This window comes from Aquibium pacificum, assembly GCF_040839445.1.
GTDB classification, from domain to species: Bacteria; Pseudomonadota; Alphaproteobacteria; order Rhizobiales; family Rhizobiaceae; genus Aquibium; species Aquibium pacificus.
This window is the reverse complement of sequence record NZ_JBDPGJ010000001.1, coordinates 109,151-164,046: the sequence shown is the minus strand read 5'-3', so window position 1 is coordinate 164,046 and position 54,896 is coordinate 109,151. Positions and strand designations below refer to the sequence as shown.

Here is a 54,896-nt window from a genome sequence, read left to right as displayed (position 1 = left end):
CTTCTCGCCGGCGCGCGGTTGCGAGGTGATGGTGCGCTCCTTCGCCGGAATGGAAGAGAGCGCCGCCACCCTCCGCACCGGCCCGATGAGCTGGATGAGGTTGGCGATGTAGTAGGGCCCGATGTCGAGGATCGGACCGCCGCCGATTTTGAAGAAGAAGTCCGGGTTCGGGTGCCAGTGCTCCATGCCGTGGCTCATCACGAAGCAGGTGCCGCTGGTGATGCGGCCGACGAGGCCCGAATCGACGACATGGCGGGCCAACTGGTGCGCGCCGCCCAGAAAGGTGTCGGGCGCGGAGCCGATGCGCAGGTTCTTCCTCGCCGCGATCTTCTTCAGGTCGAGCCCCTCGGCGACCGAGAGCACGAAGGGTTTTTCCGAGTAGACGTGCTTGCCCGCCTCCAGCGCGCGGCGCGAGATCTCGTAGTGCGCCGCCGGAATGGTGAGGTTGACGACGATGTCGACGTCGTCGGCCGCCATGAGGTCGTCCACGGTCGAGGCTCTCACGCCGAACTCCGAGGCACGCGTCCTTGCCGCCGCCATGTCGATGTCGGCGCAGGCGCGCATCTCGATGCCGCGGAAGAGCGGCCCGAGCCGCAGATAGGCGGCGGAAATGTTGCCGCAGCCGACGATACCGATCCCCAGCTTCTTCGCCATGATGTCTCGCTCCTAATAAGTCCTGGCGGATTCGATCGAACGCCGGGCGAAGCGCCCGATGTCGCTGGGATTGTCGTGTTCCATGATGAAGAAGCGGGCGGACGTCTTCGCGCGCAGTTGCGCCATCAGCCCAGCCCAGTCGATCGTGCCATGGCCGACATCGGCCCAGCCGTCCTCCCCGGTCCCCTCCCCGGCCTTGGCGATGTCCTTCACATGGACGGCGGAGATCCTGGAGCCGTAGCGGTCAATCCATTCGGAAGGGTCCGCGCCACCGCGCACCACCCAGGCGATGTCGATCTCCCAGCCAAGGTCCGGCGCGGCGGAGAAGATGAGGTCCTGCGGCAGGGAACCGTCGGCCAGCGCTCTGAACTCGAAATCGTGGTTGTGCCAGGCGAAGCCGTATCCGGCCTTGCCCGCCTTCTCGCCCGCACGCGCCAGCCGCTCGCCGAAGCCGCGCCAGCCGGCCGCGTCCGCCGGCCGCTTGTCCGGCACGAGGAATGGGCAGATCAGCGTCCTGACGCCGAGCGCATCGGCGGTGCGGCGCACGCCGTCGAAATCGTTCTCCAGCGCGTCGATCGCGAAATGGCCGGTCGGCATCGAAAGGCCGTTCCTGTCCATCTCGGCGCGGAAGGCGGGTGGGTCGGAATAGACGCCTCCGAAGCCTTCGACCTGGCTGTACCCGCTGTCCGCGAGCAGCTTCAGGACGCCGTCCCACGGCTGGAAATTGCGCGCGCTGTAGAGCTGAAAAGACCAGTCCATGGAATTCTTCCCGGTATCGATGATGTTTGAACGTCAGAGCCTTTCGCCAGTCTCTGTGTCGAAGAGAGAGGCATTGAGCGGATCGAAGCCGATCGTGACGGTCTCGCCCGTGCGGGGCGACCGCTCGGAGGTGACACGCATGGTGAAGCTCTGGCCGCCGAGTCGCGTCCAGACCAGCGTGTCGGACCCCATCGGCTCGACCACCTCGACCGGCACCCGGGCCGAGAACGGCCATCCATCGCCGGTGTTCACCCCCACATGCTCCGGGCGGATGCCGAAGGAGGCCGGGCCTTGCCGGAAGCCCTTGCCGTCGAACGGGTAATTGGAAACGGGCGCGCGAAAATCGCCCGCGACAAACCAGGGAGCGCCGTCTCGCGTCTCCAGTTCGCCCTCGATGAAGTTCATGCCCGGCGAGCCGATGAAATCAGCCACGAAGCGGTTGACCGGCCGGTTGTAGATGGTCTTGGGCGAATCGAACTGCTGGATGATGCCGCCCTTCATGACGGCAATCCGGTCGGCCAGCGTCAGCGCCTCGATCTGGTCGTGGGTAACGTAGATCATCGTGTTGGCGAGCTTCTGGTGCAGACGCTTGATCTCGATGCGCAGTTCCGAGCGCAGCTTGGCGTCGAGGTTCGACAGCGGCTCGTCGAACAGGAAGACGTCGACGTCGCGCACCAGCGCCCGGCCGATCGCGACGCGCTGCCTCTGTCCGCCGGAAAGGGCCGCTGGCTTGCGCTGCAACAGCGGCTCGATCTGGAGGATCTCCGCCGCCCGGGCGATGCGCCGGGCGATCTCGTCGCGCGGCAGCCGCGCGTTCTTCAGACCGAAGGAGAGGTTCCCCTCGACCGTCATCTGCGGATAGAGCGCGTAGGACTGGAACACCATGCCGATGCCGCGGTCCTTGGGTTCGTTCCAGGTGACGTTCTTGCCGTTGATGAAGATCTGGCCGGCGGACACGTCGAGCAGGCCGGCGATGCAGTTGAGCAAGGTCGACTTGCCGCAGCCGGACGGACCGAGCAGGACGAGGAACTCGCCTTCCGCGACCTCGAGGTTGAGCGATTTCAGCACCTCGACCGCGCCGAAATTGAGGGAGAGATCCCTGACGAGAACGCTGGTCATCGATCAGCCCTTCACCGCGCCCGCGGCGATGCCGCGCACGAACAGCTTGCCAGAGATGAAGTAGATGACCAGCGGCACGAGTCCGGTGAGGATGGTGGCCGCCATGTTGACGTTGTACTCCTTCACGCCCTGCACGGAATTGACGATGTTGTTGAGCTGGACCGTCATCGGGTAGGTGTCGGGCTTGGTGTAGACCACCCCGAACAGGAAGTCGTTCCAGATGCCGGTGACCTGGATGATCATCGAGACCACGAAGATCGGCAGGCTCATCGGCAGCATGATGCGGAAGTAGATGCCCCAGAACCCGGCGCCGTCCACGCGCGCCGCCTTGAACAGCTCTTCCGGCAACGAGCTGAAATAGTTGCGGAAAAGCAGCGTGTTGATCGGCATGCCGAAGATGGTGTGCACGATGATCAGTCCGGTCAGCGTGCCGTAGACGCCCATTTCGCGCAGGATGATGACGATCGGATAGATCATCACCTGGTAGGGGATGAAGGCGCCGACGATGAGGATGGTGAAGAACGTGTTGCCGCCCTTGAAGCGCCAGTTGGCCAGCGCGTAGCCGTTCACCGAGGCGATGGCGATCGAGATGATCACACTGGGGATGGTGATCCGCACCGAGTTCCAGAAGCCGCGCGACAGGCCGTCGCAATTGAGACCGGTGCATGCCGTCGACCACGCCTTAACCCACGGCTCGAACGTGATCTCTACCGGCGGCGCGAAGACGTTGCCTAGGCGGATCTCCGGCATCGTCTTCAGCGAGGTGACGATCATGACGTAGAGCGGCATCAGGTAATAGAGCGAGACGATCACGAGCGCGCCGTAGAGGACGATGTTGCGGCGCGAGAAAATTCGCCTGGGCCGGGGACCCCAGGCTTCGTCATGGCCTGCGATCCGCGGCTCGACCTGTCCGACGGAGGCGGTACGCACGTCAGCCATGGCGGCGCCTCCCGCCGAATTCGAGGTAAGCCCAGGGCACGACGACGATGGCGACCGTCAAGAGCATCATGGTCGAAGCGGCAAAGCCCTGGCCGAGATTCTGCGCGGCGAACATGTAGTCGTAGACGTATTTGGCCGGCACCTCCGAGGCGTGGCCGGGACCGCCCGACGTCTGCGCGACCACGAGGTCGTAGATGCGCACGATGCCGCTCGCGATGATGACGAGCGTCGTGACGAAGACCGGGCGCATCATCGGGATGACGATGAAGATATACGTCTTCCACATCGGGATGCCGTCCACCCGCGCGGCTTTCCAGATATCCTCGTCGATGCCACGCAAGCCTGCCAGCATCAGGCACATGACGAGGCCCGTGCCCTGCCACAGACCGGCGATGAGGATTCCGTAGATGACGATCGACTGGTCGTAGAGCGGATTGAAGGTGAAGCTTTCCCAGCCGAGCGTGCGCACGAGATGCTGCACGCCGAAGTCCGGGTTGAGCAGCCACTGCCATACCAGGCCGGTGACGATGAAGGACAGCGCGAAGGGGTAGAGGATGATGCTGCGGAAGGTGTTCTCGAAGCGGATCTTCTGGTCGAGCAGCGCGGCGAGCACGAAGCCGATCAGCAACGAGAAGATCAGCGACAGACTGCCGTAGATAACGAGATTCTGGATCGAGGCGATCCAGCGCGGCGTGCTCCAGAGCCGTTCGTACTGATCGAGGCCGATGAAGTTCAGCCGCGGCAGGAGGCGCGAATTGGTGAAGGAGTAGGTGATCGTCCAGATGGTGCCGCCGACGAAGACCACCAGCGCCGTGAGGATCATCGGCAGGGAAGCGATCTTGGCGTTGAGGTTGCGGAAGAGCGTGTTGGGGCGTCTGGTCGCTTCGGTCGGCATGCTCGTCGTCCGGCGGCAGGGGCGAGGAAGCCCCGCCGCGGGGTCGCGCGGACCCGGCGGCGGGAAGGTCGAGCCTCGGGAGCTCAGTCGGCGCTTTCGATGATCGCGGCGTAGCGCTTCTGCGCTTCTTCCGGTGTCATCGACGGGGTGGCGAAGAACTCGACGAACAGGTCGTTCAGCTGGTTGTTCGTGTCCTCGGTGTTGAGCCGCGGCGGATCGGGGATCGTGTTCTCCTCGGCCAGGATCGCGAGGCCCTTCTTCATGCAGTCGTTGGCGGCGGCAAGGTCGACATCGCCGCGCACCGGGACCGAACCCTTCTTGAGGTTGAACGCTACCTGCGTCTCGGGGCTGAGCATGCTCGAGGCGAGCACCTCCTGCGCCGCCGTCTTTTCCGGATCGTCCAGGACGGGGAAGTAGAAGGCGTCGCCGCCGACCGAGATCAGTTCGTTGACGCCGAGCCCGGGCAGGCAGGAATAGTCCTTGCCGGCGACCTGGCCCGCGACCTGGAACTCGCCCTGCGCCCAGTCTCCCATGATCTGTCCGCCGGCCTGGCCGGTGATGACGAGATTGGTAGCCTGGTTCCAGTCCTGCACGTTCGAATTGGCCGCCATCTTGCGCGCGTCGTCGGCCGCCTTGAAGACCTTGGCGATCTCGGGTCCCGCGGCTGCCTCGGCGTCCTTGTCCTGGTAGACCTTGAGGAAGGTCTCCTTGCCGGCGATGGCGGGTATCAGCACGTTGAAGACGCCCGTCCTCTGCCAGGGCTGGCCGCCGATGGCGAGCGGGACCTTGCCGGCCTTCTCGAGAGCGGGCGCCGCGGCGACGAACTCGTCCCAGTTGGTGGGCACCGGCACGCCGGCATCCTCGAAAGCCTTGTGGGACAGCCAGAGCCACTGCCAGGAATGGATGTTGATCGGCACGCAGTAGATCTTGCCGTCGACGGTACAGCCGTCGAGCAGGCTCACCGGGCGGATGAAATCCTTCCAGCCCTCCTTTTCGGCAAGATCGGTGAAATCGCGCATGAGACCGGCTTCGACGAGTTCCTCGGCCTGGCGGCCATGGTTGAACTGCGTGGCGGCCATCGGATCACCGCCGGTGATGCGGCTGATGAAGACCGGCCGGGCCGTATTTCCGCCGCCGGCGATCGCGCCGTCGACCCATTTGTTGCCGGTGGCATCGAATGCCTTGGCGAATTCGGCGACTGCCGCAGCCTCGCCACCGGAGGTCCACCAGTGGGTAACCTCGAGTTCGGCGGAGAATGCGGTCGAAGAGATGCAGCAGGCTACACCCGCCGCGAGCGCGGCGGTCGTAAGGCGATAACGCATCCAAGTTCCTCCCTGAATCTGAAACGTTACAGCTTTTTTCATACGGCAATTGATACCGCTCGACAAGGCCCCCCGGCGCTCAACAGCCAACTTTTTTCGGGCTCCAAAATTAATGACCACCAAAAAGCGGCCCCGCGCTGCAACATTCAATCGCTGCACTGCGGCAGCAGAGCAAGATAATTGCCGGCACAGTGTGCGCGGCGACGGGCCTCCAAGGCGGCCGGCCGCTGGGGGTGCCAAGAAGACCCGATCTCCGCGGATGTCATTGCACAGCGACAATAGGAACTGTAACGTTACAGCAATGCGTCGGAAATGCATCGCGCTTGCGTCGCTGCCAGAGACTGGCCTAGAGCGGTGCGGAAGGCGGGCGAAAGACATGGACAGCGACACGAAAGGCCACGCCACGGAAACGTCGCCGCGCGACGAGCGTCCGACGCTGAAGACGATCGCCTTCATGACAGGCCTTGGCGTCACGACCGTATCGCGGGCGCTGAAAGACGCCCCCGAGATCGGCGAGGCGACGAAGAAGCGCGTCCGCCTCGTCGCCAAGCAGATCGGCTACCGGCCCAACCGCGCCGGCGTGCGGTTGCGCACCGGCAAGACCAACGTCATCAGCCTCGTGCTGGACACCGAGGAAGATCTGACGGGTTTCGTCTCCGACATGATCTACGGCATTTCGGAAACGGTGGCGGAGACGCCCTACCATCTGATAGTGACGCCCTACTCACGGCGCAACGACCCGATGGACCCCGTCCGCTACCTCGTCGAGACCGGGTCGGCCGACGGCATCATCCTGTCGCGCACCCTTCCCGACGACCCGCGCGTCCACTACATGCTCGAACACCATTTCCCGTTCGCCACGCACGGCCGGACGAACATCGGGGTCGAGCACGCCTGGCACGACTTCGACAACCGCGCCTTCGCCCGCGAGGCGGCGCTGAAGCTGGTCGAACTCGGCAGGACCCGGCTCGCGCTGCTGCCTCCCCCGGTCGGGCTGACCTACCACACCCATACCCGCGAAGGCTTTTCGGAAGGCGTGCTGGAGGCCGGCGCGACCGAAGTGGCCTGGAGCGGGGTTTCCATCGACGACCTCATCGACGACATCCGCTCCAAGACCGTCCGCCTGATGCGGCGCAAGGACCGGCCGGACGGCGTCGTCGTCTCGAGCGGCGGGGCGACCTTCGCGCTCGTGGCCGGCATCGAGGAAGCGGGGCTGAAGCTGGGACAGGACGTCGACGTCGTCTCCAAGCAGTCCTCGAAACTGCTGCGGCTGTTCCGGCCGGAACTCTATGTCTGCCAGGAGAGCTTCCGGCTCGCCGGCCGCGAGGTCGCCAAGGCGGTCATGGGCCAGATCGCGGGGAAAAGCGTGGACAAGTTGCAGAGCCTGGCGGCACCTCCGCCGATCGTTTCCTGCCGCAATCCCGCGATCCCCTGAGGCAGCACCTTCCGCTCCGGGACACCGCCCTGACGCGCGCGATTCGCACACGCGCAGCAATGCCTTGACCAGAGTCGCCCATCATGAAAATCCTTGGGCATGTTCACTGATTCGTGTCGAATCACGGGCGCGCCGACGAGGCGCGCCGCCGAAGGGGGATTCAGCCTGTCTCCTCCCCGGAGGCATGCGAAAGGGATGGAGCGGCAATGACCGTCGCGCGGCCGACGCTGTCCCGGCAGACACTCGCCGCGATCGCGAAGGTTGAGAGCCGCGAACAGCTTTCCCTGTGCCTTGAAGGCATCGCCACCGAAGCGGGCGCCTCCCACTACCTCCTGCTCGCCGAGCGCCATCAACACGGCGGCAGCCAGCCCTGGGTCGTGGCAAGCAACTGGATCTACGACACCGTCCATCTCGTTGGCGAGACTGCGCTGGCCCGCCTGGCCGACCTCGAAAGCGCCGCGCTGGACGCGCGGGCGCCCGCGCCGGCCCGGAAGGATCTCCGCGACAACGGACACAGGGTGGATCCGCGCCAGGTCCGCGCACTGGTGAAGCGACACGGTCACGCCGAACTCTATGCGCTGGCGCTGCACGGAGGGACGCGGCGCTGCCATGTCCTCCTGTCGTCTGGCGAGGTGGGCGCGATCCGGATCGGGATGCTTCCCGCCGCCCGTCTCGCCTGCTGCTATCTCCTGGGACGGCTTCCGCCCGACCTTCTCGGCGAAGCCGCCGCCGAAGCGCTCTCCGAGAGAGAGCGGGAATGCCTCTACTGGGTCTCCGAAGGCAAGACGACGGGCGAAGTCGCCGTCATCCTCGGCGTGACATCGAACACCGTGAACAGCTATCTGGCGAACGCCATCCAGAAATTCGGCGCGAGCAATCGCGCCATGGCGATCGCCACCGCGATCAGGACCGGGGCAATCTGACAGTCATGCAGACCGCTTCCGAAAGACAGGCGATCGCGGATTGGTCGGAATTCGCCGCGAAGGGTCTCGACGCCACGCACGAGAACGTCGGCTTCCTGCTCGATGCGGTGCGCCAGGTGCGCCGCATGGCGGTCGACGCGGGTGCATCGTACTACGCGGTCTTCCTGCTTTCGCGCACCACCGCGCGGCCGGGAATGGCCCTCTGCTTCGACCGTAAATTCCCGCGATCGTCCGAACTGTCGCAGATCATCTGCGGCGAGCGCGGATCGAAATGGCTCGGCGGCGCCGGCCGGTCGATGACGCCGTTCTGGTGGCGCTGCGAGACCGCCACTGGACGTTGCCCGGCCTTTCCGCTGCTGGCGATCGGCAGCGAGACGCAACCCCTCACGCCGGGACTGCCGGGGCTTGCCCTGCCGGTCTTCGCCGATGGCGGTTCTCAGGGTTTCGTCGTGCTCGCCGGCGCCGAGATCGCCGTCGACGACGCCGTGCTGTGCGATCTTCACATCAGGGCGCTGACGCTGTTCGGTACGGTGGCCCGCATGCTGCTGGCGCAGACGGGCGAAGTGCCCGCCATGTCGGCGCGCGAGATCCAGTGCCTGCGCCTGACCGCCGAGGGGAAGACGAGCGAGGAGATCGCGCGGCGGCTCGGACTGTCGGTGCACACCGCCAACCAGTACCTTTCCGCGACATCCCAGAAGCTCAACGCCGTCAACCGCATGCACGCGGTGGCGAAGGCGCTGCGCCTCGGTCTGATCGATTGATCTAGGGACGAAACGGACGGGCTTCCGTTTCAGAACCCCAGCGGCTCGGTCTTGCGGATGCGGGAGTTCTCCAGCGACGTCGCCAGAAATCGCGTGTTCACCGCCGGATCCGGCGAGGGATCGTCGAAGGAAACGTAGCTCACCTCGACGCTCGCCTTGAGCGCCGTCAGGCGCAGCGCGAAATAGACGGTCGCTCCGATCGGCTTCAACTGGAGGTCGAGCGTGATCACCGGCTCGCCGCTCCAGCCGAGATTGACGTCGCCGCCATTGCCGAACAGCACCGTCCCCGGCATGAAAAAGAGCTCGGACGCCGAATCGACGATGTCGGCCAGGTTCGCATGCTGCTCCAGCCGGATGAACGCGACATAATCGGCCACGTCGATCATCCGGAGTTCGGAAACGACCTCCTGGATCGCCTTGGCAACGATGATCTCGCGTGCGGAAGAATGCGGCTGCCGATTCATGTGCTCAAATTGCCTGGCTTCGGGCCTTTTCGGCCGCTCTGGATGATCCGGATGAGTTCCGCGACCGCATGGTAGAACTGCGGTGGGATCATGTTATCGACCGAAACTTGTTTGAACATGGAGCGGGCGAGCGTGACGTCCTCGAAAACGGGAATGTTGTTCTCTTCGGCGATCTCGCGGATCTTCAGGGCAATGAGGTCCTGGCCCTTGGCGACCACAATGGGGGCTGCGGTCTCCTCGCGAACGTAGCGCAGCGCGATCGAGTAGTGCGTCGGGTTGGCGATGATCAGCGTCGCGCGCGGTACGGCCGACATCATGCGCTGCCGCGCCCGGTCGCGCGCCAGGGAGCGCATCCGCGCCTTGAGGATCGGGTCGCCTTCGGCCTGCTTCTGCTCGTCCTTCACCTCCTGCTTGCTCATGCGCAGTTCCTGCAGCCAGTGGAAGCGGCTCCACAGGAGGTCGGCGCCGGCGATCAGCGCCATGGCGAAGGCGACGGTGGTGATCAGTTCGACCGCGATGTCGCGGATCACCAGTCCGAAGCTGACCGGATTGGTGACCATGCCGGCCAGCAGGCGCGCATGCACGTCGCTCATGACGAAGACCAGGAACACGGTCGCGAAGACGACCTTGCCGAAAGACTTGGCGAATTCGACGAAGCCCTTGATGCCGAATATGCGTTTCCACCCCTCCAGCGGCGAGATCCGCGACAGCTTCGGCATGATGCGGTCGCCGACGAAACGGGGAATGTTCTGGAAGACGGATGCGCCGATCGCGGCGGCGACCAGCAACGACATCACGACGAGGATGGCCCGCGCGATCTCGAAGAAGACGACCTGGTAGAGCGAGATCGCGTCAAGCTCGGTTTCGAGCCGCCACTCGTTGGGGCGCTCCAGGAACGTCGCGAGGAACGTCGCCAGGTGCAGGATCGCGTCGTAGGCGAAGAACAGCGCGAAGGTCACGAAGGCGAGGAAGGACGCAAAGATCGGCGCCTCCCGGGAGAAAGGCAGATTGCCCTTCTCCATGGCGTCGCGGAGCTTCTTCTCCGTCGCCTCTTCTGTCTTGCTGTCCTTGTCGGTGTTTTCGGCCATCGCCGCTTCTCAGCCCGGATTGCGAGGATGGGCGCCTGGCGGCCGCCGGAGGTCAGGCGGCCTGCTGCGTGGACGGAAGCTGGATGCGTCCTTCCTTGCCGAGCCTGATCGCGGCGGTCGCGATCTCGCGGCGCGCCCGGGTGATCGCGGCCGGCTGAAGGTTGCCGGGGTCAGCGGCCAGTTCCGCCTCGATCATGCGCCGCGAACGGGCACCGAGCGCCGCCAGGACGGCTTCACGCAGCACGTTGTCCGAATTCCTCAAGGCGAGCGTCACGAGTTCCGTCGACATTCCGTCGAACAGGGTGAGCCGCGCCTTCTGCTCCAGAAGCGGCAGGTCCTCGAAGGAGAAGAGCTGCGCCTTGATCGCCTTCACGTCCGAGAAGCCGGCGCTTTCCATGTCGGCGAGGATCTCGTCGAGCTGGGTCTTGTCCATCTCGTTGAGCACCGTGGCGACGCGCGCGTGACCGGCGGCGGGCGATTTGGCGGAGTTTTCGCCGAGAAGCCGCGCCCGGAGCTGGTTCTCGACGATCTTCAGCGCCGCGGGCTTGACGGTGCCGATCGTCACCATGCGCTTGGCGACCTCGCCGCGCAGGTTCTTGGGCATCGTCAGAAGGATCCTGGCGGCGGCGGTCGGCGTGAGGTTCGTCAGCACGAGCGCCGCCGTCTGCGGATGCTCCGCGCCGAGGAAGCCGCCGACCCGCTCCGGCTCCAGTCCCTCGATGGCGGGCCAGACCGGCGGCGGCTGGTCGGAACTGTCGCCGGCGCTGTCGTTCATGATCGCGCTGACTTCTTCCGGCGTGAGGGATTCGCTGAGGATGGTGTCCATCGTGTCGGCCGAATCCATCAGGCCGGCGCCTTCCGCGAACTCGTCCTCGAACTCGGCGATGATCTTCTCCAGCTCGGTCTGCGGTATGGTCTTCAGCTTGCGGGCGCCCTCGATCAACGCCCTCAGTTCGTCCTGCTTGAAGAACTTGAGCAGCCGACCGGCGGCCGGCTTGCCCATCGCCACGAGTATCGCGGCAGCCTTCTGCGCCTTCGTCAGCTGCGCGGCGGCCGATCCGCGGGGTACCGGGTCAGGAGAGGAGAAATCAAAATCCATCGCGCCGTCAGGACTTCTTGGCCGAGGTGATGATCTCGGTGAGCTTGATGCCGAACCGGGAGGGGTCGCTTTCGAGGACGGTGATCTCGCCGCGCGCGATCCTGCGCCCGTTCACGACCACGTCCACCGGCTCCCCGATGCGCCGGTCGAGCGCCACGGTGGCACCCTTCCTCAGCGCCATAAGGTCGGCCACCTGCATCTCCGTGCTTCCAAGCACGATCTGCACGTCGACCGGAATGTTCATGATGATCGCGGACGCCGAGCCGCTCGCGTCGTCGTCTTCCGGCATGGCGAAGCCGGCATTGCCGGCGGGCGCCGCATCCTCCCTGAGCACGCCTCGCAGCTCGTCGATGGCGCGATCGAGTTCCTCTTCGTCGCCTGCGGCCACGTCAGCCTGGGCGTTGCCCTGTTTCATCGCAGTTGCTCCATGCGGTGCTTCTCTGCCTCACTCATCACGGCAAGGGGAGTCCGCCGCCAGCGTCCTTGTCCGAATCGACAGGACCCTTGATTCGGACCGTGTAATTTTGTTCAAGCCGGCCAAACTCGCAAACGAAGAGAAGCTTGTTCTTCGCCGAAAGCAACGTTTCGGTCGGAGCGGTGCGGGAGAGTTCGATCACCTGGCCGGCGCGCAGTGCCGAGATGGCGCCGAGGCTCATCTTGCCGACCGGCATCGTCGCCTCAAGCTTCACCCTGGAGCGCATCACCTCTTCGTTGAACCGGTCCTTCCATTCGGACGACTGGGCGTCGGTAGTCTCGGGCTCCGCCGTTTCGTCCTTGCTGCGCCGCAAGAGGACACGCTGCGGTATGTAGAGCGATATCCGACCCGTCTCCGGCTCCGTGCCGACGACGAAGTCGATCCGGACGGCCGGACCGTCGCGCAGCGCGGTCGAACGCAGGACTTCTCCGGAAATGACCGGCGGCAGAGGCAGTTTCAACTGCTGCGCCGGAGGGCTGATTGAGTTGAACGAGGCCGCCAGGAGACGACAGACGAGATTGGCCACCTCGACCTCGACCGGCGACAGGTCGCGCCCAAGCCGGCCGGCGCCGGTCTCCGGCTCCGCGCCGAACAGGACGTTGACGATGATCGCGACCGCCTGCTCCTCGATGCGTATCAGGAGCGCGTCGGGGGAGACCTTGGAGGCCGCCAGCGTGACCGCGTCATGCGGACCCGACGCCGAGACGATCTCCATGATGCGGTCGACCTCGACCTTCTCCAGTTCGAACGGTACCGCTTCGTTGGCTGCATCCTCCAGGCCCACGCGCATCGGCTTCAGGAGCTGATCGCCGAGGATCTGGCCGGATTTCGTGACCTTTTCCGGCTCTCCCGTCGCGCCTACCAGCCGCTCCATGATGGAGAGGGCGGTCCTTCCTCCGGCATGGACGACGCTGCCATGCATCTTACGCGGCCTTTGCTTCGTGGCCGGCATTGAGCGTCTGCTGCTCGACAGCGTCGATCGTCGGGCGGTCGTGCGCGGAGATGGTCTTGCGGCCGAATTCCAGCGCGACCTGGGGCAGCGCACCGTTCATGTAGGCAAGCAGCGTCTGCTTGACGATGATGTAGAGACGGTTGCGCTTTTCGCGAACGGACTTGATCTTCGCCGCGATCGGACCGACCAGGCCGTAGGACAGGAAGATGCCGAGGAAGGTTCCGACCAGCGCCGCCCCGATCAGGTGGCCGAGCACTTCGGGCGATTCGTTGAGCGCGCCCATCGCCTTGATGACGCCGAGCACCGCCGCCACGATGCCGATCGCCGGCAGCCCGTCGCCGACCGACACCAGAGCATGGTAAGATTTCATCTTGTCCTGCCGGATGGTCTGGATTTCCTCGTCCATCAGCGCCTCGATCTCGTGCGAGCGGGCATTTCCGATGATGATCAGGCGGCAATAGTCGCAGATGAAGTGCGTCAGATCCTTGTTCTTCAGGACGATCGGATAGCTCTGGAAGATCGCGGATTCCTCGGGGTTGTCGATATGCCCCTCGACCTCGCTGCGGGATTTCGTCTTCAGTTCCCGCATCAGGCTGTGCAGGACGCCGAGCGTCTCGAGGTATTCCGCCTCGGCCGGCACCGAGTTCTTGAAGGCTTCGAGGAGCGCTTTCCCGGTGTCCTTGACCGTCGGCATCGGATTGCCGACCAGGAAGATGCCGAGCGCGGCGCCGACGATGATGACGAACTCCCAGGGCTGGACCAGAACCTCTATATGGCCGCCCATGGCCATGAACCCGCCGAGCACGCAACCCAGCGTGACCACCAGCCCAATCAGAATACCCAAGACGGCCCCTCCGTAAGTGCGCCCGCAGCAGGATTACCGGCCGTGCCTTGTGTGAGGCTTGATCGCGGCGCGATCGGCGGAAATCCGGACGCCGGAAAGGTTCGCGCAAGGAATTAACCATAGGATGGCGCTTCGTATCTCTCCGGAGTCCGGACTTGGTCAGCACCTACACCAGCTACCTGACGATCACGCGCGACATCGACCTTTCGCTCGAGAGGGTCGAGTCGCAGCCGTTCGTCCAGCGCGAGACCGAGTATTATCTGGAGAACATCGAGAACGTGAAATCCATCGACGAGTTCGTCGGAGACCGGCGCCTGTTCAATTACGCGATGAAGGCGTTCGGTCTCGAGGACATGGCCTATGCCAAGGCGTTCATGGTCAAGCTGCTCGAGGAAGGCGTCGAGGATTCGGAGAGCTTCGCCAATACGCTGAGCGACCAGCGCTACAAGGACTTCGCCGAGACCTTCGATTTCGCGCGCTACGGCGAGACCGCGACGGTGTTCGACAGGACCCGGCAAGGCACCGTCGACAAGTATTTGCGCCAGACGCTCGAGCAGGACGCGGGGGAAACGAACGAAGGCGTCCGGCTCGCGCTCTACTTCGAGCGCAAGGCGCCGGACCTCACCAGCATGTACGGCGTCCTGGCCGACACCGCCCTCGCGAAGGTGGTTCGCACCTCCTTCGGGCTGCCGGATTCCTTCGCGCTGCTCGACATCGACAAGCAGGTGGAAATCCTCGAGAAAAAGCTCGACATCGAGGATCTGGAAGACCCGGAGGTGCTCTCCAAGTTCCTGACGCGCTTCACCAGCCTGTGGGAAATCGAAAATCCGACCACGTCCTCCGTGTCGAACCTCAGCGTCCTCTTCGGCCAGCCCACGGAGTTCGGCATCTCCACCGACGTGCTCCTGACCATTCAGCAATTGAAGTTCTGAGGCCGGGAAAATGCAATCAGGCCTCTATGTTGCGATTTCGGCCCAGGTGGCGCTCGAAAAGCGCCTAAGCACCATCGCCGACAACGTCGCGAATGCCGGCACCGTCGGCTTCCGAGCGACGGAGATCAAGTTCGACGACGTCGTCTCCGGTCTGGGCAAGGATTCCGTTTCCTTCGTTTCTCCCGGCTCGACGTACCTTTCGACGAAATCGGGCGGGTTGAAGCAGACGGGCAATCCGCTCGACTTCGCCATCCGCGGGGAAGCCTGGTTCGCCATCGACACGCCGGCCGGCTCCGTGATGACGCGCGACGGACGCTTCACCATGCTGGAGACGGGCGAACTCGTATCGCTGGAAGGATATCCGGTGCTCGACGCGGGAGGCGCCGCTATCCAGCTCGATCCGCTTTCGGGGGCCCCCGAGGCCGGAGCCGACGGCATGTTGCGCCAGAACGGCCAGCCGGTCGGCGCCATCGGCGTGTTCGCGTTCGAGCCCGGCGACGATTTCGTGCGCTACGGCAATTCCGGCCTGGTGCCGTCGACGCCTCCGGAAGCGATCGTGGACCGCGACGACGTCGGCGTCGTACAGGGTTTCGTCGAGGAGTCAAACGTCAATCCGGTGCTGGAGATGACGAACCTCATCATGGTGCAGCGTGCCTTCGAGAACGCCGCCTCGCTCATCCGGCAGAGCGACCAGTCGCTCGGCGAGGCCGTCAAGGCCATCGGCACCTGAGGGAGCGGATAGGTGCTCCAGGAAGAATATGCACCTGCCACACCGGCCGCCAGCATCGTGACCGCTCGCCCCCCTTCGACCGCCAGAGCCGGGATGGAGACGCTCCGGCTTCTGGAGCGCCTGTACCGAAAAGCCTCGGACGACGAGACGATCATCCGCCGGGGCGGCCGCATCACCGAAGTGACGGCGACCCACTACCGGGTCCGCGGCCTGTCGGCCGTGGCACGGCTGGGCGACGTCGTCGAGCACCGCAGCCGGCACGGCGCCAAGCTCGGAGAGATCGTCCAGATCTGCGAAAAGGACGTTCTCGTCGCTCCCTTCCAGCAGACCTCGGACGCCGGCGTTTCGGATCCCGTCTATGTCCGCGGCGCCTTCCGCCTGTCTCCCGACGCAAGCTGGCGGGGACGCGTCGTGGACGCGCTCGGCCGGGCGATCGATGCCGGACCGCCGCTGCATGACGGCGAGACACCGACCGGCCATGCGGGCGCCACGCCGGGAGCCCTGTCCCGGCAGCGGGTGGACGCGCCGTTCCGCACCGGCGTCCGCGTCATCGACATTTTCACCCCCATGTGCTTCGGGCAGCGCCTCGGCGTCTTTGCCGGGTCGGGCGTCGGAAAATCGACGCTTCTCGCCATGCTCGCCGCAGCGCACGCGTTCGACACCGTCGTGGTGGCGCTGGTCGGCGAGCGCGGTCGCGAGGTGCGCGAATTCCTCGAAGACACGATCGGCGAGGAGAGCATGAAGAAGACCGTCGCGGTGATCGCGACGAGTGACGAAAGCGCCATGATGCGCAAGCGCGCGGCGGTCACAGCGATGGGCGTGGCCGAATATTTTCGCGACCGAGGCGACCGGGTGCTTCTGGTGCTCGATTCGGTCACCCGGTACGCGCACGCCCTGCGCGAGGTGGCGATCGGGGCCGGCGAGCCGCCGGTGGCGCGCGGATACCCCGCCTCGGTGTTCACCGACATGCCGAGGCTGCTGGAGCGCGCGGGTCCCGGTTCCCAAGGCGCCGGCTCCATCACCGCGATCATCTCTGTGCTGGTGGACGGCGACGATCACAACGATCCGGTGGCCGATTCCGTGCGCGGCATTCTCGACGGGCACATCGTCCTCGACCGCAGCATCGCCGAGCAGGGGCGCTACCCGGCGGTCAATCCCCTCGCCTCGGTGTCGCGGCTCGCCAACCGCGCCTGGAGCGACGGCGAGAAGGCCCTGGTGATGCGCCTGCGGGCGATGATCTCCCGCTACGAGGAAACCCGCGATATCCGTCTTCTCGGCGGCTATCAGCCCGGCGCCGACCAGGACCTCGACAATGCCGTGCGGCAGGTGCCGCTGATCTACGAGGCACTGGTCCAGTCGCCGCAGGACGGCGCCTCGGCGGAACCGTTCGGCGATCTCGCCCAGCATCTGAAGAAACAGGAGAAGGCCGATGGCTAGGTTCGGGCGCTGGTTCCGAAGGCGTCCGAAAACGCCCGAACCCACCCTGCCGGGCATGAAAGCCGTTGGCCGCAACGTCAAGCTCTCGGGCAGCGGAAGGCGGAGCTACGGGCTCGGGGACGCGATCCTCATCGGGATCGGAATCGGCCTGACCGCCGCCAGCGCAACCTTTCCCTGGTATGTCTTCTACAATCAGGAGAAATTCGGACTCGGGCGGACCGCCTTCGACAACGACGCGGCCGGATCGGACCTCACCGGCCCCTTCTACACGCCAAGGGTCCAATGGACGCCGAAGCCGCTCACGAGCGAAGAGATCGCGTCCCTGCCGATCGATTTCGCTCCCACCGGAACGGTCGGGTCGATCAAGTCGCCACCGCCTCTTTCGGATCAGGACGGAGCGACGCAGGCCTTCCCGGCAACCGTGCCCAACTTCACGCTGGTCCACGTCGCCAACGGCCGAGCGATGATCCAGAGCGACAACGGCCTCTTCGTCGTGGAACGCGGCTCGGTGCTGCCCGACAACTCGCGCGTCGTCGCGATCGAGTACAACGGGGCCAAGTGGGTGCTCAGGACGAGTGACAATGCAGTCGTCGAGATGACGCCCTGACATCCCGCCGCGGCTGACGGGACCGCCCGCAAGTTCCACGCAAGACTGGCTGCCTATGATTCCCCTTCAGGAGGGAATTGACGATGCAACCGGTAAACCTGTTCGACCTGGCCTCGCAGCAGGCGCGCTGGCTTTCGGTCCGCCAGTCCGCGGTCGCCGGCAACATCGCCAACATGAATACTCCCGGCTACCAGGCGGTCGACGTGCAGCCGTTCGAACGCGTGCTCGAGAACAGCAAGTTGCGCATGCAGCCGACATCGCCCGGGCACATCGCCATCGGTGCGAATGGCGGTGAGTTCGACGTCCGCACCGACGAGACTGCGATGGTTTCCGTCTCCGGCAACTCGGTCACGATCGAACAAGAACTGGTGAAGGCGGGCGAGGTGCGCCGGGGATTCGAGATGAACACGGCCATCGTCAAAGCCTTCCATCGCATGATGATGATGACGGTCAGGTAGACACGGCCATGGATCCCCTTTCCCTCTCGGTCAACGTAGCGGCCTCCGGTCTCAACGCACAGTCGCAACGGCTGCGGATCGCTTCGGAAAACATCGCCAATGCGCAATCGACCGGCAACACCCCCGGCTCGGACCCCTATCAGCGCAAGACGATAACCTTCGCCTCGGCAGTCGACGCGGCGAGCGGCGGCTCGTTCGTGCAGGTGCAATCGATCGACCTCGACATGTCCGGCTTCCGGGTCGAGTACGAGCCCGGCCACCAGGCGGCGGACGAGAACGGCTTCGTCAAGTTGCCGAACGTGAACGCGCTCGTCGAGATGGCCGACATGTCCGAGGCGAACCGCTCCTACGAAGCCAACCTCCAGGTCATCAAGCAGGCGCGGGAACTGATCTCGATGACGATCGACCTGATGAGGTCCACATGATTTCGGGTATCGGTCTCCTCGAAGGCCTGAAGACGAACCCGCTCGGCGGCAGCGCGACGGGCGGCGTGACCCCGCCGGTCTCGCCAGCCAGCACGGCGACGTCCTTCGCGGCCGCTCTCAACGAGGCTGCGCTCCGCACCGTGGGCAGCCTGGAAAAGGCCGAGTCCGTCTCCCTGCAGGCACTTCAAGGCGGCGAAATCCAGGCCCGCGAGGTCGTCGACGCGGTCATGAACGCCGAGCAGTCCCTCCAGGCCGCCATCGCGATCCGCGACAAGATCGTGACCGCCTATCTCGAAATCAGCCGCATGGCGATCTGAGGACATTTACGATGAAGGCCCTGGCCATCGCAGCGACCGGCATGAACGCCCAGCAACTGAACCTGGAAGTAATCGCCAACAACATCGCCAACATCAACACGACCGGCTTCAAGCGGGCGCGCGCGGAGTTCTCCGACCTGCTCTACCAGACGGAACGCCTGCAGGGCGTGCCCAACCGCGCCGACCAGAGCATCATCCCCGAGGGTGCCAACGTCGGCCTCGGCGTCAAGACCTCCGCGATCCGCAACGTGCACATCCAGGGTGCGCTCGCCAGCACCGGCAACAAGTTCGACCTCGCGCTGACGGGGCCCGGCTGGTTCCAGATCGAAGCGGCCGACGGCTCGACCCTCTATACGCGCTCGGGCGCCTTCAACACGAACGCCAACGGCGAGCTCGTCACCGTCGACGGTTTCCGCGTCGTCCCGGCGATCGTGGTCCCGGCGCAGACCGTCGAGGTCATCGTCAACAAGTCCGGCCAGGTGTTCGCCCGCATCGACGGCCAGGCGGACCTCCAGGAGCTCGGGCAGATCACGCTCGCGACCTTCGCCAACGAGGCCGGCCTCGCGCCGATGGGCGACAATCTGTTCCGCGAGACCACGGCCTCGGGCGGCGCCACGGTCGGCGTGCCGGGCGATCCGGGCTACGCCGCCATAGAGCAGGGCTATCTGGAAAGCTCTAACGTCGATCCGGTCAAGGAAATCACCGAACTGATTTCCGCGCAACGCGCCTACGAGATGAACTCCAAGGTGATCAAGGCGGCCGACGAAATGGCCTCCGTGGTCTCGCAGAGCATACGGTAGGGCGATGGGGAACCGTTTCCTGGCCCTTTTCCGCGCAACGCTCGCGGCGCTCGTGCTCGGCACGTCCGCCGGCCTGGCGACTGCGCAGGAGATGGCCGTCATTCCCAATCGCGTCATCTATCCGGGCGAGACGATCGAGGTCGCCGCGCTCATCGAGGTGCCGCTTCGCCGGTCGAGCCGCATCACCTCCGCGATCGCCATGTATGTCGACCAGATCGACGGAATGGTCGCAAAGCGCACGCTTCTGCCGGGCAAGCTGATCCCCTTGAGCTCCGTCCGCGAGGCCTATCTGGTGGAGGCGGGAACGCCGGTGCGGGTGAACTACGTCGAAGGCGCCTTGCAGATATCGACGGTCGGCGTGCCCTTGCAGCCGGGCGCGGCGGGCGACGTCGTGCGGGTCCGCAATTCCGAGAGCGGCGCGGTGCTGACCGGCACCGTCATGGTCGACGGAACGATCAAGGTCGGCGGATTATGATCGCAAGGTGGATCCCGGCCATCCTCACGTTGGTAGGCCTGCTCGCCGCGCCGGCGCTTGCCGCCGACATGCAGCCCGGCACGATCCAGGACGGCAACTACCGGGTCAGCATCGCCGCGTCCGGCGGCCCATCCGCGCTGCCGGACCGTCTCGGTCCGGTCTCGCGCATCAAGGACATCGCGACGCTTTTGACGGCGCGCGACAACCAGCTGATCGGCTACGGCCTGGTCATCGGCCTGCAGGGCACCGGCGACGGGCTGCGCAACTCCCCCTTCACCGAACAGTCCATCCGCGCCATGCTGCAGAACCTCGGCATCGCCATGGAAGGCGGGCAGGCGCGGGCAAAGAACGTCGCCGCCGTCATCGTCACCGCGAACCTGCCGCCCTTCGTCCAGTCGGGCGCGCGCATCGACGTTTCCGTCTCCTCGCTCGGCGACGCCTCGTCGCTCCAGGGCGGCACGCTGGTGATGACTCCCCTGCGCGCGCCGGACGGCGAGATCTATGCGGTCGCGCAAGGTCCGGTCTTCGTCTCCGGCTTCAGCGTGCAGGGCCAGGCGGAGACGCTGACGAGGGGCGTTCCTACGTCCGGCCGGATCCCGAGTGGCGCGATCGTGGAACGGCAGGTGGATGCGCGCTTTAACGACGACACCGTCCTGACCATGCAACTGCGCAACCCGGATTTCTCGACCACGATCCGCGTCACCGATACGATCAATGCCTATACGTCGAGCCGCTTCGGCGTCCGTACCGCGAGCGAGCAGGATTCGCGCACGATCCTGATCAACCGGCCCAAGGAAGTCTCGGCCGCGCGCTTCGTCGCCGAACTCGAAAACCTCCTGGTCGAAACCGACACGCCCGCGCGCGTCGTCGTCGACGAGCGCACCGGGACGATCGTCATCGGCCAGGACGTGAAGATATCGCAGGTCGCGGTGAGCCACGGCCAACTGACGGTGAGGATCACCGAGCAGCCGCAGATCGTGCAGCCGGCGCCGTTCTCGGATGGCGTCACGGCGGAGGAGCCATCGACCACCATCGACGCACGGCAGGCAGGCGGACAGGTCGCCATGCTCGAAGGTCCCGACCTGCAGACGCTGGTGGCCGGCCTGAACCGCATCGGCGTGAAGCCGGACGGGATCATCGCGATCCTCCAGGGCATCAAGTCAGCGGGCGCCCTCCAGGCCGAACTCGTCCTGCAATAGAGCCGCCTCCATGACAGTCCTCCCCTCACTTCCGAAGTCCCGAAGCGCCAGAGCCGCGTCGATCACCGTCCTGGCGCTCGGCACGGGTTTGGCCGTTCTCGCCGTCACCGGCAACATGGCGGGCGCGCAGGACCTTCCGGGCAAGATGACCGACGAGGTGAGCGAGTTCTGCGCCAACATCGTCGATGCGGCGCGCGACCGGCGCTATGCGGTCCAGACCAAGGAACTGGAGAACCTCCGCGGCGAGATCGACGAACGGATCGCCGCGCTCGAGGCCAAACGTGCCGAATACGAGAAGTGGCTCTCGCGGCGCAAGGAAGTGATCGATGCCGCCGAGGACAGCGTCGTCGGCATCTATTCGCGCATGCGCCCCGACGCGGCCGCCGAGCGCATGGAGAAGCTGGACGCCAGCCTCGCGGCGGCCATCCTGCTCAAGCTCAACCATCGCCAGGCCGGCATCATATTGAACGAGATGGACAGCAAGGCGGCGGCACAGCTGACCAGCATCATCGCCGACGTCGCCAAATCCGAGGACCCGTCATGAACCGCATCGTCATCCTCGGCATCGGCTGCCTGACGCTCGGGGGATGCGCCGGAGAACTGCGCGACATCGGCAGGCCTCCCGCGCTTTCGGCCGTGGGTTCGGGACTGGAGCCGGCGTCGGCAACGGCCTATGCGTATCCGGAACCGCCCGCGGCACCGGTCAAGCGCTTCTCGCTGTGGGACGACGAGCAGAGCCAGCTCTTCAAGGACGCCCGCGCCCTGTCGGTCGGCGACATCCTGACGGTCTTCATATCGATCAACGACAAGGCGACCCTCAACAACGAGTCCGACAGGTCGCGCACCTCGAAGCGGACCTTCGGCATCGGCGGCGGCTACGACTGGGACGGCGTGGGGTCCAGCGGAGCGGCCGATTTCGACCTGAACTCGAAGTCCGATTCCACCGGGTCGGGCGCCACCGCGCGATCGGAAAACATCCGGCTCTCCGTCGCCGCGGTCGTGACCGAGGTGCTGCCCAACGGCAACCTGATCATCCGCGGCTCGCAGGAGGTCCGGGTCAACGCCGAGCTCCGCATACTCACGATCGCCGGCATCGTGCGCCCAGCCGACATCGGCGCGCAGAACTCCATTCCCTACGAACGCATCGCCGAGGCCCGCATATCCTACGGCGGCCGCGGCCGTCTGACCGAGGTCCAGCAGCCTGCCTACGGCCAGCAGATCCTCGACATCATCTCTCCGTTCTGAGCCGATCACCCATGTCGCTCGACGCAACCGATGCAGCCAGCCAGAAGAAGGGGCCATCGATGATGGTCCAGGTGGCGGTCCTCGTCGTGCTGACGCTCGTCGCGGTCGGCGGCGGGTGGTTCGCGGGAATCAACCTGAGGGGCGGCGAGCCAGCCGAGCCGGAACCCATCAAGATCGCCGTGGAGCCGCTTCCGGGCGAGGCCGGCGAAGGCGCTGAAGCGGGGCACGGCGAAGAGGGCGGCGGAGAGGATGGCGAGATCAAGCTCATCCCGCGCCTCGTGCCCATGGAGCCGATCACGACCAACCTCGCGGCGCCATCGGACATCTGGGTGCGCATGGAGATCTCGATCGTCTTTTCGGCCCCGCCGCCGCCCGACCTCGTGCGCACGATTCACCAGGATCTGCTGGCCTACATGCGCACCGTCTCGCTCCAGCAGGTCCAGGGCGCCAGCGGATTCCAGCATCTCAAGACCGACCTCGAGGAGCGGGCGCAAATCCGCAGCGAAGGCCTGGCGACCCAACTCATGATCCGGACCCTGCTGTTCGAATGAGAAAGCTCCTGCTCGCCGGCGGCGCACTGCTTCTCCTGACCGGAGGAGCGCTGGCGCAACAGCTCGACCTCGGGCAGCTGACCGAAGGCCTGCAGGGCGAGACCGTCGGCACCATCATCCAGCTCTTTGCCCTGCTGACGGTCCTGTCGATCGCGCCGGGCCTGCTCATCATGGTGACGAGCTTCACGCGCTTCGTCATCGCCTTCTCGATCCTGCGCGCCGGCATCGGCCTTCAGACGACGCCCGCGAACCTGATCCTCATCAGCCTCGCCCTGTTCATGACCTTCTACGTCATGGCCCCGACGTTCGATCAGGCCTGGAACAATGGCGTCCGGCCGCTCGTGAACAACCAGATCAGCGAAGAGGAAGCGTTCGCGCGCATCTCCGATCCGTTTCGCTCCTTCATGCTCAACAACGTGCGTCAGGAAGACTTCAACCTGTTCGCCGACCTCGCCCGCGAGCGCGGCCAGACGGTCGTCAGCGGCGAGCAGGTCGACCTGCGGATCCTCGTTCCCGCCTTCATGATCTCGGAGATCAGGCGCGGTTTCGAGATCGGCTTCCTTATCGTCCTGCCGTTCCTCGTGATCGATCTGGTGGTGGCGACCGTGACGATGGCGATGGGCATGATGATGCTGCCGCCCACGGTGATCTCCCTGCCCTTCAAGATCCTGTTCTTCGTCCTGATCGACGGATGGAATCTGCTGGTCGGCAGTCTGGTGCGGTCGTTCAACTGACGACGGCAAGGTTTCGTTAATCCCTTCGCCAGAATCCGTCCGAAAATTATCGGTTTGGTAAATTTTTCCTGTCAGAACATCCTTAACAGGATGGATCGGCGCGGATGTTCTTCGCCGCCGATGGCATGATGCCGCGCCGTCCTACCGGTAAAGTCCGGTATGTCCCTGTAAGTGTTGTGTTTTGTTAGTAAGGGACATCCCTATGTCGAGTATTCTGACCAACGCGTCGGCGATGACGGCGCTCAAATCTCTCCAGGCTACCAACAAAAATCTCGAAATGACCCAGGCTCGCATCTCCACCGGTTACCGGGTGGGCGAGGCGAGCGACAATGCCGCCTACTGGTCGATCGCAACCACCATGCGCTCCGACAACAAGGCTCTCTCCACCGTGCAGGACGCGCTCGGTCTAGGCGCCGCAAAAGTCGACACCGCCTACACCGGCATGAGTGCCATGATCGACGTGGTTGACGAGATCAAGGCGAAACTGGTCGCCGCTCGCGAACCGGGCGTCGATCGCGCGAAGATCCAGACCGAGATTACTGCCCTGCAGGGGCAGTTGACCTCGAACGCCGCCGCGTCGAGCTTCTCCGGCGAAAACTGGCTTTCCGTGGATTCAAGCGCCGCTTCCTACAATGCCACGAAGTCGATGGTCGCTTCCTTCACCCGCGCCGCGGACGGCTCCGTGTCCATCTCCACCATCTCGGTGGACACGGCGTCGATCAAGCTGTTCGACTCCGCCACCGACGCCGCGGCAGCCGGCACCGGCATTCTCGATGCCAAGTATACCTCCGCCGACATTGTCGGTCCGCCGGCCTTCTCGGCCGGTGACCGCCTCACCGACCAGTCGGTTGCCACCGGCGCCACCGTCTTCACCGTGGCTTCGCTCGACATTTCCGCTCTCACCAACAGCGCGGCGGACCTCGCCACTCTCGAGGCCTATATCAAGGGCGTGGACAATGCGATCGGACTGATGACGACGGCCGCGTCCGATCTCGGCGCGGTGAAGAAGCGCATCGACCTACAGACGGAATTCGTCTCCAACCTCATGGATACGATCGACAAGGGTATCGGTACCCTGGTCGACGCGGACATGAACGAGGAGTCCACCCGTCTCCAGGCTTTGCAGACGCAGCAGCAGCTCGGCATTCAGTCGCTGTCGATCGCCAACGGCAATTCGCAGCAGATCCTGTCGCTTTTCCGCGGTTAACGTCCTCTTTACCAATCCGCTTAACTGAAACCAAATCGTCCCGGTCCTAAAAGGGATCGGGACTTTTGAATTTGAGGGCGGATCGATCCTGATGTTGTCAGGAAATCGACAGGCATGACGCCGCACCGCCTTACCGGTCGAGCCCGGTATGTCGTGTACAAGCGTTTTAGGGGACACCCATGTCGAGTATCATGACGAACGCTTCAGCGATGACGGCGCTGAAGACCCTCCAGGCCACCAACAAGGCGTTGGAAACCACCCAAGCCCGGATTTCCACCGGCTATCGCGTTTCGGAAGCGTCCGACAACGCCGCCTACTGGTCGATCGCGACCACCATGCGATCCGACAACAAGTCGCTTTCCACCGTGCAGGACGCACTCGGCCTTGGCGCCGCCAAGATCGATACGGCCTACACCGGCATCAAGGCGGCCATCGACGTCGTCGACGAGATCAAGGCCAAGCTGGTGGCTGCCCGCGAGCCGGGCGTCGATCGCGCCAAGATCCAGTCGGAGATCACCGCGCTTCAGGGTCAGCTGACCTCCAACGCCGCGGCGTCCACCTTCTCGGGCGAGAACTGGCTCTCGGTCGATTCCAGCGCCACCGGTTACAACGCCTCCAAGACCATGGTGTCGTCGTTTACCCGCGCCGCCGATGGCTCCGTATCGGTCGGCACGATCGCCGTCGACACCTCGTCGATCAAGCTGTTCGATGCCGCAACCGACGCCGCCGCCGCCGGCACCGGCATCCTCGACGGCCGCTATGACGCGGCGACTGGTCTCATCCTTGCCGATCAGTCGGCAGGCGGTTTCACCGTTGCCTCGCTCGACATCTCCGCGCTCACCAACAGCTCGGCGGACCTGACGACCCTGGAAAACTACATCTCCGGCGTCGACAACGCGATCGGCCTGATGACCACCGCGGCATCCGACCTGGGCGCTGCCAAGAAGCGCGTCGACCTCCAGATGGAGTTCACCTCCAACCTCATGGACACCATCGACCGTGGTGTGGGAACGCTCGTCGACGCCGACATGAACAAGGAATCGACCCGTCTCCAGGCGCTGCAGGTGCAGCAGCAGCTGGGCATCCAAGCGCTGTCGATCGCCAACGGCAACTCGCAGACCATCCTGTCGCTCTTCCGCTAACAGACCAGAGGCAGGCGCGTTGAAGACGGATCGCCGGGCGGCCGCGGCCGCACGGCGAAAGGCATGACGCCGCACCGTCTTGCCGGTTCAATCCGGCATGTCGCGTTTCAGAGTTTGTGAAAGGGGACACCCATGTCGAGTATCATGACGAACGCTTCAGCGATGACGGCGCTGAAGACCCTCCAGGCCACCAACAAGGCGTTGGAAACCACCCAAGCCCGGATTTCCACCGGCTATCGCGTTTCGGAAGCGTCCGACAACGCCGCCTACTGGTCGATCGCGACCACCATGCGATCCGACAACAAGTCGCTTTCCACCGTGCAGGACGCACTCGGCCTTGGCGCCGCCAAGATCGATACGGCCTACACCGGCATCAAGGCGGCCATCGACGTCGTCGACGAGATCAAGGCCAAGCTGGTGGCTGCCCGCGAGCCGGGCGTCGATCGCGCCAAGATCCAGTCGGAGATCACCGCGCTTCAGGGTCAGCTGACCTCCAACGCCGCGGCGTCCACCTTCTCGGGCGAGAACTGGCTCTCGGTCGATTCCAGCGCCACCGGCTACAACGCCTCCAAGACCATGGTGTCGTCGTTTACCCGCGCCGCCGATGGCTCCGTATCGGTCGGCACGATCGCCGTCGACACCTCGTCGATCAAGCTGTTCGATGCCGCAACCGATGCCGCCGCCGCCGGCACCGGCATCCTCGATGCCAAGTACACGTCCGTCGACATCGTCGGGCCTCCGGCCTATACAGCCGGTGATCGACTGGCCGATCAGTCGACAGCCACCGGTGCAACGGTGTTCACCGTCGCCTCACTCGACATCTCGGCGCTCACCAACAGCGCGGCCGACCTGAGTACCCTCGAAGCCTACATCTCCGGCGTCGACAACGCGATCGGGCTGATGACCACCGCGGCTTCCGACCTGGGCGCTGCCAAGAAGCGCGTCGACCTCCAGATGGAGTTCACCTCCAACCTCATGGACACCATCGACCGTGGTGTGGGAACGCTCGTCGATGCCGACATGAACAAGGAATCGACCCGTCTCCAGGCGCTCCAGGTGCAGCAACAGCTGGGCATCCAGGCGCTGTCGATCGCCAACGGCAACTCGCAGACCATCCTGTCGCTCTTCCGCTAAGCAGTTTACCGGCGTCCGGTACGCCGGGCGCCACCTCCAGTCGGGCCGCTTCCCATGGAAGCGGCCCGATATCATTTTCGCACAAGGTTCAGCCACTAGTCTCCCGAAGCCTGTCATTCGGGAATCCGACCTGTGCCTGAACAATTCCAGAAGATCATAGACAACCTGACCGCGTTCGGCCCCCGGCGTACCGCGATCGGCGGCGGCATCCTGGCCTTCGTGTTCGCCGTCGTCATCGGCGGCGCGATCTTCCTCAACCGACCCGCCAACGAGACCCTCTATGTCGGGCTCGACCGCAGCGACGTGGCCAAGATCGGCGTGGTCCTCAGCGAGGCGGGCCTTTCCTACGATGTCGGCGCGGACGGTACGACGGTGATGGTACCGGCCGGCTACACCGGACGCGCGCGAATGATCCTTGCCGAGAAGGGACTGCCCAGCAGCTCCAATGCCGGCTACGAACTCTTCGACAATGTCGGGTCCCTCGGTCTGACCTCCTTCATGCAGGAGGTGACGCGCGTGCGCGCGCTGGAAGGCGAGATCGCACGCACCATCCAGTCGATCTCCGGGGTGAAGTCGGCCCGCGTGCACATCGTGATGTCGCAGCAGGCGAATTTCCGCCGCGAGGAGCAGCAGCCGACCGCCTCGGTCGTCATCCGGTCCGGCGGCATCGACGAGATCAAGACCGCCAACTCGATCCGGCACATGGTCGCGGCAGCCGTTCCGGGGCTCACCTCCGACAACGTCACCGTGCTGGACACCGACGGCTCCCTCCTCGCCAGCGGCGACGACCCGTCCAGCAGTTCCCTCAACCGCTCGATGAGCATCGAACGGACGGTCGAGAGCCAGGTTGCCGACAACATCCACAAGGCCCTGTCGCCCTTTCTCGGCCGGGACAATTTCCGCGCCAGCGTCAAGGCGGTCGTGAACACCGACAGCCGACAGATCGAGGAGACGATCTTCGACCCCGATTCCAAGGTCGAGCGCTCCATCCAGACGATCCGCTCGAACGACAATTCCAACGAGAGCGGCGCGTCCACGCCGGCCGGCGTGGAGCAGAACCTGCCGGACGAGGCCGCGGTCGCCGCCCAGGCGCCGACATCCAACGAAACCAGCGAACGGCGCGAGGAAATCACCAATTACGAACTGAACTCCAAGCGGATCGCCACCACCAGCAACGGCTATTCGATCTCCAAGCTTTCGATCGCCGTCGTGATCAACCGCGACCAGGTGATGGCCACGCTCGGCGAAAACCCGACGGCCGAACAGGTCGATGCGCGGATCGCGGAGATCGAGAACGTCGTTTCGACCGCCGCCGGGCTGGACACCGAACGCGGCGACAAGGTTTCGGTCACCGCGCTCTCGTTCGTCGGGGAAATGGCGGGCGACGCCATGGCCGAGCCCGGATATCTGGAGATCGCCGGCCGCTACACCGGCTCGATGATCAACGCGCTGGCCTTCGTCATCGTCGTTTTCCTCGTCTCCTGGTTCGGGCTCCGCCCGCTGACAAAGGCCCTGACGAAGACGGAGAGCGTGGAGGGGTCGAACTTCGCGGATCTGCAGCTCCCCTTCGATTCCCCGCTGAACAACATCGCGCTGCCCGATCCGCTGGCCGACATGGACGGCGGCGGGGGAATGGGCGGCTTCGCCGGAATGGGTGGCAACCCGAGCGAGAGCGACGTGATGGAGGAGCTCAAGATGCGACTGCGTCCGGCGCCGCAGGAACGCCTCGCCCACATGGTGGACATCAACGAGGAGCGCACCGCCGCCATCCTGCGCAAGTGGGTTAACGCCGAGGCGGCCGCGGCCTGATGCGCACGGTCGCGGACCTCCTCGTCGATTTCGGCAAGCCGGCGCCGTCGGGACCGGCTTTCGCCGAAACGCCGTCGTTCGACTTCGAGCAACCGGAATTCGGCGAGCCGCTGGACGAGCTGGACCTGGCCGCGCCCGCGGAAGAAGTCGACGTCGGCGCGCTGGTAGAGGAAGCGGTGGCCAAGGCGGAGGCAGAACTTCGGGACCGTCTGGAGGGCGAGTTCCAGGCGGCGCTCGAAGCGGAGAAGGCCGCGCATGCCGAGGCATTGGAGACGTTGCGGGAAGAATGCGGCCGCGAGGCCGGATCGGCGCTCAGGGAGCAACTGGCGGCCCTGGAGGAGAGGCTGACCAGCGTCACCTCGTCTGTGACGTCGCAACTCCTCGGTCCCGTGCTGACGGCGAGCCTTCAGGAGAAGTCGGTCGCCATCCTCGCCGCGATCATCAGGGAGGCCATCCGCGATTCCGGCGCGGTGCGCATCAGGGTACGCGGACCGCTGTCGCTTTTCGAAGCGCTGGAGGCGGCGGTCGGCGAGCATTCCGGTCGCATCGAATTCACCGAAACCGACGGTTTCGACCTGGAAGTCGGCATCGATGAAAGCCTCTACGAGACGCGGCTTTCGGAGTGGTCGCATGCGCTGTCGGAGACATTGCAATGAGTGGTCACGACGCGGGACATCCTCACGAGATCATCATCGTCAAGCATGGCCATGGCGACGACCATGACGCCCACCACGGCGGCGTCTGGAAAATCGCCTTCGCCGACTTCATGACCGCAATGATGTGCTTCTTCCTCGTGATGTGGCTGATCAACGCCGCCAACGAGGAGACCAAGGTCTCGGTCGCGAGCTATTTCAACCCGATCAAGCTCGTAGACCGCAATTCCAGCCGGCGCGGCCTGGACGACGTCGGGGCCGGTCCCCAGGAAGAGCAGGGCTCCACCGAGACGCCGTCCGAAGAGAGCACGTCGTCGAAGTCGACCGGCCCTTCCTCCTCCGGAGTCGGCGAGCAGATGAACTCGAAGGAGGGTGAAAAGGCGGAACTCCAGTCCGACGAGCATCTCTTTTCCGACCCCTATGCCGTGCTGGCCGAGATCGCCGCCGAATCCGGCGAGTTGCAAAACCTGAGCGCCAAGGGCGACGGCGGCGCGCAGTCCGCGGGGGCCGCCACGGGCGCCGCGGGTGGCGAATCCTTCCGCGACCCCTTCGCCCCGGACTTCTGGTCCAAGCAGGTCGAACAGGACCTTCCGGGCGAGCCCGACCTCTTCGAGCATCCGCAGGTGCCGGAAGCCAGCGAAGGCGCCGACCCCCGCAGCGGCATGGGCCCGGCCGCATCCGAGAACGACCCCTTCGCCGACGACGCCTTCCACCGGCAGACCGAGGCGGAACCGGCGGACGCGGCGAAGAGCGAGGAAGCAGAACCAGCGGAAAAGGTGGAACCCGGCATCGATCCCGCCGCGGTCGATGCCGCGAAGGAGATCAGGGCCGAACTGGCGAAGGCGTTTGGCCAGGGCGAGAAAATCGCCGAGGGCATCACCGTCACGCCCACCGAACGCGGCGTCGTCATCTCGCTCACCGATCAGCTCGACTACGGCATGTTCGAGATCGGCTCGGCCGTACCGCACCGCGAACTCGTGCTTGCCATGGAGAAGGTGGCCGCGATCCTCAACGGACGCAACGGAAAGATCACGATCAACGGCCACACGGACGGGCGTCCTTTCAAGAGCAAGACCTACGACAACTGGCGCCTTTCCTCGGCGCGCGCGCAGTCGGCCTACTACATGCTGGTGCGCGGCGGCCTCGAGGAACGGCGCGTCGAGGAAGTCGCCGGCTTCGCCGACCGGCAGCTCAAGGTGCCGGACGATCCCTACGCGGACCGGAACCGCAGGATCGAGATCCTTCTGGAAACCCGGGGATGAAATGGACGGCCGCATCGCTTGCCTTGGCGCTCCTCGCCGTCGGCGGGGCGAACGCGCATGCGGCCGGCACGCTCGACCTCTACAAGATGGTGCGTTCGCTCCAGCTGGTGCAGGACCAGCTCGCGCGCGGCGATCATGCGGCAATGCCGATGCAGCAGAAGCTCCTCGCCCTCACCGACGAGCGCTTCCGGACAGCCAGTCCCCAAGAATTCGAGGACCGGCGGAACCTGACGGCCCTTCTGGTCTACGCCATGAGCGGCGGCAATCCCACGACCATCGAGGTGGTGCTTTCGAAGCTCCATCTCGAGGGCGAGGACGCGGTGCTTGGAAAGGGCGTGTTGGCCTACATGACCGGTCGGATGGTCAAGGCGGGCGAAATCCTCGCACCCATCGATCCGATGGCAAGGGGAAGCGAGACCGGCGCCTTCGTGGCGCTCGTCAAGGGTTCCATCACGGGCATCAAGCATCCTGAGGCGGCACTCAAGCTGATGGACCAGGCGCGGCTGCTCGCGCCCGGTACGCTGGTGGAGGAAGCCGCGCTGCGTCGGTCCATGCCCCTGGTGCTGGCCCTCGACCGGCCGGACCGCTTCCTCGTCCTGGCGGAACAGTATACCCGCCGCTTCCTGCGGTCGCCCTATGCCAGCGAGTTCGCGGATGCCTTCGTGGAGGGCATGGTGACCTTCCACGACGCCATCACCGAGGCGCAGATCAAGACGATCGTATCGCTGATGAACCCAGCGCAGCAGGAGGCGATCTACCTGCGTCTCGCGCGGCGCAGCACGATCAAGGGACAGGTGGCCCGCTCCGCATTCGCTTCCGGTCATGCCACGGATATCTCCCGCCAGGTGGAAGGCGAGGAGGACCCGCGTGCCACCCTCTACCAGGCCATCGCCTCCATCACGTCCGAAAACGTCGAGGAAGTGCTCGAGAACCTGAAGAAGGTCGATCCCGATCAGCTTTCGCCGCGCGACCGCAAGCTCCTGCTCGCCGCAAGGGCGATTGCAGCCGAGGTGCTGGCACCGCCCACGGGAGAGAACCCGCCCGTGGAGAAGGCATCGCAGCCGGCGGTGTCCGAAACGACGGCCTCCCACGCATCGGAAGCAGCGGGCGAAGCCGCGCATCCGGTTGCGGCGAAAAATCCCGAAGATCATCCCGGCGCCGCGACGTCACCCGGATCGGCGGCCGCGGACGAGGTCGACACCGTCTCCCGCGAACTCGTCAGTTCGGTTCGCGAGAAGCTGGATGCGGTGGATCGCCTCCTGGAAGGAGTGAAGGAATGACACCCGTCGCAGCAATGCCGATGCCAGCGGCCCCTTCGGCGCGGCCCGCCGGCCAGCACGCGGCAGGAGAGGGAGACCCCTTCTCCAACCTGCTGGAAGGCGCCGGCCGCAAGGCCGCGCCTGCGGCGCGCGACCCGGAAGGCGCGGTGTCGGGAGGCGGTACCGGCCAGCCCGAGGGGATGGATGTGGAAGCGAACGCCAAGGCCGACGACGCCCGTGCCACCGGCATCGACGATGAGGCATCGCCTCGTGTATCCGAGGAGCAAAGCGAGCTTTCGCCCTTGCAGCGGCTGTCGAAGATGTTCGCGATATTCGCTCCGCGCACGGACGCGAAGGACGCCGCATCCGATCCGGAGACGGATGGTCTCGAGGACGACGAGAGCGGGCCCGGGGACCATGGCGAGGGCAAGACGGACGAACTCGAGGTACCGGTGGACGCCGCGATCGCTCTCGTTGCGCAAGCCTCGCTTCCGAACCAGCAACCCGAACCCGGCCTCCGCTTGCCGGGGGACACGGGTAAGCCGGCGGCAGCGGGCGTCGCGAGCGCCCTTGAAAATGCGGAAGACGGCGAGAGCGCGGACGAGGGACCGGGCGAGGAAGCACGCCGGGACGGATCGGCGAAGGCCGCCAGCGCGGTGTCAGTAACGGATGCGATCACCGCGGCGGGGGATGCCGCCGAAGCGGCCGAGGATGGCCAGGGCAGCGGCCCTTCCGCGACCGCTGCGACGGTGTCCGGTGAGGGCGATCCTCGCGTAAGGGTCGTCAGCGACACGCCAAATATCGCTCCCGCACCCCAGAACCTGCGTACCGTTGCCGGCCTGGCGGCGGCAATCGCGGGAGATGGAGAATGGCGGAGCGCGATAGAGCAGATTAATACGCTCGAAGCGGATGTCTCGAGGAGTCAACAGGCTCCCATTCGCGACCTGAAAATACAGCTGAATCCGGCCAATCTCGGAGAGGTCAATGCCCGCCTGCGATTGACCGGAGAACAACTTTCAGTTGAAATTCGTGTCGACAGTCCGGAGGCCTATCACCGTCTTTCCGGGGAGCGCGATGCGATCGTTTCGTCGCTGCGCGGCCTGGGTTTCCGCGTCGAGGACGTGAGCATCCAGCAGCAGTCGCAGGGCACCGGCAATCAGCCGCAATCGGGCTCGGGCGGACGCTCCGGCGATGCATCTGCAAGCCTGTCGCAAGGGTCCGGGAAAGACCAGGGACAGTCGGGCAGCAACCAGAACCGAAGCAACACCATCCCCCAGGAGAGCGATGCAAACCTATCTCGCACTCGGCCTTCTGCTGACGGCATTTACATCTAGCCTGGCGGTCGCGGCCCCGTCCAATCCATGCGAAGGCGAAATCTTGCGCGCGTCGCACAAGTATGGCGTGCCTGCCGGCATACTATATGCAGTAGGATTGACCGAAACCGGCCGCAAGGGAAGCCTTCAACCCTATGCGTTGAACATCGAGGGGAAGGCGTCTTTCGCCGGTTCGCCCGCGGAGGCGGAGCGCATGTTCGCCGCCGCGCGCCGGGATGGGAAGAAGCTGATCGACATCGGCTGCATGCAGATCAACCATCACTACCACTCGGACAAGTTCGACAACCTCTCCGACATGTTCGATCCGCGCCGAAATGTCGACTATGCGGCGCGGTTCCTGTCCGACCTGAAGCGGCGCCATTCCACCTGGTCGATGGCTGTGGCGCGCTATCACGCCGGTCCCGACAACGACCCGGCACAGAAGCGGTATGTCTGTCGCGTCATCGCCAACATGGTCGCGACCGGCTTCGGAAGCTGGACCGAAAACGCCCGCGCCTTCTGCAACCAGTGAGCGATATCGATCTTCTCCGATCAGCCAAAACGGGCCAATGCCGCCTGTGGATATGCTGTGGATGACTGCGGGGATTACCTGAGGGGAATCCCGTTTTTCAACATACAAGATCTTACAGTTGTCCGCGATTCCCGCCACCGGTTACGCCTTTTCTCGGCGGACCATGGAACTGATTCGGAGGGCGGGCCGATGATTGTCATTGTGGATGAGCGTGCACGCGTAAAAGAGGGGTATTCTTCGCTTTTTGGTAGAGAGGGCGTTCCAAGCGCGGGGTTCGGCGCGACCGAATTCGGCGAGTGGGTTTCGAGCGCGGCGGACGAGGATCTCCAGGCCATCGGCGCTTTCCTCATCGGCGAATGCGACACGCATCCGATTTCACCCCGGATGCTGCGCGAACGGACCGGCGCGCCGGTCATCGCGCTGAGCGAACAGCACTCGCTGGAGAACACGCTCAGGCTGTTCGAATCGGGCGTCGACGACGTCATCCGCAAGCCGGTGCACATACGCGAGATCATGGCGAGGATCGCCGCGATCCGGCGGCGCGCCAACGACGACGGCGCTTCGACCGACATCGGCAGCCTCCGCATCTTCATGAACGGCAAGGATCCCGAGATCAACGGCGAGCCGCTGCCGCTGCCGCGGCGGGAACGGCGTATCCTCGAGTTCCTGGCGAACAACCGTGGACGCCGGGTGACCAAGACGCAGGTCTTCAACGCGATCTACGGCATCTTCGACGAGGACGTCGAGGAGAACGTCGTGGAAAGCCACGTCAGCAAGCTGCGCAAGAAGCTTCGCGAGCGGCTCGGCTTCGATCCGATCGATTCCAAGCGCTTCCTTGGCTACTGCCTGAACGCCTGACGGGGATCCGGGGCGGCCCCTTGGCCGTCCGCGAACCCTGCCACGGAGGCGGCAGACCTCGAGAGCGGAGCGAGTACAGTTTCGCGCAAGTCAGCTGCGTTAGCCTCAGGATCAGCGGCGCTGAATACGAGGGAAGGTTGCAATGAGCCTCTACGGAATGATGCGGACCGGCGTGTCCGGCATGCAGGGCCAGTCGAACAGGCTCGGCACGGTTGCCGACAACATCGCCAATTCGGGCACGAACGGCTACAAGAAGGCATCGGCCGAATTCTCGACGCTGATGATCAGCGGTGGCGGCACGAGCACATACTCCTCCGGCGGCGTGGTGACCGATATCCGCGCGGCGGTCGCGCGCCAGGGCGTCATCCAGTACACGACCTCCGCGACAGACCTCGCCATCGACGGGAACGGCTTCTTCGTCGTCAAGGACGCTTCGGGCCAGCCTTTCCTGACGCGGGCGGGCTCCTTCGTTCCCGACGACCAGGGGCGCCTGGTCAACGCAGCCGGGTTCTATCTTCTCGGCTACAGCTATGCGAACGGCGACCCGAGCACCACCGCGAACGGCTTCGCCGGGCTCGAGGCCGTCAAGATCTCGCAGCAGGCGATGAAGGCGGTTCCCTCCACCTTCGGCACCTATTCGGCGAACCTGCCGGCGAAGGCCGACATTGTCGACGCCGCCAAGCTTCCCTCGAAGAACGTGGCCGGAGCCGAGTACACCAACAAGATCTCGCTGGTCTCCTACGACAAGCTCGGCGACGAAGTGCTGCTGGACGTCTACTTCACAAAGACCGCCGCAAACGAGTGGGAGGTCGCGGTGTACTCGCGGGCCGACGGGACCGCGACCACCGGCTTTCCATATTCCTCCGAAGCCCTTGCCATCCAGACCCTGAAATTCGACCCGGAAAACGGCAAGCTTGCCGCGGGGAGCGCGACCAACATCGAGATTCCTATCCCCGGCGGCGAGACGATGAAACTCGACCTGGCGAAGATGACGCAGCTCGCCACGGAGTTCGTTCCCGGCGAAGCCGAGGTGAACGGCAGCGCGGCCAGCCCGATGACCGGCGTGAAATTCGGCGACGACGGTACGATCTACGCGCAATATGCGAACGGTAGCCTGGAAGCGCTCTACAAGATCCCCCTGGCGAACGTACGCAGCCCCGACCGGCTCACGGTCGAAAGCGGCAACGTCTTCAGCCAGAGCGCGGATTCGGGCGACGTCTTCTTCGGTTTTGCGAGCAAGGGCGGCTTCGGCAACATCAGCTCCGGCGCCATCGAGGCCTCCAATGTCGACATCGGCGAGGAATTGACCTCGATGATCGAAGCACAGCGCAGCTACACAGCCAATTCCAAGGTGTTCCAGACCGGCTCGGAACTCATGGACATCCTGGTCAATCTCAAGAGGTAGCTTTTCGAATGTTCGGGTCGGGGGACCATAGGGAATGTCGCTGAGCACCGCGCTGAGCATCGCTCAAAACGCGCTTCTGGCGACCTCTCGCCGCACCAGCGTCGTCTCGCAGAACATCACGAATGCGGACAACGCCGACTACTCGCGCAGGTCCGCGGTGCTTACCAGCACCGACACCGGCGTGCGCGTTTCCACCATCCAGCGCGCCGCGAACGCTGCCCTGGAGAAGCAGAACCTGTCGGCGCTTTCGCAATGGGAAGGCCAGCAGGGCCTGCTGTCGAGGCTCAACGACCTGGCCCTGGCCGTCAATGGCAGCGACAATGCCTCTTCGGCGGCGACCGCGCTGGGCAAACTCCAGGAAGCGCTGCAACTCTACGCGGCCACGCCATCGAGCGCCAACCTCGCCGAAGGAGCGCTCGACGCCGCCCGCCAGGTCGTTCGGTCGCTGAACGAGGGCAGCGCCCAGATCCAGTCATTCCGCGCCGATGCCGATGCCGAAATCGGCACGGCCGTGGACGATCTCAACAAGCTTCTCGCTGACTTCGAAACGGCGAACAAGGCGGTCATCGCCGCCACGTCGACGGGACGCGACGCAAACACCGCGATGGACCAGCGCAACGCGCTGCTGCGGCAGATCGCCGAGTACGTGCCGATATCCACGTTCACCCGCGCGAACTCCGACATGGTGATCACGACCGCCGACGGCTCGACCCTGTTCGAGACCGTCGCGCGGCAGGTGTCGTTCGAGCCGACCACCGTCTTCGGCGCCGGCATCGAGGGCAACGCGGTCTACATCGACGGAGTCCCGCTGTCCTCCAATGACTCTATGTCGGCCATCTCCGGCAAGCTCGGCAGCCTGATCAAGCTGCGCGACGAGGTGGCGGTGACCTTTCAGTCGCAGCTGGACGAGATAGCGCGCGGCACGATCCAGGCATTCGCCGAAACCGACCAGAGCGGCGGCGGGGCATCCGCTCTCGCGGGTCTCTTCACCTGGAGCGGCGGCCCGGCGCTGCCGGCCGCCGGATCGGCCAGCACCGGCCTGGCCGCCGACATTTCCGTGAACGCCGCCTTCGATTCCGATCGCGGCGGCGACCCGACCCTGCTGCGCGACGGCGGCGCGAACGGAACGGCCTATCGCGCGAACTCGGCGGGAGCGTCCTACTCCGCGCTGCTGATCAAGTACGGCGACGCGATCGACAAGGACATGTCGTTCGACGCCGGAGCCGGCATCGCGACCAGCGTGAGCCTCAGCGAATTCACCGCGAACTCCGTCGGCTGGATCGAGGGCCTGCGCCAGAACGCGTCGCGCGCCGAACTGACGAGCAGCGCCATGCTGACGCGCACACAGGAAGCGCTGTCAAGCGAGACCGGCGTCAACGTGGACGTCGAGATGACCCTGCTCCTCGATCTCGAACACGCCTACGAGGCGTCGGCGCGCATCCTCCGGACCGTCGACGAGATGCTCGGCACCCTCCTGGACATGGCGTGACCTTGCGATGAAACTCTCCTACGTCTCGACCAGTTCGATCCGGGAGGCCCTGCGGTACTCGATGACCCGCATGCAGGCGGATCTCGTCGCCGGGCAGAAGGAAGTGCAGAGCGGGAAGGTCGCCGACACCGGCCTGGCGCTCGGCGTGCGCGCGGGCAAGACCGTGTCGCTGTCGCGCGACATCGATCGCCTGAAGGCGCTCGCGGATTCGAACACGCTGGTGTCTTCACGCCTCACGACGACGCAGGACTCGTTGTCCCAACTCTCCGATGCCGCATCGACCTTCCTGACGGCGATGACGTCCGCCTCTTCCGGCAACGCCACGCCGGAGACCACGCGGCAGTCGGCCGTGTCGATGCTTCAGGCATTGACCGGGATCGTCAACTCCAGCTTCAACGGCGAACACATCTTCGCCGGCGTGAACACCGATGTCGTTCCGCTTGCTGACTATTTCGCGTCCGGTTCGCCCGCCAAAGCGGCGTTCGACGCCGCCTTCGAGGCTGAATTCGGATTTGCCCAGAGCGACGCTGCAGCCGCCGACATCACCCCCGAAGAGATGACGGCATTCATGGACGGCGCGGCAAGCGAGCTGTTCCTCGGAGCCGGCTGGTCGTCGGTCTGGTCCGAAGCGACGGACCAGGGGATAACCACCCGCATCGCGCTCAACGAGACGGCGGAGACCTCCGTCAGCGCCAACAACGAGGGTATCCGCAAGCTGGTGATGGCGGCGACCATGGTCGCCAACCTCTTCGAGGCGCCGCTGAACGACCAGGCCCTCGCCACCATCGCCAAGAGCGCGACGCTTCTCGTCGGGGAGGCCATGGGTGACATAGCCCAGACTCAGGCGAAGACAGGCTTCGTCGAACAGCGCATCAGCCAGGCGACCGAGCGCATCACCATGCAGTCCGACATCTTCAAGAGCTTCCTGCAAGACCTCGAAGGCGTCGATCCCTATGAAGCGTCCACACGAGTCAACGCGTTGATATCACAGATCGAAACCTCCTACGCTCTGACTGCCCGCATACAACAGCTGAGCCTGACGAGGCTTTTGTCTTAATCCGCCGCCGGCAACGGCGCGCATCGAATACGGAAGCGAGATGTATCAGTTTTCATACGCCGAGATCCAAACCGACTCCCTTGTCGACGCCAAGGACCGCGAGCGACAATTGCTGTCGCGCTCCATCGACCTGCTCGTGGCGGCGCGCGACGGCGGGACCAGTTCCATGCAGGCCGTCGAGGCCGTCCATTTCCTGAACCGGGTCTGGACTTCGTTCATCGAGGACCTCGGCAGCCCGGAAAACCAGCTTCCCAACGAGCTGCGCGCAAACCTGATCTCCATCGGCCTGTGGCTCTTGAGGGAAGCGGAAGCGGTCCGCCGGGGAGATTCGGACAATTTCGACGGCCTGATCGAGGTGTCCCAGATCATCCGGGATGGAATTCAATGAAGAACACGCTGAAGATATCGCTGAAGGCCAACGAAAAGATCTACATCAACGGCGCCGTCGTGAAGGTGGACCGCAAGACGTCGATCGAGTTCCTCAACGACGTGCAGTTCCTGCTCGAAAATCACGTCATGCTGCCGGAGAACGCATCGACGCCGCTGCGCCAGCTCTACTTCATCGTCCAGGTCATCCTCATGAACCCGGTGGATGCGAAGGAAGCGCGCGACATGTTCCGGAAGTCGCTGCCGATGCTGCTCGCGAGCTTCAGCAACGATCAGATCCTCGCCTCGCTGAAGCAGGTCGACCGCATGGTCGCCGAGGGCCATATCTACGACGCCCTGAAACTGATCCGCACCCTGTTTCCCATCGAGGCGGTCATCATCGCCGAGCAGAAGAACACGCCGCGGATCCCCGATGTTACCTCGATGGAGGCACGCGCGTCATGACATTGGACGCCATCGCATCCCTCTCCGGCACCTCCGCTTCCCAGCAGAAGGCCGCGACGACCGTCGACTACGAATCGTTCCTCAGGCTGCTCGTCACGCAGATGAAGAACCAGGACCCGACGAAGCCGATGGATTCGACGGACTATGTCGCCCAGCTCGCGACGTTCTCCCAGGTCGAGCAGTCCGTCCAGACGAACACGAAGCTCGACCAGCTTCTCCAGTTTTCGATGCTCACGCAGGCCACCAGCATCATCGGCCGCACCGCGACCTCCGCGGACGGCGAGATCTCCGGCAAGGTCGTCGAGGCGCGGATTACCGATTCGGGCGTGGTCGCCGTCCTCGAAGACGGATCCGAGCTCGAGATCGGGACTGGCGTGACCATCAAGTGAAGGCTACGGTCCGGCCATGAACGAAGCCGATGCCCTCGAGATCGTCCAGTATGCGATCTGGACGGTCCTGCTCGCCTCCGGACCGGCGGTCGTCGTCGCCATGCTCGTCGGCGTGTCGATCGCGCTGGTCCAGGCGCTGACGCAGGTCCAGGAAATCACCCTCACCTTCGTGCCGAAGATCGTCGCGATCCTTCTCGCCGTCGCCTTCTCGGGACCCTTCGTGGGCGCGCAGATATCGAGCTTCACCGACGTTATCTTCCAGCGCATCCAGAACGGCTTCTGATTCCGCCGGGATCGGCCCGCTCCTCACCCCTCGCGCAAGCTTGAGCTTCTAGTCTCCCCTGCCTGAGAGCAGGATGGAGTTCCGCGCCAAGATGGCGGTATCAGTCACCACCACACCCGTACCGGCCGCGGCCGCGCGCAACAGTCGCGACATCTTCTTCGCGATGGGCATCGTCACGATCCTGGCGGTGCTGTTCCTGCCGATTCCGTCGTTCATGATCGACATCGGCCTGGCCTTCTCGATCGCGCTGGCGGTCCTCATCCTGATGGTGTCGCTGTGGATCCAGCGGCCGCTCGACTTTTCCTCGTTCCCCACCATCCTTTTGATCGCCACGATGTTGCGGCTGGCACTCAACATCGCCACCACGCGCGTGATCCTCTCGCACGGCAACGAGGGGACGAACGCGGCCGGCTATGTCATCGGCGGGTTCTCGAACCTCGTCATGAGCGGCGATTTCGTCATCGGCCTGATCGTCTTCCTGATACTCATCATCGTCAATTTCATCGTCATCACCAAGGGCTCGACCCGCATCGCCGAAGTCGGCGCCCGCTTCACGCTCGACGCCATTCCCGGCAAACAGATGTCGATCGACGCCGATCTTTCCGCCGGCATGATCGACGACAAGCAGGCGCAGGCGCGCCGGCGCGAACTCGAGGAAGAAAGCTCCTTCTTCGGCTCGATGGACGGCGCCTCGAAGTTCGTCCGCGGCGACGCCATCGCGGGCCTCATCATTACCGGCGTCAACATCGTCGGCGGCATCGCCATCGGCTACGGCCGGCACGGGATGGGCCTCGGCGAGGCTGCCGACGTGTTCGTGAAGCTGTCGGTGGGCGACGGTCTGGTGACGCAGATCCCCGCCCTCATCGTCTCGCTCGCCGCCGGCCTGCTCGTCTCCAAGGGCGGTACGCGCGGCTCGGCGAACCAGGCCGTCTTCGGCCAGCTCTCCGCCTATCCCCGCGCGCTCTACGTGGCCGCCGGGCTGCTGCTCCTGCTCGCCATCCTGCCGGGGCTGCCGCTGTTTCCCTTCCTGGCACTGGCGCTCTCGATGGCGGCGGTGGGCTACGTGATACCGATGCGGGAGAACCGCCGCGTGGCGGCCGAGGTCGAGGAGGAGCGCAAGAAGCAGGTGGTCAAGGAGGAAGAGGACAAGAACTCCGTCAAGTCTTCCCTGAAGACCGCCGAGATCGAGCTCCTGATCGGAAAGCAGCTTTCCACCCGGCTTCTCGCGTCGCACCAGGAACTCGCGTTCCGTATGGGCAAGATGCGCAAGAAATTCGCGCTCGAGTACGGCTTCGTCGTTCCCGAGGTGAGGCTGACCGACGATTTCTCGATCCCCCCCAAGAGCTACCAGATCAAGATCCACGGCACGGTGGTCGCGGAATACCAGGTGCGCGTCGGAGAGGTCATGATCCTTCTCGGCAGCCAGGAACCGCCGGACATGCCCGGCGAAGAGGTCCGCGAACCCGCCTTCGGCATGCGCGCCTATTCGGTTCCCGAGACCTTCGCCGAGGACCTGAAGCGCGACAACTACGCCTTCGCCGACAATCTCTCGGTGCTTCTCACGCATCTTTCGGAGGTGATCCGCAACAACCTGCCGCAGCTTCTCTCCTACAAGGACATGAAGGCGCTGCTGGAACGGCAGGATCCCGAGTACCGCAAGCTCGCCGACGAGATCTGCACGTCGAGCATATCCTATCCCGGCCTCCAGGCCGTGTTGAAGCTGCTGCTGGCCGAACGCGTGTCGATCCGCAACCTTCACCTCATCATCGAGGCCATCGCCGAGATCGCGCCGCATGTGCGCCGGACCGAGCAGATCGTCGAGCATGTCCGCATCCGAATGTCGCAGCAGATCTGCGGCGACCTTTCGCATGGCGGCGTCATGAAGGTGCTGCGCCTAGGCAACCGTTGGGACCTGGTCTTCCACCAGTCCCTCAAGCGGGACGCCAAGGGCGAGGTGCGCGAGTTCGACATCGACCCGAGGCTCCTCGAAGAGTTCGGGCAGGAGGCCGCGAAGGTGATTCGCAAGCACTTCGATACGGGCGAACGCTTCGTCATCGTGACCGCGCCCGACGCCCGGCCCTACGTCCGAATGATCATCGAACGGCTCTTCCCCACCCTTCCGGTGCTGTCGCATGTCGAGATCGCGAAGGGAGCGGAGATCCGGGTGCTGGGCTCGCTTTCTTGAGCCTGCTGACGAACCAGCTCGTCATCGCGGCCTTCCTGGCCTTCTGCCGCATCGGCGCCTGTTTCATGCTGATGCCCGGCCTTTCCAGCGTCCGCGTGCCCGTGCAGATACGGCTCTTCGTGGCAGTCGCCGCGACCTTCGCACTGCTGATGCATCTGTGGGACAGCCTGGTCCCCTTCGCCAGCCGCGAACCGGTCGTGCTTGCCGGCCTCGTCATCTCCGAAATCCTGATCGGCGCGCTGATCGGCATCATGACCAGGATCTATGTCCTGGCGTTGCAGTTCATCGGAACGGCGATGGCGATGATGATGGGGTTCGGAGGCATGGTGACGCCGGCGATCGAGGAGGCCGAGCCGCAGGCGCCGATCGCCAATCTCATCACCTTCTCGGCGCTGATGCTTCTGTTCGTCCTGAATTTTCACCACGAGATCATCAAGGGGCTGGTGGCGTCCTATCGCATCGCCCCGCCCAACCTCCTTTTCAGCCCCCGCTCCGCGCTGACCGACGTCACCGATACACTCTCGGAATCCTTCATGGTGATGCTTCAGCTCGGCAGCCCGTTCGTCGCCTACGGCATCCTCGTGAACCTGGCGATCGGCTTCGTGAACAAGATGACGCCGCAGATACCGATCTACTTCATCTCGCTGCCCTTCGTGCTGGCGGGCGGCCTGCTCCTGGTCTACCTCGGGATCGGGCCGATGCTGCATCTGTTCGCGGAGGGTTTCGTGCCGGTCACGATCGGGAGATAGCCCATGACGCAACGAACCGATCGCCTCAAGCGCCTCCTGCGGGTCCAGAACAAGCTCACCGCCATGCACGAGCTGCGCCGCGCGGGACTGCTGGGCCAGGCCAACGCCGCGGATGCGGAGGCCGCCGAGATCGCCGCGCGGAAGGAAGGTGTCGGCTCGCTGTCGGGGCTCTTTCCGGATCTCTACGAGCGCGGCATCACCCGCGCGATGGAAAAGCGCGACGCCTTCGTGAAGGCCGCCGCCGAGGAGGCAGGGAAGATCGCCAGGGAGAACGTCCGCAAGGACCGGATCGAGCAGGATTTTCACGATTCCCGGCGCGGCGACGAGCGGAAGGCCGAAGAACTCAACGGGCTGGAGGCGGTGGAGCGGCTGATTACCCCGCGCAAAACCTGACGCCGGAGCGGGCAAGCCTGCGGCAAGCTTGTTTTGCGAGAACAGAAAGCAGCGAAGCAGAAGGCGAGGACGGCCCTTGGCTATTTCTCCACCAAGCGACATCGTGCTCGACGTCGCCCGGGCGGCGGACCCGGCCGCGCTGGAGGCTGCGCGCGCCAGGCTGATGTCGATCGGCGGGGCGAAGAACGCCGAGGCGTTCTCGCAGGCCGCCTCGAGCACGGCTCGCGCCGAACAGGTCGGGCGGGTCGCGACCCGCACGCCGGAGGCCGATTCCTACGTGAAGTTCGAGGCCATGGTGCTGCAGAATTTCATCGAGAAGATGCTGCCGTCCCAGGCCGAGAGCGTCTACGGCACGGGGATAGCCGGCGAGATGTGGAAGAGCTTCCTCGCCCAGCAGATCGGAACCCAGATGGCCGAGGCAGGCGGCATCGGGATCGCGAAACAGGTGCTCGGCGACTTCTACATGGCCGGCGAGCAGCGCGTCGCGGTCCAGGGCGTGAACGGCAATCCGGACGAGGCGGAGAATGCCGACAGGCAGTCCCTCCTGTCCGCGGCGATGGTCGAGGAAATCCAGCGCGCGATCGTGCGCGGCGTCGCCGATACCGCATCGACCGCGACCGGCGTAACCGCCGGCGAGTAGCATTCCCGGGGGAACCCAATGAGCGAGCAGGACATGTATTATCCCCAGCCGGTGACGCCTCCGCGCAGGCCGGCGCGCCCCGCCCCGCCCGCGCAGGGAACCAACCTCGCCGCCATCGTCTCCCGCATCGAGGAGGCGATCGATCTCGAGACGACCTCGATCCGAACCGACGTCAATTTCGACATCAAGGCCTCGAATGCGCGCAAGAGCCGCTACCTCTACGAACTGAACAGGGCCGTGAAGGACGTGCGGAGCGAGACCCTTCAGGCCAATCGCGCCGGCATCGTCCGGCTGCGCCAGAAGCTCGTGGAGAACGAAGCGGCTCTCGCGGCGCATCTCGCCGCCGTGACGGAAGTGGCGGGGCTGCTGCAGGAGGCGATCGAGCGATCAGAAGGGGATGGCACCTACAGCTCGACGAACTTCCGCCGGAGCCATTCCGTATGATCAAGTTCATCGCCGCGGCCCTCTGGATCCTGGGAGTGACCATCGGGACGATCTTCTTCGCCTATTCGGCGAGCGGCGAGAAGCACGATTCCGTGGCCGAATCCCCCTTCCTCGGCGAACTGGAATACATGAAGACAGACATGCTCTCGGTGCCGGTCGTGAAAGGGGGGGAGGTGACGGGCTATTTCCTGTCGCGCTTCGTCTATGCGATCGAACCGGAGAAGCTGAAGAAGCTGAGCCTTCCGGCCGACACCCTGCTGGTCGACCAGCTCTATACGTACCTCTTTTCCAATCCGCACATCGACTTCTCCAACCCGGCGGGACTGGATGTCGCTGCGATGCGGACCGAATTGCGCGACAGCATCAACGAGCGCGTCGGCGCCGATCTCGTCCACGAGGTTCTCATCGAGCAGATCGACTATCTGACCAAGGAACAGATCCGCGACAACGCCTTGCGCCGCCGCGATGCCAATGGCGGCGACAACCGCCCGGTCTTCAAGGCGCACTGAGCAACATGCGCGCCGCGCTTGCCGAGAGTTGGCAGACCTGGTCTACCTGAAGCTCGGCTTGCGCTTTTCCAGGAAGGCCTTCAGCCCCTCCTGCGCATCGGTGCCGGATTGCGACAGCGCGGCGGAGAGGCTCTCCGTGAACAGCCCATCGGCGCGCGACATGTCGTCGATGCGCGAGATGGCCTGGATGATGAGATAATTGACCAGGGGCGCGTTGCCGGCGATGTCGCCGGCGAGTTCCAGCGCCTTGGCCAGTCCCTCGCCTTCTCCGACCAGATAATGCGACAGGCCGAGGTTGAGGCTCTCTTCAGCCCCGTACCGCCGGCCTGTCAGCATCATCTCGGTCATGCGGTCGGCGCCCACGATGCGACCGACCCTGACCGTGGCGCCCCCGCCAACGAAAATACCGCGCTTGCCTTCCGGCAGCTGGAAAACCGCCGAGGGCTCGGCGACCCGAACATGGGTGGCCGCGGCGATCTCGAGTCCCCCGCCCATGACCGCTCCGGTGAGCACCGAGACGACCGGCAGGCCGCCGAACTGGATCTGCTCCATGACGGAGTGCCAGCCGCGCGAGTGATAGAGCACTTCCTGCGGTTCGCGCTGCGACTGCTCGGACAGATCGAGGCCGGCCGAGAAATGCCCGCCGAGCCCCTGGAGGACGACGGCCTTTACGCCCTTCGGCGGCTTGGAGAAAAAGCTGCGCAAATCGTCCAGCAGCGCGTCGTTGATGGCATTGCGCTTCTCGGGACGATTGAAGGAAACCACCGCCACGGCTTCGTGCGTCTGGACCCGCAGCGGCCCATCCGTATCCCCCGTCGCTACGGATTTGCTTGCGGAACTCATCAGGCGGCACTCCCCATCGCGGCCCTGCCGGTCCGCGAAAAAATTCTCTTGATTAAATTGTTTCATATCATAACATTCTCGGGTCGTTCAAGTGCGCGCCGGGGGATGGTCAAGAGCCGTTGTCCCGTGCCACAGTGACGGCTCCAAGGGAGGAAGTTCATGACCACGAAGACCATCGCAGCCATTGCTGCAGCACTGTCCGTTTCCGTATCGGCCTTCGCCGCCAACGCAGCGGAAGTGGAGCTGCGGCTTTCGCACTGGGTGCCTGCCACCCACCCGATCCAGGCGCTCGGCATCGAGCCCTGGGCCGAATCCATCAAGCAAGCATCCAACGGCCGCATCAACATCACCATCTTCCCGGCCCAGCAGCTGGGCGCGGCGCCCGACCACTACGACATGGCGCGCGACGGGATCGTCGACATCAGCTACACCAACCCCGGCTACCAGGCGGGCCGCTTCCCGATCTACAGCCTCGCCGAGATCCCCTTCCAGGCGACGAACGCCAAGGACGGCGCCAAGGCCCTGCACGAGTGGTACGCGCCGATCGCCGAGACCGAGATGAAGGACGTGCATTTCTGCCTGATCAATCCGCATGATCCCGGCACGATGCATTCCAAGACGCCGATCAAGGTTCCAGCGGACGTCAAGGGCAAGAACATCCGTCCCGCCCACGCTACGATGGCGCGTTTCGTGAACCTGCTTGGCGGCGCCAGCGTGCAGGTGCCTGCGCCGGAAGCCCGCGAGGCGATCGCCAAGGGCACCGCGGATGCCATGACCTTCCCGTGGAACTCGATCTACATCTTCGGCATCGACAGCGAGGTGAAGTACCACCTCGACATGCCGTTCTACCTGTCCTCGCAGATGCTCCTCTTCAACAAGGACACCTACGAGAACCTGGCGCCCGAGGACAAGAAGGTCATCGACGACCACTGCACCGCGGAATGGTCGAAGAAATTCTCCACCGGCTGGGCCGACAACGAGTATTCCGGCCGGCAGAAGATGATCGATTCGCCCGATCACACGCTCTACAAGCCGACGGACGAGGAAGTGCAGATGTGGCGCGACGCGGCCCAGCCGCTCATCGAGTCGTGGAAAGAGGACGTGAAGAAGGTCGGCGGCGATCCGGACAAGATCTACGCGGATTTCGAAGCGGCGCTCAAGAACAACGATTCACGCTACTGATCGACACTCGGGAGCCGGCTCCGCCGGCTCCCCTTCCTTTGGCGGGTGGAACAGATGAACGCGCTCATCCGGGCTATCGGCCGGTTTTCGCTGGCCATCGACAGGATCGCCGGTCTGTTCCTCGCCGGCATAACGCTGCTCGTGGTGGCGTCCGCGGTCGGACGGTACGGCTTTGCCTCTCCCATTCCGGAAGCCTTCGACATTTCCCGGCTGATGCTGGGCGTGGCGATCATGTGGGGGTTCGCCAGCGTCGGCTACCGCGGCTCGCACATCAAGGTCGACCTCTTCGTGGAGATGATGCCGACGCGGCTGCGCCGTTTCGTTGACATGCTGGCCTGGAGTGTCTTGCTCCTCTTCACGATCCTGCTCAGCTGGAAGATGTACGACCGCGTCGCCAGCGCCTACCGCAGCGGCGAGGCGACATTCGACCTCAGGCTTCCCGCCTGGCCATTCCTGGCGCTGATCTGCGCCGGGGCGGCCGTGTCGATCGTCACGGTGCTCGCACGCATCGTCATCATAGCCGCGGGCCGGGGATCGCTCGACCATTTCGATTCCGCCGACGCCGGCGAGCACGGCGGGGAACTCGATGGCCAACGCTGATTTCATCGCCGTCGCAGGCTTCGTCGCGCTCTTCGCCATGATGGCGCTGCGCGTACCGATCGGCGTGGCCATGGGCCTGATCGGTGTCGGCGGCTTCGCCGCGATCACCGGGATGAAGCCGGCGCTGAACCTCTTGGCGCAGTCGCCAATCCGCGTCATCACCGACTTCAACCTGAGCCTGATCCCGTTCTTCGTGCTGATGGGCGTCTTCGCGACGAATTCGGGAATGTCGCGCGAGCTCTTCCGCGCCGGTCACGCCTGGCTGGGATTCCTGAAGGGCGGCATGGCGCTGTCGACGATCGCGGCTTGCGGCGGCTTCGCCGCCATCTGCGGCTCGTCGGTGGCCACCGCCGCCACGATGACCAAGATCGCGCTGCCGGAGATGCGCCGCGTCGGCTATCCAAACGACGTCTCGAGCGGCGTGATCGCCGCCGGCGGAACGCTTGGCATCCTCATTCCGCCGTCCGTCGTGCTGGCGGTCTATGCCTACATTACCGAGCAGGACGTCGGGAAACTCTTCATCGCCGGCATCCTGCCGGGCGGGCTGGCCGTGCTCATGTACATGGCGACGGTGCGCATCGCCTACGGCCGCTCGCTGCCCCGCGGCGAGACGTTCGTGCTGCGCGAAGCGGTCGCTTCGCTACGCGACGTCTGGGCGGTGCTCATCCTCTTCATCGCCATCATCGGCTCAATGTATCTCGGCATTGCCACCGCGACGGAAGCCGCCGCGGTCGGCTCCTTCCTGACCGCCGTGATCGGCGTCGCGCGAGGACGCCTCAACCTCACCAGCATCATGGACAGCCTGATCGAGGCGCTGCGGACGTCGGTGGCGATCTACACGATCCTCATCGGCGCGGTGCTGTTCGGCTACTTCCTGGCGATCACCCAGACGCCGCAGAAGATCACCGCCTTCCTGGTGGCGCTCGACTTCGGCGCCTACGGTACGCTGGCGCTCATCCTCGCCTTCTTCCTGATCATGGGCTGCATCCTGGATGCGATGGCGATGATCATCCTCTTGGTGCCGATCGTCTTCCCCGTGGTGACGCATCTCGGCTTCGATCCGATCTGGTTTGGGGTCATCATCGTCATGACGGTGGAACTGGGGCTGATCACGCCGCCGGTGGGCATGAACGTCTTCGTCATCAACACGATCGCCCGCGAGGTGAGCCTCGTCACCATCTTCCGCGGGGTCCTACCCTTCGTGATGACCGACATCGTCCGCCTGATCCTGCTGATCGTCTTCCCGGCAATCGTGCTGTTCCTGCCGATGACCATGAAATGAAAAAATCCGCATGATCGCCAAGCCCGACCTCGTCCACCTCTGCGACCTCACGGTGGAACTGGCCATCCCGATGGAACTGGGCGATTCGCCCAGAGGCCGGCGGCGCATCATCCCGATCGTGGGCGGAACGGTGACGGGCGAGCGGCTGAACGGACGCATCCTCAACCTCGGCGCCGACTGGCAGACCATCCTTGCCGACGGCAACGCCGAACTCGACACGCGCTACTCGATGGAGACGCACGACGGCGCGCTGATCGACATCCGCAACTTCGGCTATCGCAACGGGCCGCCGGAGGTGATCGCCGCGCTCGGCCGCGGCGAACCCGTCGATCCCGCGCTCTACTACATGCGTACCCATCCGAGGTTCGAGACCGGCGACAGCCGATATGCCTGGCTGAACCGGATGATCTGCGTCGGCACCGGGGCGCGGCAGGCGGCGGCGGTCGTCGTCAAGGTCTACGAGGTCCGATGAAAGCCCGGGCGGTCTCGCGCAAGTCGTCCGCCAAGGACAGCCGCGTCGAGGTGCCGCCGATGGCGACCATCATCGGCTACAAGCTGCGGCGGGCGCAACTGTTCGTGTTCCAGGATTTTCTGGAATCCTTTTCCAAGGTGAAGCTGCGGCCGGCCGAGTTTTCGGTGCTGGCTATCATCGCCGACAGACCGGGGCTGAAGCAGTCGGAGATCGCCGAGTCGCTCGGCATCAAGCGGGCGAACTTCGTGGCGCTGATGGACAGTCTCGAACGGCGCGGGCTGGCGGAGCGGCGCAAGGCCGAGACGGACCGGCGGTCGCACTCCGTGCACCTGACGCCCGAGGGCGAGAAGTTCGTGAAAAAGATGACCGCCATCTGGGCAGAGCACGAGAACCGACTGATCGAACGGCTGGGCGGCGTAGCCGAGCGCGACAGGCTGATCGACCTGCTGGACCGGCTGCTCGCGCCCGGCGAATAGGCCTCCCGCTGGGGCTCAATCGGCGGTGAGCGCGCGGACCACATCCTCCGGGATGGGCATGCCCTTGATGCCGTCGGGATCGTTGGGGTCCCTGCCCGCCCACACCCGGGTCTCCTGGGCCTCGATCGCCAGCGTATCGCCCTTGAACACCTTGTGCTCGACGTCGAAGCTGGCGCGGCCGACCCTCGTCGCCCTCGTTTCGGTGACGATCACGTCGCCGTAGCGCGACGGGACGATGAACTTCGCGCGCGTGTCGACCATCGGGATGCCGACGATGCCGAACTTCTTCGTCCAGGCGATCTTCTTCATGCCCGTCGCCCGTTCGAAAAGAAGCGCGGTGGAGGCGTCGAACATGGCGAAGTAGCGCGGATAGAAGACGATGCCCGCGGGATCGCAGTCGCCCCATTCGATCTCGACCTCGCGGCGCGACACGAGCATGGCTCAGCCCTTTTTCGCGACGAGCACGTGCGGCGGCGGCGGGTCCGTGTAGAGGTCCTCCACGAGCCCGGGCCGGGCGGCCATGACGGCGCGCTGGTTGATCGAGCCCTTGTCGGTGATCTCGTGCGCGTCGATCGCCGGCGGCCGGTCGCAGATGATGGCGCGCGCCACCAGATTGGAGCTGCCGGTGGATTTCTTCGCCAGTTCGTCCAGCCGTTCCTGGAAGATCAGCCGCACGGCCGGATGGACGGCGAAATGCTCCTCGTCGGCGACCGCGAGTTCCGGCGCGATGCGGCGGGCGGCGTCGAGATCGAGGAAGAGCAGCGCGCCGATGTGGTTGCGGTCGAGCCCGGTCAGCACCGCGTCGCGGACATAGGGCGCGAAGGCCGCGATTAGGCCGGTTCTCACGCCCGCCATGTTGACCCAGGTGCCGGTCGACAGCTTGAAATCCTCGGTGACGCGGCCGTCGAAGATGAAGCCTTTCGAGACGTCGTCCGGATCGACGAACTTCAGCGCGTCGCCGATCTTGTAGAACCCTTCCTCGTCGAAGCACTCGGCCGTCTTGTCCGGCTGGCGCCAGTAGCCCGGCGTGATGTTCGGCCCCTTGAGGCGCAGTTCCAGCTTGCCAATGTTTTCGACCAGCTTGACCTCGATGTCGGGCGACGGCAGGCCGACCTCACCCGGCTGGCCGACCGGCCAGGTGGTGGTGAAGGCGAAGGGCGCCGTCTCGGTGGAGCCGTAGCCTGTGATGATCATGATCTTCTCGCCGACCGTCTCGGTGGCGAGCCGTTCCAGCGTGTCCCACACATGCTTGGACAGGCTGGCGCCGGCATATTGCAGGATCTGCACGCGGCTGAAGAAGCGTTTCCGCAGCGCCTCGTTCCTCGACAGATGCTCGCAGAGCATCTCGTAGCCCTTGGGCACGTTGAAATAGAGCGTCGGCGCGATCTCTGTAAGGTTGCGGACCGTCTTGTCGATGCCGGCCGGCGTCGGCGCGCCGTCGTCGATCCACAGCGTGCCGCCATTGGTGAGCGCGATGCCGAAATTGTGGTTGCCGCCGGCCGTGTGGTTCCACGGCAGCCAGTCGACCAGAACCGGCGGCTCCTCCTTCAGGAACTCCATGGCGGTCGAGATCATCACCTGGTTGCAGGTCATCATGCGCTGCGTGTTGATGACCGCCTTGGGCATTCCCGTCGAGCCCGACGTGAAGAGGAACTTTGCCGGCGCATCGGGATCGACCGCGGCGTCCGCCTTCTCCACGGCTTCCGTCGGAACGGTCGCCAGCATGTCGTCGAAGGTCTCGGAGGCGAACCCCGCTGCGGGGTTGCGCGCCACGACGAGCCCGATATCGGGCGTCATGACCGATTTCAGCGCCGGCTCGAAGGGTTTTCCATCGGCGGCGAAGACCAGCCCCGGCGTGAGCAGCGAGAAGATATGCTTCAGCTTCTCGTCGTCCTTGGAGACCAGCGAATAGGCCGGGGAAACCGGCGCGAAGGGCACGCCCGCCATCATGGCGCCGAGCGCGATCAGCCCGTGCTCCACCGAATTGCCGGAGAGCACCACGATCGGGCGCTCGGCCGAGAGGCCGCGGTCGAGAATGAATTGCGCGATCGAGCGGGCCTTTTCCAGCGCCTGCGCATAGGTGACCTTGCGCCAGGCGCCGTCCGGGCCGCGGTCGGCGAGAAAGACGCGGTCCGGCGCTTCCTTCGCCCACCGGCGAAGACTGTCGGTCATGGAGCGGGCATGGCCGCCGAGCGGAAAGCGCGACTTCACGTAGAGGACGCCGTCCGCCCCCCTGGTCGTCTCGACGGAATTCTCGCCCATGCGCACGGGCCGCATTCCAGGCGCGGTCACAACCGGCATCGCTTCCTCCCCGAAGATAATGTTATCTGGTATAACAATGGGGGACCGAGATCAAGGCATCACGGAGCGGCGCCGCGCGGCCAGAACCAGCACGGCCGCCCGGCGCGGCGGAGCCGTCCGGCGAATTGGGATTGCGATGCGAGCGTGGCGGCGGATCGCCGGGTTAGGGCGTGTCAGGGGGGCCGGAGCGCGGCCTTGCCGGGCACGAAGAGGAGCAGGCAAACGCATGTCGCGGCGCGACGGTCCGCGCCGACGATGCGGGCGCCGTCCTCGTCCGGCCTTGCTTCCGGCCCCAGCAGGGCGCCGAGCACCGCCGCGAGCGCGCGGAAGCGCAGGCAAAGCAGCATGGCATCGGCGGGCGTGAAGCCGGCCACCGGCCGTTCCTCGACTTCGATGAACGTCGCCTGCATGACCTCGGCGACATAGGCCAGCGCCACGGTCTGGGCATGGCGCAGCAGGACGAGCACGAACCAGCGGACGGGAAAGGACCGCCCGGCGGCGCGCTCGGCCAGCACGGCGAACGAGACGAGCAACGCGACGATGCGCCTCTGCGTCTGATCCTCCAGTGCGCTGCGGTGCATCTCCGGCCCTCCTTGACCGGGGTATTGTGGGGCGGGAAGGCGGGACGTGGATGAGAAAGAGAACGCGGGGGGTGGCCGGGTGGGAAAGGCAGGGGAAATCCGGGTGTTGGCGATTCGGGCTTCGTTGCGGGGGGAGTATCTGTCCACGGAGTGTGCCCGGCAGGCGGTAAGCGCATGGGTTGGCAACGACTGGGCGGAGTGGGCAGCCGTCATGCAGGATCAACTCGATTCCGATACGACGTACTGCACGCCGACGAGCACCAATCCCAACGTGGCGGCGTTCCAACTCAACGTCCTGACCCAAGGAAGTCCGGCTGCGTACAGCGGTAGAAACATGATGCGGCCCGCTAGATAAAGTGCGCTTCCGATCTGACTCAGAGTGCCCTCGGAACCAGTCGTCTGGACCACGAGGACGCAGACGGCAAAATACGGAAAAGTCTCAAGAAAATTTGCGTTGGCTCGATACAATCGGGCCGAAATTCCGGTTGGTTGAAGCCCTTCGTCCCGGGGACCGACTGTGTACTTGTTGCCTACTTGAGCTTTGAATGAAAAAGAAGCTGCTGAGAGATGCACCAGCCCGAGGACAACTGCCCCCAGCAGCGCATGGAGTTCAAAGCTCATGTGTGCCTCCAGCCCGAGACCGCGAGCGTCGATCTGTAGACTACCCGACAGCGACCAGCGGCAGCAATGGGTTCGGGGGCAGAATGGCGCGCAGAGCCTCGGCTCCGCCAGCTCCGGCTCCCGAAGACGGCACAGCGAGGCCCGGTGGTGTCCCGAAACGCCTTTTGCGGATGTTGCATCCCCATCCGCAGCGTCATCCCGGCCGACCGGAGCGCAGCGGAGGGAGAGCCGGGATCCATTCCGTGACCTCGCCGGGTGAAGCGCCTGCCAGTCCGGGTAGATCACGGAATGGGTTCCGGATACGGCAGCCGGCGCTGCGCTTGGCAGCCGTTCCGGAATGACGAGGGTGAGGGTTCGGCGCCGCCGCAGAAAGCGCCGCGCCTAGCAGCCGATCCCAACGACGCCCCGGATTTTCGCTTCCACCCCTCATCCCGACCCTCTATTGTGCAGTGCAGCAACGATTGTGCTGCCGGGACGTTGGAGGGACTGCCGTCCAATCCCGGACGCTTGAGCGGGAACCTCTCCATTGCGAAACATCTCCGATACGATCGCACGCCTTTCGGCGATGCGGGCGCGGCAGACCGCCGGCATGGGCCATGCCGGCGCGGCCAGCCATCTGACGCCGCTGACGAACTTCGGCTCCAACCCCGGCGCGCTCGGGGCATCCCACCACGTACCCGAGGACATGCCGGACGGGGCACCGCTGGTGGTCGTGCTGCACGGGTGCACGCAGGACGCCGCCGGCTACGACCGCCATTCCGGCTGGTCGAAACTCGCCGCGGAGGCGGGCTTCGCGGTGCTCTATGCCGAGCAGCAGCGGGGCAACAATCCCAACCTGTGCTTCAACTGGTTCCAGCCCGGCGATGCGCGGCGCGGCGCCGGCGAGGCGCAGTCGATCCGGCAGATGGTGGAGGCGATGGTCGTCGCCCACGGGCTCGACCGGAAGCGCGTCTTCGTCACCGGGCTTTCGGCCGGCGGCGCGATGTCGGCCACCATGCTGGCGGCCTATCCGGACGTGTTTTCCGCTGGCGCGATCATCGCCGGCCTGCCCCACGGCAGCGCCTCGACCGTGCCGGAGGCGTTCGACCGCATGCGCGGCCATGGCGGCGGATCGGTGGAAGACCTTCAGCGGACGCTGAGCGGCGCCTCGAACCATAGTGGGCCGTGGCCGAGGATTTCGGTCTGGCACGGCACGGCGGACCACACCGTGGCGCCCTCCAATGCGGACGCCATCGTGGCGCAGTGGCAGGGCGTGCACGGGCTCGACGCCGATCCGAGCCACGCGGAAACGGCGGGCAGGCTGACGCGGCAGGTCTGGCGCGACGCTGCCGGCGAGGCGGTGCTGGAGGTCAACAT

63 protein-coding genes (2 of these 63 running past the window's edge) are annotated in these 54,896 nt (G+C 65.0%); 46 read left to right on the top strand and 17 right to left on the bottom strand.

The genetic code is table 11. The features are described 5' to 3' along the window. From ABGN05_RS00905 to ABGN05_RS00880, 6 genes are all read right to left on the bottom strand, one after another. On the bottom strand, positions 1–654 hold the 5' portion of the coding sequence (locus tag ABGN05_RS00905; RefSeq protein ID WP_367952111.1) for a Gfo/Idh/MocA family protein. 513 nt of this gene lie to the left of the window's left edge; only the first 654 of its 1,167 coding nucleotides appear in the window; the start codon lies at positions 652–654; the stop codon falls past the left edge of the window. 12 nt (positions 655–666) lie between these two features. Further along, positions 667–1,413 carry a sugar phosphate isomerase/epimerase family protein gene (locus ABGN05_RS00900; RefSeq protein ID WP_367952110.1) on the bottom strand — a complete coding sequence of 249 codons (747 nt, stop codon included), beginning with the start codon at positions 1,411–1,413 and terminating at the stop codon, positions 667–669. A 33-nt stretch (positions 1,414–1,446) separates the two neighbouring features. Continuing rightward, complete coding sequence (locus ABGN05_RS00895) at positions 1,447–2,532, bottom strand: ABC transporter ATP-binding protein (RefSeq protein ID WP_367952109.1); 1,086 nt, start codon at positions 2,530–2,532, stop codon at positions 1,447–1,449. A gap of 3 nt (positions 2,533–2,535) precedes the next feature. Then, positions 2,536–3,471 (bottom strand): carbohydrate ABC transporter permease, encoded by a 936-nt coding sequence (locus tag ABGN05_RS00890; protein ID WP_373695873.1) that lies wholly within the window; start codon positions 3,469–3,471, stop codon positions 2,536–2,538. After that, positions 3,464–4,366, bottom strand: a complete 903-nt coding sequence (locus ABGN05_RS00885; protein ID WP_367952108.1) for a carbohydrate ABC transporter permease — start codon at positions 4,364–4,366, stop codon at positions 3,464–3,466. Before ABGN05_RS00885 ends, ABGN05_RS00890 begins: the two co-directional genes overlap by 8 nt. A gap of 83 nt (positions 4,367–4,449) precedes the next feature. After that, the gene (locus ABGN05_RS00880; protein WP_367952107.1) at positions 4,450–5,688 is read right to left on the bottom strand and encodes an ABC transporter substrate-binding protein; all 1,239 of its coding nucleotides are present in this window, start codon (positions 5,686–5,688) and stop codon (positions 4,450–4,452) included. A gap of 376 nt (positions 5,689–6,064) precedes the next feature. Between ABGN05_RS00880 and ABGN05_RS00875 the strand changes: the two genes are divergently transcribed. The 3 genes from ABGN05_RS00875 (at position 6,065) to ABGN05_RS00865 (ending at position 8,807) form a co-directional block, all read left to right on the top strand. Then, positions 6,065–7,123, top strand: a complete 1,059-nt coding sequence (locus ABGN05_RS00875; RefSeq protein WP_367952106.1) for a LacI family transcriptional regulator — start codon at positions 6,065–6,067, stop codon at positions 7,121–7,123. 206 nt (positions 7,124–7,329) lie between these two features. Next, a complete protein-coding gene (locus tag ABGN05_RS00870) occupies positions 7,330–8,046 on the top strand; it encodes a helix-turn-helix transcriptional regulator (RefSeq protein WP_367952105.1) in 717 nt (238 codons plus the stop codon). A 5-nt stretch (positions 8,047–8,051) separates the two neighbouring features. After that, complete coding sequence (locus tag ABGN05_RS00865) at positions 8,052–8,807, top strand: response regulator transcription factor (protein ID WP_367952104.1); 756 nt, start codon at positions 8,052–8,054, stop codon at positions 8,805–8,807. Between the two features lie 29 nt (positions 8,808–8,836). On the opposite strand, the gene ABGN05_RS00860 is transcribed toward ABGN05_RS00865, so the two are convergent. From ABGN05_RS00860 to motA, 6 genes are read right to left on the bottom strand one after another with little or no spacing between them, the layout of a single operon-like run. Further along, positions 8,837–9,271, bottom strand: coding sequence for a BspJ family T4SS effector nucleomodulin (locus ABGN05_RS00860; protein WP_367952103.1), 435 nt, complete (start codon positions 9,269–9,271; stop codon positions 8,837–8,839). Further along, the gene (flhB, locus tag ABGN05_RS00855; RefSeq protein WP_367952102.1) at positions 9,268–10,359 is read right to left on the bottom strand and encodes a flagellar biosynthesis protein FlhB; all 1,092 of its coding nucleotides are present in this window, start codon (positions 10,357–10,359) and stop codon (positions 9,268–9,270) included. The genes ABGN05_RS00860 and flhB overlap by 4 nt, the downstream gene beginning before the upstream one ends. A gap of 52 nt (positions 10,360–10,411) precedes the next feature. Continuing rightward, positions 10,412–11,458, bottom strand: coding sequence for a flagellar motor switch protein FliG (locus ABGN05_RS00850; protein ID WP_367952101.1), 1,047 nt, complete (start codon positions 11,456–11,458; stop codon positions 10,412–10,414). Between the two features lie 7 nt (positions 11,459–11,465). Continuing rightward, positions 11,466–11,873: a flagellar motor switch protein FliN gene (gene fliN, locus ABGN05_RS00845; protein WP_367952100.1), complete on the bottom strand. Its 408-nt coding sequence runs from the start codon at positions 11,871–11,873 to the stop codon at positions 11,466–11,468. A 37-nt stretch (positions 11,874–11,910) separates the two neighbouring features. Then, the gene (locus ABGN05_RS00840) at positions 11,911–12,855 is read right to left on the bottom strand and encodes a FliM/FliN family flagellar motor switch protein (RefSeq protein ID WP_367952099.1); all 945 of its coding nucleotides are present in this window, start codon (positions 12,853–12,855) and stop codon (positions 11,911–11,913) included. A 1-nt stretch (position 12,856) separates the two neighbouring features. After that, a complete protein-coding gene (motA, locus tag ABGN05_RS00835; protein WP_367952098.1) occupies positions 12,857–13,729 on the bottom strand; it encodes a flagellar motor stator protein MotA in 873 nt (290 codons plus the stop codon). Between the two features lie 155 nt (positions 13,730–13,884). Here motA and ABGN05_RS00830 point away from each other — a divergent pair, with 155 nt between their 5' ends. The 37 genes from ABGN05_RS00830 (at position 13,885) to ABGN05_RS00650 (ending at position 45,182) form a co-directional block, all read left to right on the top strand. After that, positions 13,885–14,661 carry a DUF1217 domain-containing protein gene (locus ABGN05_RS00830; RefSeq protein WP_367952097.1) on the top strand — a complete coding sequence of 259 codons (777 nt, stop codon included), beginning with the start codon at positions 13,885–13,887 and terminating at the stop codon, positions 14,659–14,661. A 10-nt stretch (positions 14,662–14,671) separates the two neighbouring features. Then, positions 14,672–15,391, top strand: a complete 720-nt coding sequence (flgF, locus tag ABGN05_RS00825) for a flagellar basal-body rod protein FlgF (protein WP_367952096.1) — start codon at positions 14,672–14,674, stop codon at positions 15,389–15,391. 93 nt (positions 15,392–15,484) lie between these two features. Further along, a complete protein-coding gene (fliI, locus tag ABGN05_RS00820) occupies positions 15,485–16,828 on the top strand; it encodes a flagellar protein export ATPase FliI (RefSeq protein ID WP_367953111.1) in 1,344 nt (447 codons plus the stop codon). Continuing rightward, positions 16,821–17,435, top strand: a complete 615-nt coding sequence (locus ABGN05_RS00815; protein WP_367952095.1) for a hypothetical protein — start codon at positions 16,821–16,823, stop codon at positions 17,433–17,435. The genes fliI and ABGN05_RS00815 overlap by 8 nt, the downstream gene beginning before the upstream one ends. A gap of 83 nt (positions 17,436–17,518) precedes the next feature. Beyond that, positions 17,519–17,893, top strand: coding sequence for a flagellar basal body rod protein FlgB (gene flgB, locus ABGN05_RS00810; protein ID WP_367952094.1), 375 nt, complete (start codon positions 17,519–17,521; stop codon positions 17,891–17,893). 8 nt (positions 17,894–17,901) lie between these two features. Further along, complete coding sequence (flgC, locus tag ABGN05_RS00805; protein WP_367952093.1) at positions 17,902–18,318, top strand: flagellar basal body rod protein FlgC; 417 nt, start codon at positions 17,902–17,904, stop codon at positions 18,316–18,318. Continuing rightward, entirely contained in the window at positions 18,315–18,635 is a 321-nt protein-coding gene (gene fliE / locus ABGN05_RS00800) for a flagellar hook-basal body complex protein FliE (protein WP_367952092.1), read from the top strand. The genes flgC and fliE overlap by 4 nt, the downstream gene beginning before the upstream one ends. 11 nt (positions 18,636–18,646) lie before the next feature. Further along, a complete protein-coding gene (flgG, locus tag ABGN05_RS00795) occupies positions 18,647–19,435 on the top strand; it encodes a flagellar basal-body rod protein FlgG (protein WP_367952091.1) in 789 nt (262 codons plus the stop codon). A gap of 4 nt (positions 19,436–19,439) precedes the next feature. Next, entirely contained in the window at positions 19,440–19,910 is a 471-nt protein-coding gene (gene flgA / locus ABGN05_RS00790; RefSeq protein ID WP_367952090.1) for a flagellar basal body P-ring formation chaperone FlgA, read from the top strand. Between the two features lie 68 nt (positions 19,911–19,978). Then, positions 19,979–21,109: a flagellar basal body P-ring protein FlgI gene (locus ABGN05_RS00785; RefSeq protein WP_367953110.1), complete on the top strand. Its 1,131-nt coding sequence runs from the start codon at positions 19,979–19,981 to the stop codon at positions 21,107–21,109. Positions 21,110–21,119: 10 nt separating this feature from the next. Then, positions 21,120–21,653, top strand: coding sequence for a MotE family protein (locus ABGN05_RS00780; protein WP_367952089.1), 534 nt, complete (start codon positions 21,120–21,122; stop codon positions 21,651–21,653). Next, entirely contained in the window at positions 21,650–22,354 is a 705-nt protein-coding gene (gene flgH / locus ABGN05_RS00775; protein WP_367952088.1) for a flagellar basal body L-ring protein FlgH, read from the top strand. The genes ABGN05_RS00780 and flgH overlap by 4 nt, the downstream gene beginning before the upstream one ends. An 11-nt stretch (positions 22,355–22,365) precedes the next feature. Next, positions 22,366–22,905, top strand: coding sequence for a flagellar basal body-associated FliL family protein (locus ABGN05_RS00770; protein ID WP_367952087.1), 540 nt, complete (start codon positions 22,366–22,368; stop codon positions 22,903–22,905). Beyond that, positions 22,902–23,639: a flagellar type III secretion system pore protein FliP gene (gene fliP / locus ABGN05_RS00765; RefSeq protein WP_367952086.1), complete on the top strand. Its 738-nt coding sequence runs from the start codon at positions 22,902–22,904 to the stop codon at positions 23,637–23,639. The genes ABGN05_RS00770 and fliP overlap by 4 nt, the downstream gene beginning before the upstream one ends. Before the next feature lie 202 nt (positions 23,640–23,841). Continuing rightward, positions 23,842–24,846, top strand: coding sequence for a flagellin N-terminal helical domain-containing protein (locus ABGN05_RS00760; RefSeq protein WP_367952085.1), 1,005 nt, complete (start codon positions 23,842–23,844; stop codon positions 24,844–24,846). Positions 24,847–25,025: 179 nt separating this feature from the next. Beyond that, positions 25,026–25,988, top strand: a complete 963-nt coding sequence (locus ABGN05_RS00755; protein ID WP_367952084.1) for a flagellin N-terminal helical domain-containing protein — start codon at positions 25,026–25,028, stop codon at positions 25,986–25,988. Positions 25,989–26,120: 132 nt separating this feature from the next. Next, positions 26,121–27,122, top strand: coding sequence for a flagellin N-terminal helical domain-containing protein (locus ABGN05_RS00750; protein WP_367952083.1), 1,002 nt, complete (start codon positions 26,121–26,123; stop codon positions 27,120–27,122). Positions 27,123–27,254: 132 nt separating this feature from the next. Further along, complete coding sequence (fliF, locus tag ABGN05_RS00745; protein ID WP_367952082.1) at positions 27,255–28,931, top strand: flagellar basal-body MS-ring/collar protein FliF; 1,677 nt, start codon at positions 27,255–27,257, stop codon at positions 28,929–28,931. After that, positions 28,931–29,587, top strand: a complete 657-nt coding sequence (locus tag ABGN05_RS00740; protein ID WP_367952081.1) for a hypothetical protein — start codon at positions 28,931–28,933, stop codon at positions 29,585–29,587. The genes fliF and ABGN05_RS00740 overlap by 1 nt, the downstream gene beginning before the upstream one ends. Beyond that, positions 29,584–30,846: a MotB family protein gene (locus tag ABGN05_RS00735; protein WP_367952080.1), complete on the top strand. Its 1,263-nt coding sequence runs from the start codon at positions 29,584–29,586 to the stop codon at positions 30,844–30,846. Before ABGN05_RS00740 ends, ABGN05_RS00735 begins: the two co-directional genes overlap by 4 nt. Beyond that, the gene (locus ABGN05_RS00730; RefSeq protein WP_367952079.1) at positions 30,843–32,126 is read left to right on the top strand and encodes a MotC family chemotaxis protein; all 1,284 of its coding nucleotides are present in this window, start codon (positions 30,843–30,845) and stop codon (positions 32,124–32,126) included. Before ABGN05_RS00735 ends, ABGN05_RS00730 begins: the two co-directional genes overlap by 4 nt. Positions 32,127–32,305: 179 nt before the next feature. After that, a complete protein-coding gene (locus ABGN05_RS00725) occupies positions 32,306–33,439 on the top strand; it encodes a flagellar hook-length control protein FliK (protein WP_367952078.1) in 1,134 nt (377 codons plus the stop codon). Further along, a complete protein-coding gene (locus tag ABGN05_RS00720; RefSeq protein WP_367952077.1) occupies positions 33,390–33,950 on the top strand; it encodes a lytic transglycosylase domain-containing protein in 561 nt (186 codons plus the stop codon). Before ABGN05_RS00725 ends, ABGN05_RS00720 begins: the two co-directional genes overlap by 50 nt. 189 nt (positions 33,951–34,139) lie before the next feature. Next, positions 34,140–34,808 carry a response regulator transcription factor gene (locus tag ABGN05_RS00715; RefSeq protein ID WP_367952076.1) on the top strand — a complete coding sequence of 223 codons (669 nt, stop codon included), beginning with the start codon at positions 34,140–34,142 and terminating at the stop codon, positions 34,806–34,808. 142 nt (positions 34,809–34,950) lie between these two features. Next, positions 34,951–36,213 (top strand): flagellar hook protein FlgE, encoded by a 1,263-nt coding sequence (locus tag ABGN05_RS00710; RefSeq protein ID WP_367952075.1) that lies wholly within the window; start codon positions 34,951–34,953, stop codon positions 36,211–36,213. Positions 36,214–36,247: 34 nt separating this feature from the next. Then, complete coding sequence (gene flgK / locus ABGN05_RS00705) at positions 36,248–37,702, top strand: flagellar hook-associated protein FlgK (RefSeq protein WP_367952074.1); 1,455 nt, start codon at positions 36,248–36,250, stop codon at positions 37,700–37,702. A gap of 7 nt (positions 37,703–37,709) precedes the next feature. Continuing rightward, positions 37,710–38,759: a flagellar hook-associated family protein gene (locus ABGN05_RS00700; protein WP_367952073.1), complete on the top strand. Its 1,050-nt coding sequence runs from the start codon at positions 37,710–37,712 to the stop codon at positions 38,757–38,759. Positions 38,760–38,799: 40 nt separating this feature from the next. Continuing rightward, positions 38,800–39,147: a flagellar biosynthesis regulator FlaF gene (gene flaF / locus ABGN05_RS00695; RefSeq protein WP_072607112.1), complete on the top strand. Its 348-nt coding sequence runs from the start codon at positions 38,800–38,802 to the stop codon at positions 39,145–39,147. Continuing rightward, positions 39,144–39,590, top strand: a complete 447-nt coding sequence (flbT, locus tag ABGN05_RS00690) for a flagellar biosynthesis repressor FlbT (RefSeq protein ID WP_367952072.1) — start codon at positions 39,144–39,146, stop codon at positions 39,588–39,590. Before flaF ends, flbT begins: the two co-directional genes overlap by 4 nt. Beyond that, positions 39,587–39,979 carry a flagellar hook assembly protein FlgD gene (gene flgD, locus ABGN05_RS00685; RefSeq protein ID WP_367952071.1) on the top strand — a complete coding sequence of 131 codons (393 nt, stop codon included), beginning with the start codon at positions 39,587–39,589 and terminating at the stop codon, positions 39,977–39,979. The genes flbT and flgD overlap by 4 nt, the downstream gene beginning before the upstream one ends. Before the next feature lie 16 nt (positions 39,980–39,995). Then, entirely contained in the window at positions 39,996–40,262 is a 267-nt protein-coding gene (fliQ, locus tag ABGN05_RS00680) for a flagellar biosynthesis protein FliQ (protein WP_367952070.1), read from the top strand. 91 nt (positions 40,263–40,353) lie between these two features. Further along, entirely contained in the window at positions 40,354–42,447 is a 2,094-nt protein-coding gene (flhA, locus tag ABGN05_RS00675; RefSeq protein ID WP_367952069.1) for a flagellar biosynthesis protein FlhA, read from the top strand. Next, the gene (gene fliR / locus ABGN05_RS00670) at positions 42,444–43,196 is read left to right on the top strand and encodes a flagellar biosynthetic protein FliR (protein WP_367952068.1); all 753 of its coding nucleotides are present in this window, start codon (positions 42,444–42,446) and stop codon (positions 43,194–43,196) included. Before flhA ends, fliR begins: the two co-directional genes overlap by 4 nt. Positions 43,197–43,199: 3 nt before the next feature. Further along, the gene (locus ABGN05_RS00665) at positions 43,200–43,589 is read left to right on the top strand and encodes a hypothetical protein (protein WP_367952067.1); all 390 of its coding nucleotides are present in this window, start codon (positions 43,200–43,202) and stop codon (positions 43,587–43,589) included. Between the two features lie 76 nt (positions 43,590–43,665). Continuing rightward, positions 43,666–44,229, top strand: a complete 564-nt coding sequence (locus ABGN05_RS00660) for a rod-binding protein (RefSeq protein WP_367952066.1) — start codon at positions 43,666–43,668, stop codon at positions 44,227–44,229. Positions 44,230–44,247: 18 nt separating this feature from the next. Then, a complete protein-coding gene (locus ABGN05_RS00655; protein WP_367952065.1) occupies positions 44,248–44,673 on the top strand; it encodes a hypothetical protein in 426 nt (141 codons plus the stop codon). Further along, positions 44,670–45,182 carry a hypothetical protein gene (locus ABGN05_RS00650; RefSeq protein ID WP_367952064.1) on the top strand — a complete coding sequence of 171 codons (513 nt, stop codon included), beginning with the start codon at positions 44,670–44,672 and terminating at the stop codon, positions 45,180–45,182. Before ABGN05_RS00655 ends, ABGN05_RS00650 begins: the two co-directional genes overlap by 4 nt. Positions 45,183–45,224: 42 nt before the next feature. On the opposite strand, the gene ABGN05_RS00645 is transcribed toward ABGN05_RS00650, so the two are convergent. Further along, positions 45,225–46,025: a crotonase/enoyl-CoA hydratase family protein gene (locus ABGN05_RS00645; protein WP_367952063.1), complete on the bottom strand. Its 801-nt coding sequence runs from the start codon at positions 46,023–46,025 to the stop codon at positions 45,225–45,227. Positions 46,026–46,184: 159 nt separating this feature from the next. Here ABGN05_RS00645 and ABGN05_RS00640 point away from each other — a divergent pair, with 159 nt between their 5' ends. From ABGN05_RS00640 to ABGN05_RS00620, 5 genes are read left to right on the top strand one after another with little or no spacing between them, the layout of a single operon-like run. Next, positions 46,185–47,207 (top strand): TRAP transporter substrate-binding protein, encoded by a 1,023-nt coding sequence (locus ABGN05_RS00640; protein WP_367952062.1) that lies wholly within the window; start codon positions 46,185–46,187, stop codon positions 47,205–47,207. A 54-nt stretch (positions 47,208–47,261) separates the two neighbouring features. Beyond that, complete coding sequence (locus ABGN05_RS00635) at positions 47,262–47,807, top strand: TRAP transporter small permease subunit (RefSeq protein ID WP_367952061.1); 546 nt, start codon at positions 47,262–47,264, stop codon at positions 47,805–47,807. Beyond that, the gene (locus ABGN05_RS00630) at positions 47,794–49,089 is read left to right on the top strand and encodes a TRAP transporter large permease (protein WP_367952060.1); all 1,296 of its coding nucleotides are present in this window, start codon (positions 47,794–47,796) and stop codon (positions 49,087–49,089) included. Before ABGN05_RS00635 ends, ABGN05_RS00630 begins: the two co-directional genes overlap by 14 nt. A gap of 10 nt (positions 49,090–49,099) precedes the next feature. Further along, positions 49,100–49,561 (top strand): DUF3237 domain-containing protein, encoded by a 462-nt coding sequence (locus ABGN05_RS00625; protein WP_367952059.1) that lies wholly within the window; start codon positions 49,100–49,102, stop codon positions 49,559–49,561. Then, a complete protein-coding gene (locus tag ABGN05_RS00620) occupies positions 49,558–50,037 on the top strand; it encodes a MarR family winged helix-turn-helix transcriptional regulator (RefSeq protein ID WP_235633281.1) in 480 nt (159 codons plus the stop codon). The genes ABGN05_RS00625 and ABGN05_RS00620 overlap by 4 nt, the downstream gene beginning before the upstream one ends. A gap of 15 nt (positions 50,038–50,052) precedes the next feature. On the opposite strand, the gene ABGN05_RS00615 is transcribed toward ABGN05_RS00620, so the two are convergent. From ABGN05_RS00615 to ABGN05_RS00600, 4 genes are all read right to left on the bottom strand, one after another. Then, positions 50,053–50,475: an acyl-CoA thioesterase gene (locus ABGN05_RS00615; RefSeq protein ID WP_367952058.1), complete on the bottom strand. Its 423-nt coding sequence runs from the start codon at positions 50,473–50,475 to the stop codon at positions 50,053–50,055. Between the two features lie 3 nt (positions 50,476–50,478). Further along, complete coding sequence (locus ABGN05_RS00610; RefSeq protein ID WP_367952057.1) at positions 50,479–52,338, bottom strand: feruloyl-CoA synthase; 1,860 nt, start codon at positions 52,336–52,338, stop codon at positions 50,479–50,481. 173 nt (positions 52,339–52,511) lie between these two features. Continuing rightward, entirely contained in the window at positions 52,512–52,919 is a 408-nt protein-coding gene (locus ABGN05_RS00605; protein ID WP_367952056.1) for a hypothetical protein, read from the bottom strand. Between the two features lie 219 nt (positions 52,920–53,138). Further along, a complete protein-coding gene (locus ABGN05_RS00600) occupies positions 53,139–53,540 on the bottom strand; it encodes an MAPEG family protein (RefSeq protein ID WP_367952055.1) in 402 nt (133 codons plus the stop codon). A 526-nt stretch (positions 53,541–54,066) separates the two neighbouring features. Between ABGN05_RS00600 and ABGN05_RS00595 the strand changes: the two genes are divergently transcribed. Next, positions 54,067–54,896, top strand: the 5' portion of a protein-coding gene (locus tag ABGN05_RS00595) for an extracellular catalytic domain type 1 short-chain-length polyhydroxyalkanoate depolymerase (RefSeq protein ID WP_367952054.1). It continues 316 nt past the right edge of the window; the window shows 830 of its 1,146 coding nt (coding positions 1–830); the start codon lies at positions 54,067–54,069; the stop codon falls past the right edge of the window.

Excerpts from the sequence above, each read along its gene's own strand:
- ABGN05_RS00900 (WP_367952110.1), bottom strand. The coding sequence starts at position 1,413 with ATGGACTGGTCTTTTCAGCTCTACAGCGCGCGCAATTTCCAGCCGTGG.
- ABGN05_RS00895 (WP_367952109.1), bottom strand. The coding sequence starts at position 2,532 with ATGACCAGCGTTCTCGTCAGGGATCTCTCCCTCAATTTCGGCGCGGTC.
- ABGN05_RS00890 (WP_373695873.1), bottom strand. The coding sequence starts at position 3,471 with ATGGCTGACGTGCGTACCGCCTCCGTCGGACAGGTCGAGCCGCGGATC.
- ABGN05_RS00885 (WP_367952108.1), bottom strand. The coding sequence starts at position 4,366 with ATGCCGACCGAAGCGACCAGACGCCCCAACACGCTCTTCCGCAACCTC.
- ABGN05_RS00880 (WP_367952107.1), bottom strand. The coding sequence starts at position 5,688 with ATGCGTTATCGCCTTACGACCGCCGCGCTCGCGGCGGGTGTAGCCTGC.
- ABGN05_RS00875 (WP_367952106.1), top strand. The coding sequence starts at position 6,065 with ATGGACAGCGACACGAAAGGCCACGCCACGGAAACGTCGCCGCGCGAC.
- ABGN05_RS00870 (WP_367952105.1), top strand. The coding sequence starts at position 7,330 with ATGACCGTCGCGCGGCCGACGCTGTCCCGGCAGACACTCGCCGCGATC.
- ABGN05_RS00865 (WP_367952104.1), top strand. The coding sequence starts at position 8,052 with ATGCAGACCGCTTCCGAAAGACAGGCGATCGCGGATTGGTCGGAATTC.
- ABGN05_RS00860 (WP_367952103.1), bottom strand. The coding sequence starts at position 9,271 with ATGAATCGGCAGCCGCATTCTTCCGCACGCGAGATCATCGTTGCCAAG.
- flhB (WP_367952102.1), bottom strand. The coding sequence starts at position 10,359 with ATGGCCGAAAACACCGACAAGGACAGCAAGACAGAAGAGGCGACGGAG.
- ABGN05_RS00850 (WP_367952101.1), bottom strand. The coding sequence starts at position 11,458 with ATGGATTTTGATTTCTCCTCTCCTGACCCGGTACCCCGCGGATCGGCC.
- fliN (WP_367952100.1), bottom strand. The coding sequence starts at position 11,873 with ATGAAACAGGGCAACGCCCAGGCTGACGTGGCCGCAGGCGACGAAGAG.
- ABGN05_RS00840 (WP_367952099.1), bottom strand. The coding sequence starts at position 12,855 with ATGCATGGCAGCGTCGTCCATGCCGGAGGAAGGACCGCCCTCTCCATC.
- flgF (WP_367952096.1), top strand. The coding sequence starts at position 14,672 with ATGCAATCAGGCCTCTATGTTGCGATTTCGGCCCAGGTGGCGCTCGAA.
- fliI (WP_367953111.1), top strand. The coding sequence starts at position 15,485 with ATGGAGACGCTCCGGCTTCTGGAGCGCCTGTACCGAAAAGCCTCGGAC.
- ABGN05_RS00815 (WP_367952095.1), top strand. The coding sequence starts at position 16,821 with ATGGCTAGGTTCGGGCGCTGGTTCCGAAGGCGTCCGAAAACGCCCGAA.
- flgB (WP_367952094.1), top strand. The coding sequence starts at position 17,519 with ATGCAACCGGTAAACCTGTTCGACCTGGCCTCGCAGCAGGCGCGCTGG.
- flgC (WP_367952093.1), top strand. The coding sequence starts at position 17,902 with ATGGATCCCCTTTCCCTCTCGGTCAACGTAGCGGCCTCCGGTCTCAAC.
- fliE (WP_367952092.1), top strand. The coding sequence starts at position 18,315 with ATGATTTCGGGTATCGGTCTCCTCGAAGGCCTGAAGACGAACCCGCTC.
- flgG (WP_367952091.1), top strand. The coding sequence starts at position 18,647 with ATGAAGGCCCTGGCCATCGCAGCGACCGGCATGAACGCCCAGCAACTG.
- flgA (WP_367952090.1), top strand. The coding sequence starts at position 19,440 with ATGGGGAACCGTTTCCTGGCCCTTTTCCGCGCAACGCTCGCGGCGCTC.
- ABGN05_RS00785 (WP_367953110.1), top strand. The coding sequence starts at position 19,979 with ATGCAGCCCGGCACGATCCAGGACGGCAACTACCGGGTCAGCATCGCC.
- ABGN05_RS00780 (WP_367952089.1), top strand. The coding sequence starts at position 21,120 with ATGACAGTCCTCCCCTCACTTCCGAAGTCCCGAAGCGCCAGAGCCGCG.
- flgH (WP_367952088.1), top strand. The coding sequence starts at position 21,650 with ATGAACCGCATCGTCATCCTCGGCATCGGCTGCCTGACGCTCGGGGGA.
- ABGN05_RS00770 (WP_367952087.1), top strand. The coding sequence starts at position 22,366 with ATGTCGCTCGACGCAACCGATGCAGCCAGCCAGAAGAAGGGGCCATCG.
- fliP (WP_367952086.1), top strand. The coding sequence starts at position 22,902 with ATGAGAAAGCTCCTGCTCGCCGGCGGCGCACTGCTTCTCCTGACCGGA.
- ABGN05_RS00760 (WP_367952085.1), top strand. The coding sequence starts at position 23,842 with ATGTCGAGTATTCTGACCAACGCGTCGGCGATGACGGCGCTCAAATCT.
- ABGN05_RS00755 (WP_367952084.1), top strand. The coding sequence starts at position 25,026 with ATGTCGAGTATCATGACGAACGCTTCAGCGATGACGGCGCTGAAGACC.
- ABGN05_RS00750 (WP_367952083.1), top strand. The coding sequence starts at position 26,121 with ATGTCGAGTATCATGACGAACGCTTCAGCGATGACGGCGCTGAAGACC.
- ABGN05_RS00740 (WP_367952081.1), top strand. The coding sequence starts at position 28,931 with ATGCGCACGGTCGCGGACCTCCTCGTCGATTTCGGCAAGCCGGCGCCG.
- ABGN05_RS00735 (WP_367952080.1), top strand. The coding sequence starts at position 29,584 with ATGAGTGGTCACGACGCGGGACATCCTCACGAGATCATCATCGTCAAG.
- ABGN05_RS00730 (WP_367952079.1), top strand. The coding sequence starts at position 30,843 with ATGAAATGGACGGCCGCATCGCTTGCCTTGGCGCTCCTCGCCGTCGGC.
- ABGN05_RS00725 (WP_367952078.1), top strand. The coding sequence starts at position 32,306 with ATGGATGTGGAAGCGAACGCCAAGGCCGACGACGCCCGTGCCACCGGC.
- ABGN05_RS00720 (WP_367952077.1), top strand. The coding sequence starts at position 33,390 with ATGCAAACCTATCTCGCACTCGGCCTTCTGCTGACGGCATTTACATCT.
- ABGN05_RS00715 (WP_367952076.1), top strand. The coding sequence starts at position 34,140 with ATGATTGTCATTGTGGATGAGCGTGCACGCGTAAAAGAGGGGTATTCT.
- ABGN05_RS00710 (WP_367952075.1), top strand. The coding sequence starts at position 34,951 with ATGAGCCTCTACGGAATGATGCGGACCGGCGTGTCCGGCATGCAGGGC.
- flgK (WP_367952074.1), top strand. The coding sequence starts at position 36,248 with ATGTCGCTGAGCACCGCGCTGAGCATCGCTCAAAACGCGCTTCTGGCG.
- ABGN05_RS00700 (WP_367952073.1), top strand. The coding sequence starts at position 37,710 with ATGAAACTCTCCTACGTCTCGACCAGTTCGATCCGGGAGGCCCTGCGG.
- flaF (WP_072607112.1), top strand. The coding sequence starts at position 38,800 with ATGTATCAGTTTTCATACGCCGAGATCCAAACCGACTCCCTTGTCGAC.
- flbT (WP_367952072.1), top strand. The coding sequence starts at position 39,144 with ATGAAGAACACGCTGAAGATATCGCTGAAGGCCAACGAAAAGATCTAC.
- flgD (WP_367952071.1), top strand. The coding sequence starts at position 39,587 with ATGACATTGGACGCCATCGCATCCCTCTCCGGCACCTCCGCTTCCCAG.
- fliQ (WP_367952070.1), top strand. The coding sequence starts at position 39,996 with ATGAACGAAGCCGATGCCCTCGAGATCGTCCAGTATGCGATCTGGACG.
- flhA (WP_367952069.1), top strand. The coding sequence starts at position 40,354 with ATGGCGGTATCAGTCACCACCACACCCGTACCGGCCGCGGCCGCGCGC.
- ABGN05_RS00665 (WP_367952067.1), top strand. The coding sequence starts at position 43,200 with ATGACGCAACGAACCGATCGCCTCAAGCGCCTCCTGCGGGTCCAGAAC.
- ABGN05_RS00655 (WP_367952065.1), top strand. The coding sequence starts at position 44,248 with ATGAGCGAGCAGGACATGTATTATCCCCAGCCGGTGACGCCTCCGCGC.
- ABGN05_RS00650 (WP_367952064.1), top strand. The coding sequence starts at position 44,670 with ATGATCAAGTTCATCGCCGCGGCCCTCTGGATCCTGGGAGTGACCATC.
- ABGN05_RS00645 (WP_367952063.1), bottom strand. The coding sequence starts at position 46,025 with ATGAGTTCCGCAAGCAAATCCGTAGCGACGGGGGATACGGATGGGCCG.
- ABGN05_RS00640 (WP_367952062.1), top strand. The coding sequence starts at position 46,185 with ATGACCACGAAGACCATCGCAGCCATTGCTGCAGCACTGTCCGTTTCC.
- ABGN05_RS00635 (WP_367952061.1), top strand. The coding sequence starts at position 47,262 with ATGAACGCGCTCATCCGGGCTATCGGCCGGTTTTCGCTGGCCATCGAC.
- ABGN05_RS00630 (WP_367952060.1), top strand. The coding sequence starts at position 47,794 with ATGGCCAACGCTGATTTCATCGCCGTCGCAGGCTTCGTCGCGCTCTTC.
- ABGN05_RS00625 (WP_367952059.1), top strand. The coding sequence starts at position 49,100 with ATGATCGCCAAGCCCGACCTCGTCCACCTCTGCGACCTCACGGTGGAA.
- ABGN05_RS00620 (WP_235633281.1), top strand. The coding sequence starts at position 49,558 with ATGAAAGCCCGGGCGGTCTCGCGCAAGTCGTCCGCCAAGGACAGCCGC.
- ABGN05_RS00615 (WP_367952058.1), bottom strand. The coding sequence starts at position 50,475 with ATGCTCGTGTCGCGCCGCGAGGTCGAGATCGAATGGGGCGACTGCGAT.
- ABGN05_RS00610 (WP_367952057.1), bottom strand. The coding sequence starts at position 52,338 with ATGCCGGTTGTGACCGCGCCTGGAATGCGGCCCGTGCGCATGGGCGAG.
- ABGN05_RS00605 (WP_367952056.1), bottom strand. The coding sequence starts at position 52,919 with ATGCACCGCAGCGCACTGGAGGATCAGACGCAGAGGCGCATCGTCGCG.
- ABGN05_RS00600 (WP_367952055.1), bottom strand. The coding sequence starts at position 53,540 with ATGAGCTTTGAACTCCATGCGCTGCTGGGGGCAGTTGTCCTCGGGCTG.